The 51711-nt window shown below is 68.2% G+C and carries 65 protein-coding genes, 1 tRNA gene and 1 pseudogene (1 of these 67 only partly in view); 37 read left to right on the plus strand and 30 right to left on the minus strand.

From position 1 onward, the window contains the following. The 4 genes and pseudogenes from Q7T09_RS15040 to Q7T09_RS15055 all read left to right on the plus strand — a co-directional run. A pseudogene (locus tag Q7T09_RS15040) lies at window positions 1-141 on the plus strand (IS5/IS1182 family transposase); the annotation flags it as partial. Window positions 142-779: 638 nt separating this feature from the next. Further along, the gene (locus tag Q7T09_RS15045; protein ID WP_304700752.1) at window positions 780-1529 is read left to right on the plus strand and encodes an SDR family NAD(P)-dependent oxidoreductase; all 750 of its coding nucleotides are present in this window, start codon (window positions 780-782) and stop codon (window positions 1527-1529) included. Beyond that, window positions 1526-2392, plus strand: coding sequence for an SMP-30/gluconolactonase/LRE family protein (locus Q7T09_RS15050; protein ID WP_304700753.1), 867 nt, complete (start codon window positions 1526-1528; stop codon window positions 2390-2392). Before Q7T09_RS15045 ends, Q7T09_RS15050 begins: the two co-directional genes overlap by 4 nt. Window positions 2393-2745: 353 nt before the next feature. After that, window positions 2746-3126 carry a FadR/GntR family transcriptional regulator gene (locus Q7T09_RS15055; RefSeq protein WP_304700877.1) on the plus strand — a complete coding sequence of 127 codons (381 nt, stop codon included), beginning with the start codon at window positions 2746-2748 and terminating at the stop codon, window positions 3124-3126. On the opposite strand, the gene Q7T09_RS15060 is transcribed toward Q7T09_RS15055, so the two are convergent. Next, entirely contained in the window at window positions 3116-4054 is a 939-nt protein-coding gene (locus tag Q7T09_RS15060) for a tyrosine-type recombinase/integrase (RefSeq protein ID WP_304700754.1), read from the minus strand. The genes Q7T09_RS15055 and Q7T09_RS15060 overlap by 11 nt on opposite strands. A 617-nt stretch (window positions 4055-4671) precedes the next feature. Then, complete coding sequence (locus Q7T09_RS15065; protein ID WP_304700755.1) at window positions 4672-5445, minus strand: competence/damage-inducible protein A; 774 nt, start codon at window positions 5443-5445, stop codon at window positions 4672-4674. A gap of 57 nt (window positions 5446-5502) precedes the next feature. Here Q7T09_RS15065 and sfsA point away from each other — a divergent pair, with 57 nt between their 5' ends. Continuing rightward, window positions 5503-6222, plus strand: a complete 720-nt coding sequence (sfsA, locus tag Q7T09_RS15070) for a DNA/RNA nuclease SfsA (protein WP_304700756.1) — start codon at window positions 5503-5505, stop codon at window positions 6220-6222. 1 nt (window position 6223) lies between these two features. Further along, window positions 6224-7048 carry a type I methionyl aminopeptidase gene (gene map, locus Q7T09_RS15075; RefSeq protein ID WP_304700757.1) on the plus strand — a complete coding sequence of 275 codons (825 nt, stop codon included), beginning with the start codon at window positions 6224-6226 and terminating at the stop codon, window positions 7046-7048. Window positions 7049-7057: 9 nt separating this feature from the next. Here map and Q7T09_RS15080 read toward each other — a convergent pair whose 3' ends face one another. After that, window positions 7058-7351, minus strand: a complete 294-nt coding sequence (locus Q7T09_RS15080; protein ID WP_304700758.1) for a hypothetical protein — start codon at window positions 7349-7351, stop codon at window positions 7058-7060. Between the two features lie 237 nt (window positions 7352-7588). On the opposite strand from Q7T09_RS15080, the gene radC reads away from it, so the two are divergent. Further along, entirely contained in the window at window positions 7589-8326 is a 738-nt protein-coding gene (gene radC, locus Q7T09_RS15085; protein ID WP_304700759.1) for a DNA repair protein RadC, read from the plus strand. On the opposite strand, the gene Q7T09_RS15090 is transcribed toward radC, so the two are convergent. From Q7T09_RS15090 to Q7T09_RS15105, 4 genes are all read right to left on the minus strand, one after another. Further along, a complete protein-coding gene (locus Q7T09_RS15090) occupies window positions 8323-9045 on the minus strand; it encodes a SapC family protein (RefSeq protein WP_304700760.1) in 723 nt (240 codons plus the stop codon). The two genes, radC and Q7T09_RS15090, sit on opposite strands and share 4 nt — an antisense overlap. A gap of 137 nt (window positions 9046-9182) precedes the next feature. Further along, window positions 9183-9267, minus strand: a tRNA-Leu gene (locus tag Q7T09_RS15095). A 280-nt stretch (window positions 9268-9547) separates the two neighbouring features. Continuing rightward, entirely contained in the window at window positions 9548-10009 is a 462-nt protein-coding gene (locus Q7T09_RS15100) for a hypothetical protein (protein ID WP_304700761.1), read from the minus strand. A 229-nt stretch (window positions 10010-10238) separates the two neighbouring features. Then, window positions 10239-11081: a WecB/TagA/CpsF family glycosyltransferase gene (locus tag Q7T09_RS15105; RefSeq protein ID WP_304700762.1), complete on the minus strand. Its 843-nt coding sequence runs from the start codon at window positions 11079-11081 to the stop codon at window positions 10239-10241. Between the two features lie 87 nt (window positions 11082-11168). On the opposite strand from Q7T09_RS15105, the gene Q7T09_RS15110 reads away from it, so the two are divergent. Further along, the gene (locus Q7T09_RS15110) at window positions 11169-11951 is read left to right on the plus strand and encodes an APH(3') family aminoglycoside O-phosphotransferase (RefSeq protein ID WP_304700763.1); all 783 of its coding nucleotides are present in this window, start codon (window positions 11169-11171) and stop codon (window positions 11949-11951) included. A gap of 114 nt (window positions 11952-12065) precedes the next feature. Next, a complete protein-coding gene (locus Q7T09_RS15115; protein WP_304700764.1) occupies window positions 12066-12623 on the plus strand; it encodes a hypothetical protein in 558 nt (185 codons plus the stop codon). A gap of 124 nt (window positions 12624-12747) precedes the next feature. On the opposite strand, the gene Q7T09_RS15120 is transcribed toward Q7T09_RS15115, so the two are convergent. From Q7T09_RS15120 to Q7T09_RS15130, 3 genes are read right to left on the minus strand one after another with little or no spacing between them, the layout of a single operon-like run. Continuing rightward, window positions 12748-14025: a S8 family serine peptidase gene (locus Q7T09_RS15120; protein WP_304700765.1), complete on the minus strand. Its 1278-nt coding sequence runs from the start codon at window positions 14023-14025 to the stop codon at window positions 12748-12750. Beyond that, complete coding sequence (locus tag Q7T09_RS15125) at window positions 14025-14705, minus strand: anti-sigma factor (RefSeq protein ID WP_304700766.1); 681 nt, start codon at window positions 14703-14705, stop codon at window positions 14025-14027. Before Q7T09_RS15125 ends, Q7T09_RS15120 begins: the two co-directional genes overlap by 1 nt. A 9-nt stretch (window positions 14706-14714) precedes the next feature. After that, window positions 14715-15263 (minus strand): RNA polymerase sigma factor, encoded by a 549-nt coding sequence (locus tag Q7T09_RS15130; protein ID WP_304700767.1) that lies wholly within the window; start codon window positions 15261-15263, stop codon window positions 14715-14717. Between the two features lie 196 nt (window positions 15264-15459). On the opposite strand from Q7T09_RS15130, the gene Q7T09_RS15135 reads away from it, so the two are divergent. The 4 genes from Q7T09_RS15135 to Q7T09_RS15150 all read left to right on the plus strand — a co-directional run bounded on the left by Q7T09_RS15135 (window position 15460) and on the right by Q7T09_RS15150 (window position 19655). Further along, window positions 15460-16575 (plus strand): helix-turn-helix transcriptional regulator, encoded by a 1116-nt coding sequence (locus tag Q7T09_RS15135; RefSeq protein WP_304700768.1) that lies wholly within the window; start codon window positions 15460-15462, stop codon window positions 16573-16575. Between the two features lie 151 nt (window positions 16576-16726). Further along, on the plus strand, window positions 16727-17608 hold the full coding sequence (locus Q7T09_RS15140; RefSeq protein ID WP_304700770.1) for a CsgG/HfaB family protein: 882 nt from the start codon (window positions 16727-16729) through the stop codon (window positions 17606-17608). A 49-nt stretch (window positions 17609-17657) separates the two neighbouring features. Further along, complete coding sequence (locus Q7T09_RS15145; protein WP_304700772.1) at window positions 17658-18083, plus strand: hypothetical protein; 426 nt, start codon at window positions 17658-17660, stop codon at window positions 18081-18083. A 117-nt stretch (window positions 18084-18200) separates the two neighbouring features. After that, window positions 18201-19655 (plus strand): deoxyribodipyrimidine photo-lyase, encoded by a 1455-nt coding sequence (locus tag Q7T09_RS15150; RefSeq protein WP_304700774.1) that lies wholly within the window; start codon window positions 18201-18203, stop codon window positions 19653-19655. Window positions 19656-19667: 12 nt separating this feature from the next. Here the strand turns inward: Q7T09_RS15150 and Q7T09_RS15155 are convergent, their stop codons facing one another. The 5 genes from Q7T09_RS15155 to Q7T09_RS15175 all read right to left on the minus strand — a co-directional run bounded on the left by Q7T09_RS15155 (window position 19668) and on the right by Q7T09_RS15175 (window position 23470). Then, window positions 19668-20090: a type II toxin-antitoxin system VapC family toxin gene (locus tag Q7T09_RS15155; RefSeq protein ID WP_304700776.1), complete on the minus strand. Its 423-nt coding sequence runs from the start codon at window positions 20088-20090 to the stop codon at window positions 19668-19670. After that, window positions 20090-20341, minus strand: a complete 252-nt coding sequence (locus tag Q7T09_RS15160; RefSeq protein WP_304700777.1) for a type II toxin-antitoxin system Phd/YefM family antitoxin — start codon at window positions 20339-20341, stop codon at window positions 20090-20092. The genes Q7T09_RS15155 and Q7T09_RS15160 overlap by 1 nt, the downstream gene beginning before the upstream one ends. A gap of 118 nt (window positions 20342-20459) precedes the next feature. Next, a complete protein-coding gene (locus tag Q7T09_RS15165) occupies window positions 20460-21578 on the minus strand; it encodes a Fic family protein (protein ID WP_304700779.1) in 1119 nt (372 codons plus the stop codon). A gap of 125 nt (window positions 21579-21703) precedes the next feature. Further along, a complete protein-coding gene (locus Q7T09_RS15170) occupies window positions 21704-22516 on the minus strand; it encodes a transglutaminase family protein (protein WP_304700781.1) in 813 nt (270 codons plus the stop codon). An 18-nt stretch (window positions 22517-22534) separates the two neighbouring features. Next, complete coding sequence (locus Q7T09_RS15175; protein WP_304700782.1) at window positions 22535-23470, minus strand: transglutaminase family protein; 936 nt, start codon at window positions 23468-23470, stop codon at window positions 22535-22537. 68 nt (window positions 23471-23538) lie between these two features. Between Q7T09_RS15175 and Q7T09_RS15180 the strand changes: the two genes are divergently transcribed. From Q7T09_RS15180 to Q7T09_RS15195, 4 genes are all read left to right on the plus strand, one after another. After that, the gene (locus Q7T09_RS15180) at window positions 23539-24255 is read left to right on the plus strand and encodes an N-formylglutamate amidohydrolase (RefSeq protein WP_304700784.1); all 717 of its coding nucleotides are present in this window, start codon (window positions 23539-23541) and stop codon (window positions 24253-24255) included. Between the two features lie 95 nt (window positions 24256-24350). After that, window positions 24351-24974: a TetR/AcrR family transcriptional regulator gene (locus tag Q7T09_RS15185; RefSeq protein WP_304700786.1), complete on the plus strand. Its 624-nt coding sequence runs from the start codon at window positions 24351-24353 to the stop codon at window positions 24972-24974. After that, window positions 24971-25618: an SRPBCC domain-containing protein gene (locus Q7T09_RS15190; RefSeq protein WP_304700787.1), complete on the plus strand. Its 648-nt coding sequence runs from the start codon at window positions 24971-24973 to the stop codon at window positions 25616-25618. Before Q7T09_RS15185 ends, Q7T09_RS15190 begins: the two co-directional genes overlap by 4 nt. Continuing rightward, window positions 25615-25956, plus strand: a complete 342-nt coding sequence (locus Q7T09_RS15195; protein WP_304700789.1) for a hypothetical protein — start codon at window positions 25615-25617, stop codon at window positions 25954-25956. The genes Q7T09_RS15190 and Q7T09_RS15195 overlap by 4 nt, the downstream gene beginning before the upstream one ends. Window positions 25957-26056: 100 nt before the next feature. On the opposite strand, the gene Q7T09_RS15200 is transcribed toward Q7T09_RS15195, so the two are convergent. After that, window positions 26057-26371, minus strand: coding sequence for a hypothetical protein (locus tag Q7T09_RS15200; protein WP_304700790.1), 315 nt, complete (start codon window positions 26369-26371; stop codon window positions 26057-26059). A gap of 167 nt (window positions 26372-26538) precedes the next feature. Here Q7T09_RS15200 and Q7T09_RS15205 point away from each other — a divergent pair, with 167 nt between their 5' ends. Continuing rightward, on the plus strand, window positions 26539-27045 hold the full coding sequence (locus Q7T09_RS15205) for a GFA family protein (RefSeq protein WP_304700792.1): 507 nt from the start codon (window positions 26539-26541) through the stop codon (window positions 27043-27045). A 62-nt stretch (window positions 27046-27107) separates the two neighbouring features. Next, on the plus strand, window positions 27108-27566 hold the full coding sequence (locus Q7T09_RS15210; protein ID WP_304700793.1) for an Rrf2 family transcriptional regulator: 459 nt from the start codon (window positions 27108-27110) through the stop codon (window positions 27564-27566). 100 nt (window positions 27567-27666) lie between these two features. Here the strand turns inward: Q7T09_RS15210 and Q7T09_RS15215 are convergent, their stop codons facing one another. Continuing rightward, entirely contained in the window at window positions 27667-28341 is a 675-nt protein-coding gene (locus Q7T09_RS15215; protein ID WP_304700794.1) for a NifU family protein, read from the minus strand. A 107-nt stretch (window positions 28342-28448) separates the two neighbouring features. On the opposite strand from Q7T09_RS15215, the gene Q7T09_RS15220 reads away from it, so the two are divergent. Then, window positions 28449-28898: a group III truncated hemoglobin gene (locus tag Q7T09_RS15220; protein WP_304700795.1), complete on the plus strand. Its 450-nt coding sequence runs from the start codon at window positions 28449-28451 to the stop codon at window positions 28896-28898. A gap of 32 nt (window positions 28899-28930) precedes the next feature. Then, the gene (locus tag Q7T09_RS15225) at window positions 28931-29089 is read left to right on the plus strand and encodes a hypothetical protein (protein ID WP_304700797.1); all 159 of its coding nucleotides are present in this window, start codon (window positions 28931-28933) and stop codon (window positions 29087-29089) included. Window positions 29090-29141: 52 nt separating this feature from the next. Here Q7T09_RS15225 and Q7T09_RS15230 read toward each other — a convergent pair whose 3' ends face one another. Genes Q7T09_RS15230 through Q7T09_RS15240 form a run of 3 tightly spaced genes read right to left on the minus strand, consistent with a single transcriptional unit; the run spans window position 29142 to window position 31496 of the window. Then, window positions 29142-30299: a glutathionylspermidine synthase family protein gene (locus Q7T09_RS15230; protein ID WP_304700798.1), complete on the minus strand. Its 1158-nt coding sequence runs from the start codon at window positions 30297-30299 to the stop codon at window positions 29142-29144. A 3-nt stretch (window positions 30300-30302) separates the two neighbouring features. Continuing rightward, window positions 30303-31037 (minus strand): PspA/IM30 family protein, encoded by a 735-nt coding sequence (locus tag Q7T09_RS15235; protein WP_304700799.1) that lies wholly within the window; start codon window positions 31035-31037, stop codon window positions 30303-30305. 24 nt (window positions 31038-31061) lie between these two features. Continuing rightward, window positions 31062-31496: a YjfI family protein gene (locus tag Q7T09_RS15240; protein WP_304700800.1), complete on the minus strand. Its 435-nt coding sequence runs from the start codon at window positions 31494-31496 to the stop codon at window positions 31062-31064. Window positions 31497-31630: 134 nt separating this feature from the next. Between Q7T09_RS15240 and Q7T09_RS15245 the strand changes: the two genes are divergently transcribed. From Q7T09_RS15245 to Q7T09_RS15255, 3 genes are read left to right on the plus strand one after another with little or no spacing between them, the layout of a single operon-like run. Next, entirely contained in the window at window positions 31631-32269 is a 639-nt protein-coding gene (locus Q7T09_RS15245) for a DUF2491 family protein (RefSeq protein ID WP_304700801.1), read from the plus strand. A gap of 22 nt (window positions 32270-32291) precedes the next feature. Further along, window positions 32292-32705, plus strand: a complete 414-nt coding sequence (locus Q7T09_RS15250) for a DUF350 domain-containing protein (protein ID WP_304700802.1) — start codon at window positions 32292-32294, stop codon at window positions 32703-32705. A gap of 7 nt (window positions 32706-32712) precedes the next feature. Then, on the plus strand, window positions 32713-33327 hold the full coding sequence (locus Q7T09_RS15255; protein WP_304700803.1) for a DUF1190 domain-containing protein: 615 nt from the start codon (window positions 32713-32715) through the stop codon (window positions 33325-33327). Window positions 33328-33540: 213 nt separating this feature from the next. Here the strand turns inward: Q7T09_RS15255 and Q7T09_RS15260 are convergent, their stop codons facing one another. The 3 genes from Q7T09_RS15260 to Q7T09_RS15270 form a co-directional block, all read right to left on the minus strand. Further along, window positions 33541-35628, minus strand: coding sequence for a molybdopterin cofactor-binding domain-containing protein (locus Q7T09_RS15260; protein WP_304700804.1), 2088 nt, complete (start codon window positions 35626-35628; stop codon window positions 33541-33543). Beyond that, on the minus strand, window positions 35625-36095 hold the full coding sequence (locus tag Q7T09_RS15265; RefSeq protein ID WP_304700806.1) for a (2Fe-2S)-binding protein: 471 nt from the start codon (window positions 36093-36095) through the stop codon (window positions 35625-35627). Before Q7T09_RS15265 ends, Q7T09_RS15260 begins: the two co-directional genes overlap by 4 nt. A gap of 97 nt (window positions 36096-36192) precedes the next feature. Then, window positions 36193-36813, minus strand: a complete 621-nt coding sequence (locus Q7T09_RS15270) for a glutathione S-transferase family protein (protein WP_304700807.1) — start codon at window positions 36811-36813, stop codon at window positions 36193-36195. Between the two features lie 96 nt (window positions 36814-36909). Between Q7T09_RS15270 and Q7T09_RS15275 the strand changes: the two genes are divergently transcribed. Beyond that, the gene (locus tag Q7T09_RS15275) at window positions 36910-38283 is read left to right on the plus strand and encodes an MFS transporter (protein ID WP_304700808.1); all 1374 of its coding nucleotides are present in this window, start codon (window positions 36910-36912) and stop codon (window positions 38281-38283) included. A gap of 109 nt (window positions 38284-38392) precedes the next feature. Here the strand turns inward: Q7T09_RS15275 and Q7T09_RS15280 are convergent, their stop codons facing one another. Further along, complete coding sequence (locus Q7T09_RS15280) at window positions 38393-38761, minus strand: type II toxin-antitoxin system HigA family antitoxin (protein ID WP_304700809.1); 369 nt, start codon at window positions 38759-38761, stop codon at window positions 38393-38395. Between the two features lie 11 nt (window positions 38762-38772). Further along, window positions 38773-39075, minus strand: coding sequence for a type II toxin-antitoxin system HigB family toxin (locus Q7T09_RS15285; RefSeq protein ID WP_304700810.1), 303 nt, complete (start codon window positions 39073-39075; stop codon window positions 38773-38775). A 188-nt stretch (window positions 39076-39263) separates the two neighbouring features. Here Q7T09_RS15285 and Q7T09_RS15290 point away from each other — a divergent pair, with 188 nt between their 5' ends. From Q7T09_RS15290 to trxC, 6 genes are all read left to right on the plus strand, one after another. Beyond that, window positions 39264-39623: a hypothetical protein gene (locus Q7T09_RS15290; protein WP_304700811.1), complete on the plus strand. Its 360-nt coding sequence runs from the start codon at window positions 39264-39266 to the stop codon at window positions 39621-39623. Between the two features lie 7 nt (window positions 39624-39630). Continuing rightward, window positions 39631-40239 (plus strand): SOS response-associated peptidase family protein, encoded by a 609-nt coding sequence (locus Q7T09_RS15295; protein ID WP_304700812.1) that lies wholly within the window; start codon window positions 39631-39633, stop codon window positions 40237-40239. A 63-nt stretch (window positions 40240-40302) separates the two neighbouring features. Beyond that, entirely contained in the window at window positions 40303-40572 is a 270-nt protein-coding gene (locus tag Q7T09_RS15300) for a DUF1778 domain-containing protein (RefSeq protein ID WP_304700813.1), read from the plus strand. Window positions 40573-40575: 3 nt separating this feature from the next. Next, complete coding sequence (locus Q7T09_RS15305; RefSeq protein ID WP_304700815.1) at window positions 40576-41094, plus strand: GNAT family N-acetyltransferase; 519 nt, start codon at window positions 40576-40578, stop codon at window positions 41092-41094. Between the two features lie 107 nt (window positions 41095-41201). Next, complete coding sequence (locus Q7T09_RS15310) at window positions 41202-42545, plus strand: hypothetical protein (RefSeq protein WP_304700816.1); 1344 nt, start codon at window positions 41202-41204, stop codon at window positions 42543-42545. A 71-nt stretch (window positions 42546-42616) separates the two neighbouring features. Continuing rightward, on the plus strand, window positions 42617-43048 hold the full coding sequence (gene trxC / locus Q7T09_RS15315) for a thioredoxin TrxC (RefSeq protein WP_304700817.1): 432 nt from the start codon (window positions 42617-42619) through the stop codon (window positions 43046-43048). A gap of 60 nt (window positions 43049-43108) precedes the next feature. On the opposite strand, the gene Q7T09_RS15320 is transcribed toward trxC, so the two are convergent. Next, a complete protein-coding gene (locus Q7T09_RS15320) occupies window positions 43109-43489 on the minus strand; it encodes a cytochrome c (RefSeq protein ID WP_304700819.1) in 381 nt (126 codons plus the stop codon). Window positions 43490-43701: 212 nt separating this feature from the next. Between Q7T09_RS15320 and Q7T09_RS15325 the strand changes: the two genes are divergently transcribed. Together Q7T09_RS15325 and Q7T09_RS15330 are read left to right on the plus strand one after the other, a co-directional pair. Next, window positions 43702-43950, plus strand: a complete 249-nt coding sequence (locus tag Q7T09_RS15325) for a GlsB/YeaQ/YmgE family stress response membrane protein (protein ID WP_304700820.1) — start codon at window positions 43702-43704, stop codon at window positions 43948-43950. Window positions 43951-44148: 198 nt separating this feature from the next. Further along, window positions 44149-44430 carry a hypothetical protein gene (locus tag Q7T09_RS15330; protein WP_304700821.1) on the plus strand — a complete coding sequence of 94 codons (282 nt, stop codon included), beginning with the start codon at window positions 44149-44151 and terminating at the stop codon, window positions 44428-44430. Between the two features lie 63 nt (window positions 44431-44493). On the opposite strand, the gene Q7T09_RS15335 is transcribed toward Q7T09_RS15330, so the two are convergent. Continuing rightward, window positions 44494-44643 (minus strand): hypothetical protein, encoded by a 150-nt coding sequence (locus tag Q7T09_RS15335; protein ID WP_304700822.1) that lies wholly within the window; start codon window positions 44641-44643, stop codon window positions 44494-44496. Further along, a complete protein-coding gene (locus Q7T09_RS15340; protein WP_304700823.1) occupies window positions 44640-44792 on the minus strand; it encodes a hypothetical protein in 153 nt (50 codons plus the stop codon). The genes Q7T09_RS15335 and Q7T09_RS15340 overlap by 4 nt, the downstream gene beginning before the upstream one ends. An 11-nt stretch (window positions 44793-44803) precedes the next feature. Between Q7T09_RS15340 and Q7T09_RS15345 the strand changes: the two genes are divergently transcribed. Further along, complete coding sequence (locus Q7T09_RS15345) at window positions 44804-45667, plus strand: DUF3800 domain-containing protein (protein ID WP_304700824.1); 864 nt, start codon at window positions 44804-44806, stop codon at window positions 45665-45667. Between the two features lie 166 nt (window positions 45668-45833). Here Q7T09_RS15345 and Q7T09_RS15350 read toward each other — a convergent pair whose 3' ends face one another. Together Q7T09_RS15350 and Q7T09_RS15355 are read right to left on the minus strand one after the other, a co-directional pair. After that, the gene (locus Q7T09_RS15350) at window positions 45834-46778 is read right to left on the minus strand and encodes an IS1595 family transposase (protein ID WP_304700826.1); all 945 of its coding nucleotides are present in this window, start codon (window positions 46776-46778) and stop codon (window positions 45834-45836) included. 146 nt (window positions 46779-46924) lie between these two features. Further along, a complete protein-coding gene (locus tag Q7T09_RS15355; protein ID WP_304700828.1) occupies window positions 46925-47539 on the minus strand; it encodes a hypothetical protein in 615 nt (204 codons plus the stop codon). Between the two features lie 154 nt (window positions 47540-47693). Here Q7T09_RS15355 and Q7T09_RS15360 point away from each other — a divergent pair, with 154 nt between their 5' ends. The 3 genes from Q7T09_RS15360 to Q7T09_RS15370 all read left to right on the plus strand — a co-directional run. Then, the gene (locus Q7T09_RS15360; protein ID WP_304700829.1) at window positions 47694-49040 is read left to right on the plus strand and encodes an MFS transporter; all 1347 of its coding nucleotides are present in this window, start codon (window positions 47694-47696) and stop codon (window positions 49038-49040) included. A 107-nt stretch (window positions 49041-49147) separates the two neighbouring features. Beyond that, window positions 49148-51568, plus strand: a complete 2421-nt coding sequence (locus Q7T09_RS15365) for a hypothetical protein (RefSeq protein ID WP_304700830.1) — start codon at window positions 49148-49150, stop codon at window positions 51566-51568. A gap of 58 nt (window positions 51569-51626) precedes the next feature. Then, window positions 51627-51711 carry the start of a DsbA family protein gene (locus tag Q7T09_RS15370; protein ID WP_304700832.1) on the plus strand. Its footprint extends 818 nt past the window's final position, so 85 of the gene's 903 nt are visible here — the first part of the coding sequence; it begins with the start codon at window positions 51627-51629; the stop codon falls past the right edge of the window.

Consider the following 51711-nt stretch of genomic DNA (forward strand, 5'->3'; position numbering starts at 1 on the left):
CTGGTCGAGCGCTGCTTCTCAAAGCTCAAGCACAGCCGAAGACTGGCCACCCGATACGACAAGACCGCCGACAGCTATATCGGCTTCATACTCGTCGCAGCCGCTCGGCTGTGGGTCAGACATTTCGTCAACAGAACCTAGGACGGCCCTTATGCGCCCAGGCCTGCCCCCATAAATGCTGGCACGACGTCAGTGCGCTGGAGCTGGGGCCGGGTTTCTGAGCTCATCAACCACCTCTGCTGACGTCGCGAGTGATCTCGGGTCAAGCTCTCGGATGTGAGCTTCTCCGCTCCCTTCGGACGCAATCCGAATTTGGATGTCTTCGAATTTGAAAAGGCATTTCACGACCCGGATCGGTTGGACCTACCGGTCTCCCGAATTCATCGCTGAGGCCAGGCTCCGCGGTCGCCTGCTTGGCGCGGCCATCACGCCTCTCCTACAATCCGAAGGCATGCCTCCTGGTTCGATGACTTCACACTCCTTGCGGCTAAGGAGGAGGAGTTTACGCATCGGACTGATGTGCTGGAATGCGACGCGGCGGGAGATTTGGTCGCGCTTCGCCAGGATCCGGCGGGCGATCTCTCGCTGCAGGTGGTTTGCATGGCGAAGCCCACAGCAAAGCGTATTAGAAAACGCACAGACTACCGAACAGGCTCGCTCGCGACTCCGACGTCGAGCGCGGCGTTGGTATCTCAATGGCGGGGCGGTTGGCTTTCTTTTGAAGCGCCAGCGGGGGTGCCTTGGAATATGGTCCGCGTTTCCTAAGCGCAGGAGCGAGCATGAGCGAGCCTCGATGGGCCATCGTCAGCGGAGCAGCCGGCTCCATCGGGGCGGCGACAGCAGCGGCGTTACGTGCTGCTGGCTATCGCACGCTCGGTCTCGATCTGGCTGGGCCCCCGACGGGCGTAGCATTCGACGCCTTTGTTACTGCTGACGTTGGGAGCTTCAGCGCCGATGAAGCCGCCGGTCGCGCCATCACCTCTCAGATCTTGAACCACATCGGTGACGCTCCCGTCGCCGCGCTAGTGAACAACGCGGCGACTCAGCGCCTCGGCTCGACCGCCGACCTCTCCTGGCAGGACTGGACCGACACCCTCGCCGTCAATATCAGCGCACCGTTCTTCCTGGCCCAAGCGCTGCTGCCGAAACTGCGCGCCGCCAAAGCCGTCATCGTCAACGTCGGCAGTGTACACGCCCGGGCCACGAAGCCCGGCTTCGTGGCCTACGCCACCAGCAAGGCGGCGCTACACGGTCTGACCCATGCGCTGGCCGTCGATCTAGGGCCCGATGTACGTGTTGTCGGCATCGCGCCGGCAGCGATCGACACGCCGATGCTGCGCGCAGGCTTCGAAGGCGACCCGGACGCTTTCGCCCAGCTCGAAGCCGTCCATCCCGCAGGCCGTATCGGCACACCGCAGGAAGCCGCCATGGCGATCGTCTGGCTGGCGTCGCCCGCGGCAGCGTTCATGACAGGCTCGATCTTGTGGCTCGACGGAGGGGTGCTGTCGCGGCTGCACGACCCAAGGTGAGCGCGATCGTTGATCTTGTCTGGCGGCAGCGGGCAGTCCTCGGGGAGGGGCCACTCTGGGACCACCGCGACAGCTCGCTGACCTGGCTGGACATCAAGGGCCGCCGACTTCATCGCCTTGAGGCGGCCGGAGGCCGCCGGTCCTGGACCACGCCAGGCCTGCTCGCCTGCATTGGTCTCCACGCCGATGGCCTTATCGGCGCCTGTGACCGCAGCCTTTCGACGCTCCACCTCTCCGACGGGGAACCCCTAACTGCGACGCGGCTTACAGCCGCGCCGCCGGCCCCACCGCAGGTGCGCTTCAATGACGGGAAGATAGCGCCGGATGGCGCCTTTTGGGTCGGCACCATGGACAACGATGAGGCGGAAGACCTCGGGGATTGGCTGCGCTTCACCGCCGATGGCCAGGTGGCGGTGGTCGATCGCGGCTATCGGGTGACGAACGGTCCGGCCTTCGACGCACCGCGCCAACGGGCATTCGTGACCGATTCCGCGCGGCAGACGATCTTCAGGCTTGAAGGGTGGAGCGCAAACGCCTGCGCTTCGAAGCGGCCGCTCAGAACCTTCGGACGCGAGCATGGCTATCCGGACGGGATGACCATCGACAGCGAAGGCCGGCTGTGGGTCGCATTCTGGGACGGCGGTTGCGTGCGCGCGATCGATCCAGTGAGCGGCGACATCCTTGAGGAGGTCGCCTTGCCGGTCAGCAGGCCTACGAGCTGCGTGTTTGGCGCCGCGGACCTATCAACCCTCTTCGTCACGTCCGCGTCCGTTGGCGTGGATGGGGATGAGGTGCTCGCCGGAAGCCTTTTCGCCATCACCGGCCTCTCCGCGCACGGTTGCGAGGCGGCCGTGTTCGGATGACCGTCAGGCGTATTTGAACGCCAGATCGGCCCACGGGCGGAACGCGGGGTTCGACTTGAGCCGCTCCGACACGAAGATCAGATCAACTTGACAAAGCTTCTGGTCGAAATGGACGGGTCGACGATGCCCCACAGCATCATCCCCTGCCCCTTCGGTTAGTTCGCCCAGTCAAGTGGGGCGTCTAGCGGGCCTCCACGATGGCCACGCCACACGCGATCAGGCCCCCGCGCGATCTGTTCCAATATATCGAGGGCTTCTACAATCCCCGCCGCCTGCACTTGGCCCTAGGCTATATCAGTCCAGCCGAGATGGAACGTAGAGCGGCTTAACCCCGTCCACTAATTCGGGGGAAGATCAAACCCTTGGCCGCCTCCATGGCCGCGCGGCTGGCGGGGCCCGAGGCCAAGGCCGGCATCGCCGCGGCCCTGGACCGGATGAAGGCCGGCGAGCGCGGCGAGGACGATCCGCTGGAGTCCGACATCGCTTTCCACGTCGCCATCCTGCGGGCCAGCGGCAACCGGTTCCTGACCCAGATGCGGGACCTGATCGACGTGGCCCTGCGCACCTCGTTCCGGCTCACCAACCGCCGCGAGGGCGCCCGCCTGGCCAGCGTGTCGGATCACCAGCGCGTCGCCGAGGCGATCCTGGCCGGCGATGCCGAGGCGGCGAGCCAGGCCATGCGCAAGCTGATGCTCAAGTCGACGTCGCTGATCGAAAGTGCAGCTAGCGAATGAGACGGTTTTGACTAGCTCCGAGAGTGGAAATGGAAGGAGCCCAAACATTCCAGTCCGCATCTCGCACATACCGCCCCACCACATTCACCGACGTCCAGCCCCCGGCGCTCATGATCTGCAGCAGGCTCTTGCCGGCCGTCATCAGGTCCTGGGCGGCGCCGACGCGCATGGAGTGGCCGGAGAGGGCGGCGGTGGTTGGGGCGGGGACGCCGGCGCGCGGGGCGGCGGCCTTGAGGCGGCAGCTGACGGCGACGGAGAGCAGGCCCTTGGGCTGGAGGTGCCCCCCGATGACGGCGCGGAGGATCGGGCCCTGGTCGATGCCCGCGGCCTCCATCCATTGATCTAGGTGCGCCAGGGCGACGGCGGACAGATAGCCCCAGCGGCCGTCGCCGAATTGGTCGTTCTTGGCGCGACGCACCAGGATCTTGGCGCCGCCGTCCGGTAGGCGGGTCAGGTCCTCCAACCTCAGACAAACGAGTTCGGAACGGCGGCACAGGGTGTCGTAGCCGATGGCGATCATGGCGCGGTCGCGTCGGCCGATCAGGGTGTCGGGGCAGGCGCCGATCAGCTGGTCGCGCAGGGCCGCGGTCAGCCCAAGGGCCTGCCGGGGTCGCCGGCGCTTTGAACGCATGGCGCGGCGCAGAGCGATCGCGACCTCCTCGTCATCGACCGGGCAAGGCAGGCGAAGCAGCCGGTGGACCTTGCGGATGGCGGCCATGCGGCGCTTCAGGGTGGAAGACGCCGACTTGACGGCGTCGGCGGCGATGAAATCCGCGACCAGCTGCGGTGTGGCGGGCAGCGGGGGGCGGCCCTGGCTGAGACACCAGGCCTCGAAGATTGAAAAGTCGGAGCGATAACTGCGCAGGGTGTGTTCCGAGTAGGCCCCCTCGAGACGCTGGATGGCGGCCCGCCAATCAAGGGTCGACACGAGTGCGGCCGAATGTGACTGTGTTAACACTTATATTCCCCAATTGGGAATGTTGTGTCACTAATTGGGCCAAAAATCCAGTCCGAATATGCTAACCGGCGTCCAAATTCGTAGTGCTCGAGGCGCTCTCCGCTGGTCATCTGAAGACCTGTCTTTGCGGTGTGGCGTCGCATCCCGGACAATCAAGCGCCTGGAGCAACACGACGGCATCCCTCCCAGCCGCTCCAGCACCCTCATGGACATCCGCGCCGCCCTCGAGGCCGCGGGCATCGAGTTCGTCGGCACGCCCGACGACGGCCCCGGCATCCGCCTGCGCAGAGTTCCCTGACGAGCGTCTATTGACTTCACCACCCGTCGAGCCATGCTGACTGTGCGTCGTGGCCGCCGGCGAAGGGGCTCCAGTGCGACGTCAAAGAGGCCCGGCGGTCGCCCGCGCGGGCCTCACTCAATTGCATTCTATGCCGGCGCCGAGGGCTGACCGATGGGGTTCTCAAGACCCCTCAGCCATTTATGGCCACTGAAGAAACTCGCCCATCCCACGACATCCCGCCTGGTCCCGCCCCATCCCGCTTCCCCCGCTTATCTGCGGGATGTCCGATAACGCTGAACTGCATCCGTCAGATCGTTAGCTCGGCCACCTTCGCCACCCCGGCCGCCTCCAGCGCCGCGATCAACTCCGTCACCGTCGCCTGCAGCTCATCTGCATCCCGCCCCCGCAGCACCAGGTTCGAGCCGTAGCCGCCGTCGCCGTAGAACGGATAGCTCCCCAGGCTCATGTCAGGGTGCGCCTTGGCGACCGCCTCCAGCGGGGCGGCGATGACGCCCTCGCCCGAGCCCTCCACCCGTACCGTGCGGCTCAGCACGACGGCCCCGCCCTTCAGGCGATGACCCACGTCCTCCAGCATGCCGCGCATGATCTGCGGCACGCCGGCCAGGACGAAGACATTGCCGATGGTGAAGCCCGGCGGGCCCTGGACCGGGTTCTTCACCAGGTCGCCGCCCACCGGCACCCGGGCCATCCGCCGGCGCGCGGCGTTGGGTTCGGCGCCCCAGCGGGCGGTCATCATGGCGATGATGTCGGGGTGTTCGTAGAGCTCGACGCCGAAGGCCGCGGCCACCGCGTCGGCGGTGATGTCGTCGTGGGTGGGGCCGATGCCGCCGGTGGTGATGACATAGTCGTAGCGGGTGCGCAGCGCATCCAGGGCCGCGATGATCTCCTCGTGGACATCGGAGACGGTCCGCGCCTCCATCAGGTCCACCCCGTGGACGCCCAGATAAAGGGCGATGTCGCGCAGGTTGGTGTCCTGGGTGCGGCCCGAGAGGATCTCGTCGCCGATGATCAGCACCGCGGCGGTGACCGCCTGACCATCCTTGCCCGCCGGACTACCCATCGCTGCGCTCCTCACCTAGATCAGGCTTCCGCATAGCCGATCGGACGCCCCCCGCCCATGGACTTTCCCCAACCCCTCCAGCGTGGCCGGCTGGTGAGCCGCTACAAGCGCTTCTTCGCCGATGTGGTGTTGGAGGACGGGACGGAGCTGACCACCCACTGCCCCAATCCGGGCGCCATGCTGGGCCTCAACACACCTGGCTTCCCGGTCTGGATCTCGAAGTCCGACAACCCCAAGCGCAAGCTCGCCCACACCCTGGAGATCGTCGAGGTGGACGGCGGCCTGGTGGGGATCAACACCATGCATCCCAACCGCCTGGTGGCTGAGGCGCTGGAGGCCGAGCTCATTCCAGAACTGGCGGGCTACGCCTCGATCCGGCGCGAGGTGAACTACGGGACCGCCAGCCGCATCGACTTCCTGCTGGAGGCGCCGGATCGGCGGCCGTGCTGGCTGGAGGTGAAGAACAGTCACCTCAGGCGGTCGGGGAGCCTCGCGGAATTTCCCGACTGCGTGGCCGCCCGCTCGCTGAAGCACCTGGGCGAGCTGAAGGCCATGGCCGCGCAGGGCCACCGGGCGGTGATGCTGTTCGTCATCCAGCGCACGGACTGCGACGCCTTCGCCGCCTGCGCCGAGCTCGATCCGAAATACGCCGCCGGCCTGATCGACGCGGCGCGGGCCGGCGTTGAGGTTTTGTGCTATACTTGCCATATCGACGCGGACGCCATCCGCATCACCCACCGCATCCCCTGGCGCGACGCCCTCGTCGCGGAGTCCTGACATGACCCTCAACGACGTCCTCGAGGCCGAGACCCGCACCGGCGAGATCCGCGTCCATGGCCCGGAAGGCTTCGAGGGCATGCGGGTGGCCGGCAAGCTGGCGGCCGAGTGCCTGGACATGCTGACCCCGCACGTGGTCCCCGGCGTGGTGACCGACGAACTGGACCGCCTGGCCCGGGAGTTCATCCTGGACCACGGGGCCCTGCCCGCCTGCCTGGGCTATCGCGGCTACACCAAGACCGTCTGCATCTCGGTCAACCATGTGGTCTGCCACGGCATCCCCGGCGAGCGGGCCCTGCGCGAGGGCGACATCGCCAATATCGACGTCACCCTCATCGTCGATGGCTGGCACGGCGACCACAGCCGCATGTACGGCGTGGGCCCGGTGGCGCCGCGGGCCAGGCGGCTGATCGACGTGACCTATGAAGCCATGCAGCGGGGGCTGGACGCGGTGAAGCCCGGCGCCCGGACCGGCGACATCGGCTACGCCATCCAGCAATATGTCGAGGCCCAGCGCTGCTCGGTGGTGCGCGACTTCTGCGGCCACGGCCTGGGCCGCGTCTTCCACGACGCCCCCAACATCCTGCATTTCGGGAACAGGGGCACGGGCGAGCTGCTGCGGCCGGGCATGTTCTTCACCATCGAGCCGATGGTGAACCTGGGCAAGCACCCGGTGAAGGTCCTGGCCGACGGCTGGACGGCGGTGACCCGCGACAAGTCGCTATCGGCCCAGTGCGAGCATTCGGTGGGGGTGACCGAAACCGGCTACGAGGTCTTCACCCTCTCGCCCCAGGGCCTGTTCAAGCCGCCCGTCCAGGGCGACTGAGACCAAGCCTTAGAACAAGATCGCCCGGGCGGTGACGATCAACACGATCCAGCCGATCAGGCTGCCGGCGGTGATGAAGGCCAGGGACCGGCGGGGCGACCAGCGCCGATCGTCGTCCTGCCGTTCGGCGAAGCTCGCCGCCAGATCGGCCTGAAGGGCCCTGGCGGGACTGTCGACGGGCTCGAAGGCGCCGTCGGCCAGACGCACCGGCGACGGCGCAAGGACCCAGGCCTCGGCGGGGATCGCGGGAATCTCAAGCGCCTCGGGGGCGGGCTCGGCAGCGCGTTTCTGGGGGCGGGCCATCGCTGGGGTCTCTCCACGAACGACTCAACCTTGACCCCTTTGAGTCTAACAAATCCTCTCTGTGCGTAGTTACTGAGCGGTAAGGCGCAGCAGCGCCTCCGGACGCTGGAACATGCTCGCCGCGCCAGGCGACTCACGCCGCAAAGCCAGGCCCCGCCCCAATCCTGATGATCGGCGGGCTTGCCAAACTGGAACGAATGGGGAACTCTAGCGCGACGAACGGTCGCGGAGCCCTTCATGTCGAACGCCGGTGAATTGCAGGAGGCCTGGGGCGGAACCTTGTTTCCCGCCAAGCCGGAGCCCAAGCCCCACTATCTCGGCCACCGCGACCGGCTGCGCGACCGGGCGCGGACCGGCGGGCTGGGGGCCCTGCCCGACTACGAATTCCTGGAGCTCTGCCTGTTCCGGACCATCCCGCGCGGCGACGTCAAGCCGCTGGCCAAGGCCCTGATCGCTCGCTTCGGGTCCTTGGCCGGGGTGCTGGGCGCCACCCTCGACGAGTTGAGGACGGTGACCGGGGTCGGCGAGGCCGTGGCCCTGGACCTCAAGCTGCTGCAGGAGGCCGCCCTGCGGGTGGGCAAGGCCGCGGTGGTCAAGCGCACGGTGATCTCGTCCTCCAGCGCGCTTTCGGCCTATGTCCGCACGGCGCTCGCCCACGAACCCCGCGAGCAGTTCCGGGTGCTGTTCCTGGACAAGAAGAACCAGTTGATCGCCGACGAGGTGATGAACCACGGCACCGTAGACCACGCCCCGGTCTATCCCCGCGAGGTGATGCGCCGGGCCCTGGAACTGTCGGCCAGCGCCCTGATCCTGGTGCACAATCATCCCAGCGGCGACCCCACCCCTTCCGGCGCGGACGTGCAGATGACCCGCGAGATCGTCGAGGCGGGCCGGTCCCTGCGCATCGCCATCCATGACCACCTGGTGGTCGGCCGTGACGGGGTGGCGAGCTTCAAGGCCTTGGGGCTGTTCTAGCGGTCGTTGCTCACCAGCATGTCGCCCAGCCGGCCCCAGTTCAGGGCCGAGTGCATCTGGGCGTAGATGGCGCTCATCCAGCCCTGGCGGCGCAGCAGCAGGAAGACCTCGTCGGGCAGGGCGCGCATCCTGGCCTCGTCAATGGTGGCGAAGCCAGCCATCTTCAGGTCGCCGCCCGTGGGCAGCTTGACGGTCGCGGCGCGGCCTTCAAGGACCCCGCAGGCCACCAGGGCCTCGACGAAGGGCGCGGTGGCGAGGTCAGCCGCTCGCAACGACTTGCAGAAGTCGAAGGCCGACTTCACCAGCCGCGAGGGCTCTCCGTCGGCGAACAGCGGCTGGCCGGCCCCGTGCACCAGGATCTCGGGATGGTCCTCGATGCACAGCTGAACCCCCAGCTCCTCCCCCTCCCCGTACTCGGCCAGGATGAAGGGATAGCGGCGCACATAGGCCGGCACATAGGCCCCGGCCAGCCAGCCGCCGTCGGCGTCGACGAACAGGTTCTCGTCGTCCCGCAAGCCCACCACCGCCACCGGCCGGGCCCCGCCCTCGGTGGTGAAGGCGATGGGATAGGAGAGCGCGGCCAGCGGGATCTCCGACAGGCTGATGGGAATGGCGTTGGTCTTGCGCGCGAAGCCGTAGTCAAGCGCGTCCGCCAGCCCCGCCGCGCCATGCGCGGCCGGGTGAAGCGCGACCGGATTCTGATAGAAAAGTGGTCTCATCACGAAACGAACAGCTCCCCCAAGCTATTCCGTCTGCAAACCTCAGGCCGCGGACGATAACCCTATTTAGAACACGGGTCCGCCAATTACGCCATCCCGCATGCCACAACTTGGGTAACCTCGCCCCCTGGCGGGCTTGGTAGGGACACCGGGGGTCGAACCCGGACGGATCACTCCGAGCGATTTTAAGTCGCTTGCGTCTACCAGTTCCGCCATGTCCCCGCGCCGTCAGGCCATGCCGAGCGAGATGATTGCTCGATTAGCGCCAGCGGGAGGTAGCACTGCCCGGTGACGTCGCCCGCCTGTGACACGACGGCAAGCTAGGGCATGGGTCGAAGCGAAGCCAGAGGCTACGGCTCCCCCTGAACCATGGCCCACGTCCGCGCCTACCCGCCGGGTCAGGGCCGCCACCCAAGCGCGCATATACATCGGCTTAGGAGAGCCCCCCGCGACAGGGCGTGAAACGGCGGGGGCTTGGCGCACCCGCCGCGCTCCGCTCGGATCAGCGACCGCGGCCGTAGACTTCAGCGCGGCTCTTGGTGGTGACAAGACCGGCGGTCGATGTGGACAACACCGTCGAAGCCAGAATCCACGCTTTGCGGTCCTCGGAACGCAGGGCGAGACGCTTCTTGCCCCGAACCGTATAGATTCGCTCGATCACACCCAGCGAAACGCCGTCGCGATCATTCACGACCTGCCCGATCTTCAGGACCGGAATCCGCACGACCGCGGCATTGTTGCCGGCCGCTTGCGTTCCCGACGCCGACATTTCGGTGAGCGGGCTGGTCGCCCCAACGCCCGACACGGGAGAGCTTACCGGTGCGGAGGGCGCGGCGACGCCGCCGGGCGATGAGCCTGCCCCAGTGGTGGAAGCCCCACCGGTTCCTGGCGAAACCGTGATCTGCGCGGAGGCAGGCATCGCGATCAACGCTGCGGCTGCGGCAGTCAGAACTAACCTGATCATTTCGAGCTCCTTGGCGCACTCGCCGTCCCCGATAATACCGGCCCCGGGGAATGGTTCCCGGCCACGGACCAAGTTCGCCCACGATGGTGAGAGGTGGGGAGATTGGGTGGGGCTTGCCGCGGTGGGGGCGCGGATTGCGCCCCAGGTCCGGAACCGCATCATGACGATCATGCGGGGCAGGTCCCTGACTTAGCCTGCTGGGAGGAGGTGGGCCAGACGGCCTTGGCTCTCAGGCCCGGGAGATGACCTCGCCGGGCGCGCGACGCCGCGCGATGGCCTCGGCGATGTCCTTGATGGCCAGCGGCAGCAGGGCCCAGGGCTCCAGCAGGTAGCGGGCGAACATGCGCCGCGGCTCCTGCGCCAGGCGGAAGGCCCAGACCAGACCCGCATCGCTCATCCAGGGCGGCGGGGCGACCTGGACGTCGGCCTCGTAGTCGAAGGCCGCCCCCACCGGCATGATCACGCAGTTGGGCAGGGCCTCAAGATTGGCCTCGATCCACAGCTCCTGGCGCGGCATGCCCATGCCGACGAACAGGATGTCGGGCGCAAAGGCGGCGATCTCCTCCAGGGCGGCGCTGTTCCCCGCCGAGCCGGGCGTGGCGTCGAAATAGCCGTCGCGGCCGCCGATCACCGCGCCGGGATACTTGGCCATCAGCCGTTCGGACGCGGTCTCCACCACGCCGGGCGCGCCGCCGATATAGAAGACGCGGTAGCGGTTGGCGCCGACCATGCTCCAGAACAGCGGCCGGAAGTCCACATAGCTGCAACGGTGGAAGGTCCGGGCCGGCATTCCCAGCAGCCGGGCGAAGAAGATCACCGGGGTGGAGTCCATCTCGATGAGATCGGCCTTGGCGAAGAAGCTGGCCAGCTCCGGGCGCCTCTTCAGCAGGTAGAGGCTGTGGCTGTTGTGGTTGGCGATGATCGCCTTGGTCTTGGCGGCGATGAAGCGGCCGATGTGGTGCATCACCTCCTGCGGCCGCACCAGGTCGATGTCGCCCCCCAGGATGTGGATGCGTTCGGTGGTGCGGCGTGCGGCGCGGTAGGCGGCCTCGACCGGCAGGGATCCATCCATCGCGATCTGACTTCTGTCGTTGGCGTTGAATGTACAAGCCTAGCGATGGGCGCTTAACAAAGGGCTGCCCAGCCGCCACTCTGGGTCATGGACGCCTCGCGGATCGAACAGGTGTTGGCCGCGGCGGGCCTGGCGGCCGAGACCCCGAGCGTCGTCATCGATCACGGCAAGTCCGGCGACCTGGTGGCCCGCTGCGGCGAGGCCTTCGTCAAGCTCGCCCGGCGCGCCGAGGCCTGGAACGTCCAGACCCTGGCCCGGGAGACCGACGTCCTGCTCTGGCTGGTGGGCAAGGCGCCGGTCCCGGCCGTCCTGTGGTCGGGGGACTGCGGCGAGGACCTGGCCCTGGTGATGGCCGCGGCCCCCGGGACGCCGGTGTCCCACGTCGCCGAGGACCAGGCCGAGGCGGCGCTGACCGCCGCCCTGAAGACCCTGGCCGCCCTGCACGCCCTGCCCCTGGGCGACTGCCCCTTCGACCAGAGGCTGGCGGTCAAGCTGGCGCAGGCCGAAGCCCGCCTGACCGCCGGCCTGGTGGACGAGGCCGACTTCGACGCCCAGCGTCTGGGCCTGACCGCGGCGGAGGTCTGGGCCCAGCTCAAGCCCATGATCCCGGCCGGCGAGGATCTGGTCCTGACCCACGGCGACGCCAGCCTGCCCAACTTCATCTGGGACGGTGGGGCGGGGACGACCCTGATCGACCTTGGCCGCTTCGGCGTCGCCGACCGCTATCAGGACCTGGCCCTCTTCCTTCGGTCGGCCAAACGCAACCATCCGCAGGTCGACGCCGTAGGTCTGCTGCAGGCCCACTACCCCCTCGCCGCCTTGGACGAGGCTCGGCTCGCCTGCTACCGCCTCCTCGACGAGTTCTTCTGACCCGGCGCCGAGCGCCGGTTTCTCCCACCGGTGGCTTTGAACCTCCGCCCCCGCTCCAACGACCTCTCTCCAGTTCGCACAAATCCTTGGCGACCATTTTGGAGGTGTAGACCTATGAAGCGCACGATTTTCATGACCGCCTTGATCGGCTGCCTGCTGTCGGCCGGCATGGCCCTGGGCCAGGAGGCTGGCCGTCCCATGCTCTGCCCCAAGCCGTCCTATGAGACGATCGACATGAGCACGCCGACGCCCATCAACTCGGAGTTCCGGCCAGACATGCTCGCCATCGCGCGGGCCGGCGTGAACGACACCGCACCCAACAAGTTCTTCCTGCATACCTTCCAGTGGAAGTCGCCCCAGTGCTGCCAGATCCTGGGCGCCACCCTGACCATCACCCTGCGGGCCAACCAGCCCGGCACGTCGGCCACGGCCTCGGACTCGGGCAATGACTCCATGGGCGTCATGGGCAATCAGGTCGCCTTCCCGGGCTTGAACGGCCCGGTCTATACGAGCTTCCCGGTGGCCATGAACCAGCCCACCACCCGCACCTACGTCATGACCCCGGCCGCCCTGGCCGCCATGAACGCCAATAATCGCATCAGCTTCTATGTGCAGGACGACACCCGCGTCCTCTCGGCCAAGCTGCAGATCAGCCGCTGCTGCTTGAAGTAGTTGAAGACGCGCGAGGCGGACGGCGCGCCGTTCGCCTCGACTCGTTATTCGGTCTCGCCGCGCCGCCTGCCGCCGGCGCAAGACCCGTGGACCTAGAGCCTCGTCCGCTCCGTCGGCTTTCCCTCTACGGCGCAGACCGCGCCGGCAGACGGAACAGGCCCCCGCCGAACACGTCGTCACGGCCCACCGCGCCAAGATCCTTCGCGGCATTCGAAACAGCCGCGCGCATGGCGCCTGGGTCGCGGGACTTCGCGCAGGCCTCGGTGCGCAGGAGCGCGCCCGAGACCACCGCGGTGGCGAAGGACGAGCCCGAGACCTGGCGATATCCCCCGGGCGCCGCGACGGTCACGTCGACCCCGATGGCGGCGACATCCACCTGCGGGCCGGGGGTGGCGAAGGGATAGATCCGCAGGCGCTCATCCACCGCGGTGACTCCCAGGGCGGCGGGATGGGAGGCGGGGAACGGGACGCGGCCCGCCTTGCCGCCATTGCCGGCCGCCGCGGCGACACAGACACCCCGGCCGTCGATGACGCTCAGCAGGGCGGCCAGCAGGCGGTCATCGGGGCCGCCGAAGGAGAGATTCAGGACGTTCGGCCTCAGCAGGGCCGCCGCATCCAGGGCGCGCGCCAGGGACCGCGTCTGGGATCGGGCGCCGTCTCCGGCCGGCAGGAAGGCCGCCAGACTCACCAGGCGGGCGCCGCGGCCCGGGGCCACGACGTCACCCCGCCCCACCATCAGGCCGGCCACCGCCGTCCCGTGGACGCCGGGCCCGGCCTTGGCCACGAACAGTCTTTGCGTGACGGCGACGCCCCGCAGGGCCTCGTGATCGAGGTCTAAGGGCGTGTCGATCATCGCCACGGTCCCGGCCGCCGGCGTCGCCAGAATGGCCGGGGTCAATCCCTGAGCTTCCAGCGCCTTGGACGATCGCCCGCCCAGGCCGAACCCCTGGTAGACATGGTCGGCCTGAGCCCAGGCGACGCCCGGCGTCTGGGCCAGCCGCGCGCTCGCCGCCTCCGGCGTGTCGCCCGGGTGGAGCTTTCCCACCACCATCCGCAGCTGGAGGCTTTCCAGATGGACTGTCTCCAAGACGCTCACCCCGGTGCGCGACGCGATCGCCTGGGGATCGGCCGCGCCGTCCTTCACGATGAAGATCACCGCGTCCGGAACCTGCGCCTCCAGGCTGGCGTCCCGGGCCTCGAACGGCTTGGGCTTCCTGGGCAGGGTGAAGGTGAGACTCAGGCTCGGACTGAACACGGGCCCCGAGCCGCCGGAGGGCCGGCTCGCGGGGCGACCGACATCGCCGCCGTGCGGTCCGACGCTGATCTGGGCCAAGGCGACCTGGGGGACCAGCAGGGCGGCCAGGGCCGCCGGAAGGGCCCAGCCTCGGGGAGAGGGCGCCATCAGCTCTCAACGCCCACGAAGTCCACCAGCGGCGAGGCCCGCAGGGCCTCGATCTCGGCCTCGAGCGCCACATCGGCGCCCAGGGCGACCTCGATGACCGCGCCGCGCGGCCCCCCCACGATGGTCAGATGGTGGCTCGACAGGAACGTCTGGACCTCCCCCCACCGGGCGTCCGGCGACAGGCGCAGCAGCAGGCGCGGAGTCTTGACCGGCGCCGGCGCCGGAGGCCCCGAGAGGCTCTCGTAGTCGCCGCGCGGGCTCATCTGGTAGGCGATCACGCCGGCCTGGACGACCGCCACCACGGCGGCGGCGGCGAAGGCGCGCCGCCAGAGGGCCTGGGGCGTCTTAGCCCGGCCCGCACCGACTGCGGTTCCCGCCCGCCGCACGCGCCTCGCCGTCGCTTGCACGGGCGGCGAGGCGGCGTCCCTGGCCTCGATCCGCGACAGCAGACCCTTCAAGCGTTCGGGGGAGGCGTCCTCGGCGGGACCGGTGAAATCGGCGCCGCCTTCCCGCACCAGGGCGGCGATCTTGGAGACAGCCTCCAATTCGGCGCGCAGATCGGGGTCGCAGGCCAGGGCCGCTTCGACGCGGGCCCGATCGGCCGGCGGGAGCGTGCCGTTCACATAGAAGGGAAGGAGGTGCGCCGCGCCCGACCGGTCGTCCTGTTCATCGCCGTCCATGGGTGCGCCTCAATCCGCCTGCAGCCTCTCCAGCTCACGACGAAGCTGCTTCCGAGCATGGAAGAGCCTCGTCTTGACGGTATTCTCGGGACAGCCCGCGATCACCGCAATCTCCGCCAGCGAACGTTCCTCGAAGTAGCAGAGCCAGACAACCTCTCTGTGATCTGGACTTAGTCGCTCCAGCGCGCCGCGAAGTTCATCCGCCGCGGAGGTTTTTTCCGCCGCCCGCTCCGGAGTGTCGGACAGATCGGCAAGTTCGGCGATCTTCTCGGCCCGCCGCGCGTCGGGTCGCTCACGGCGGCTTCTCAGCCAGTCGACGGCCTTGTTGCGGACGATGCGGCGAATCCAGCCGTCGGCGCTGCCCTCCCCGCCATAGCGACCGGCTTCGCGCCAAATATTGAGGAAGGCTTCGTCCACCACGTCTAGGGCCGCATCCACGTCCCCGGCGAGAATCGCGCCCGCATAGCCCACGAGTTGGGGTTGCACGCGCTGATAGAGATCGGTGAAGGCGGCCCGATCACCCCTGGCGATCCGATAGAGCGCATCTGCGGTCAGCATTGCCCAGCCCTGAGGTCTTCAGCGACATTGCGAGCCCGGTCGCGCCGGAACAGCTTGCCCAGACCTCAGTCCCAACTCATCATGTCCCTCAAGATCTTGTAGACTTTGGAACTGGTGATCAGCACCGCCTCGACTAGTCCATTTGGACCACTTCAGTTGAGGATGCGCCAAGTCTTCGGGATTGGGGGGACTCCACATGCTCGGTCAGGGTGACCACGACGCCATCGTGTCCCGGATCTACGCATCCGCCGTGGGGGATGGGTCCTGGAGCGACACCCTCAGCTTCCTGGCGCGATCGTTTCGAAGTGACGCCGCCGTCCTTCGACTTGCCGATCTCTCCGGCGAGTTCATCGCCGCTGAGAGCTCCAGACCAGATCCCAATGAGGCGAGCGCCTATTACCTCGGCGAGCTCTTCCGCAAGGATCCCCGATCCCCTCATCTCCTGAACGCCCCTCTCGGGTCCATCTATTACGACCATCTCCTTTGGAACGTTGAGGAGATGAATCAGAACCGCTGGTGTCGCGAGGCCTGCGAGGTTCTGGGGGTGACGTATCAATTGGGAGCGCATATCAGGCTTCCCAATAACCTGACCCTATGCGTGGCGATCCTCAGCACCGAAGCCGAGGGGCACGCCTCGGCCGAGGCGATCGCCGCCTTTCGACGCCTGGCGCCCCTTATCGAGCAGGCCAGCACCCTGGGACAGGTCATCGAGACCCAGACCGCGACCCGCTCCGCACTGCTCAACACGCTGGCCAGCAAGACCGACGGCGTCATCCTGCTCGACGCCGCGGGCGCGCCCACCTTCATGAACGACGCGGCCGCCGCCATCCTCGCCAGCGGCGACGGCCTGACCCTGGCGGAGGGGACCTTCCTGACGCGCCGCCCGCCCGAAACGCGCCGGCTCCAACACCTCGTCAAGGCCGCGCTGTCGGGGGTGAAGCAGAGCGAGGCGGCGCCCGGCGGCCGGGTCCTGGTGACACGCCCCTCGGGACGCCGCCCCTATGTCGTCTCGGTGATGGCCTCGCCGCCCACCGAGCGTTTCCTCGCCGGGCGAGCCATCGGCTGCGTCATTCATCTGCAGGATCTGGCCGCGGTCAGGCTCCCCTCCCGAGAGGCGTTGCAGGAGGTGTTTGGCCTGACCGAGCGGGAAGCCGACTTCGCCATCGAACTGGTCAGCTGCGCCGACCTGCAGCGCGCGGCGGCCAAGGCCCAGATGTCGGTCAACACCGCGCGCAACCATCTGCAGAGCATCTCCCGGAAGACCGGCGTGAAGGGACAGACCGAACTGGTGCAGTTGCTGGGTCGGCTCTGAGCCCCGGGCCCGCGCCCGAGATTTTGAAACCCGCCTTGAACCGATCGGGCGCTCCCAACGACCCTTGGCTGGGGCAGGTCGGCGCAGCGCCGGCTGAGCAGGCCGTCGTTCCCCAGACGGCGCGGGAGCGAACCTTGCCATGGGCTATCGAATGACCTCGCGCCTCGCGCTCGCCATTGGCCTTGGCCTGGCCACCCTTGCTGGACAGCCGAGCCAGGCCCAGCCTCCGCCGCCGGCCGCCTATGACGGCCTGAAGAAGACCGTGTCGGTGGATAGGGTCCTGGCGACCGAGGCGGTGGGCGGGACCGTCACCGCCGAAGGCATGACGGCCATGCTCACCGACGCCCTGGTCCGGGACGGACGCTTCGTGGTGGTGGAGCCCCCCGCCACTCCTGGCGCCGAGGCGATCGGCGCCAGCGCCATCGTGCGCGCCGCGGTGACCAAATACGACCCCGCCGCCGGCGGCTCGAGCCTGGGGATCGGCGGCCTGCCCATGGGATCGATCTTCGCCGCGCGCGCTGGGGTCAAGAGTCAGAAGGCGGTCATGGAGATCTCCCTCCGCCTCGTCGATGCGGCCACCGGACAGGTGATCTCGACCTCCAAGGCCCTGGGCTCGGCCTCATCGTCGGCAGTGGACGCCACCGTGGTGGACTCCCGGACCGGCGCATCGGCCAGCGGCGGCGCCTTCCGCAATTCCCCGATCGGCAAGGCCGGCGAAGACGCCATCGCCAAGGCCGTCCTGCAGATCGCCGCCAGCATGCGCAACGTGCCCTGGTCGGCCCTGGTGATCGACGCGACCGGCGGCAAGATCTACGTCAACGCTGGCGCCGACCGCAATGTCGCCCAAGGCGCCACCCTGCACGTCTATCGCAAGGGCAAGGTGCTCACCGATCCGTCGACCGGGGTGGTGCTCGACGTGGAGATGGCGTCCATTGGGGTAATTCAGATCGACGGAGTCCGCGACAGGCTCTCCACAGCGGTCCTGGTGAGCGGCGAGGCCCCGCTGCGGGGCGACGTGTTGAAGCTTGACTGACCGCGAACCGGCGGGCCGCGCCATCCCGGCGAAGACTTGGAGAGAACGAATGAAACCCATCACATTGTTGTCGGCGATCGCCGCCGCCGGGCTCTGCTGGGCGCCTGCGGCCTCGGCCCAGGTTGTCACCTCTGCGGTCAATATCTGCGAGATCGCCCCGGGCGGCGGCAGCATCAACACCGTCAGGCTCAACCTGTTCAGCTTCTCCGATGTCTCTCTGGAATACACCTTCCGCAAACAGCCGACGGGGCCGACCTATCAGTTCCCGAGCGTCACCCCCACCAGCACGTCGACGATTCGGAAGTTCGCCGTGCCGGAGGGGACCTACAAGCTGAGCTACAAGTCGCCCAACAATCCCGCCATCGGCGTCTACGGCCAGAACATCGTGGTGCGGCCCTTCCAGCTGCAGGGCCAGACCTGCGTCTTCATCAACCCCCGCAACCGGGCCGACATCGCCGGCCCGCCTCGCAATTGACCCGGCACGGAGGTCGGAGGGGTGACGTATCGGGTGGGGCGCCGCAAGGGCGCCTTCCGGTAAGCGAGCGGGACGGGTTTTCCTGACGCCGCGCGCCGGCTCGGCTAGAGGTCGGCCATGACCCGCGCCACCACGATCGTCTGGTTCCGCCGCGACCTGCGCCTGGCCGACAATCCCGCCCTGGAGGCCGCCCTTCGCGCGGGCGGGCCAGTGACCGCCCTCTATGTGCTGGACCAAACCCAAGGCCTCAGGTCGCCGGGCGCGGCCTCCCTCTGGTGGCTGGACAAGTCGCTCGCCGCCCTGGCCGCGGCGCTGGAGGCCCTCGGCTCGCGGCTCATCCTGCGCCGAGGCCCCGCCGCCGACATCGTGCGCGCCCTGGCCGCCGAGACCCGCGCCACGGCCGTCACCTGGAACGCCCTGTTCGATCCCGGCTACCCGGAGCGTGACGCCCACCTCGCCCAGGCCCTCAAGGCCGATGGGGTGGAGCCCCGCCGCTTCAACGGCGGCCACCTGGTCAATCTGGAAGCCGTGCGCACCAAAACCGGCGGCCCCTTCAGCGTCTTCACCCCCTTCTGGCGAACCGCCCGGCAGCTGGTGACGGACTCTGGCGCTCTCGCCCCGCCCGACGCCCTGCCCGCCCCCGCCGCCTGGCCCGCCTCGGAACGCCTGGCCGACTGGGACCTGCACCCGAGGGCGCCGGACTGGTCGAAGGGCTTCGGCGACTGGCGGCCTGGCGAGGCCGGCGCCCATGAGGCCCTGGATCGGTTCGTCGAGACGGGCTTGAGGACCTATGCCACCGACCGCGACCGGCCGGCCGTGGAGGGCACCTCGCGCCTCTCCCCCCATCTGCACTTCGGCGAGATCAGTCCCAAGGCCTGCTGGCGCGCCGCCCAGGCCGCCGCCCACCATGGCCAGGCCGGCGAGAGCGAGGTGGAGAAGTTCCTGGCCGAGCTCGGCTGGCGCGACTTCAACGCCGCCATCACCCACACCCGCGCCGCGGCCGGCGCCGACCTGGCCCGCGCCAGCTTCAACCCCGCCTTCGACCCCTTCCCCTGGCGCGACGACCCGGCCGGGTTCGAGGCCTGGACGCGCGGCGCCACCGGCTATCCCATCGTCGACGCCGGGATGCGCCAGCTCTGGACCACCGGCTGGATGCACAATCGGGTGCGGATGATCACCGCCTCCTTCCTCACCAAGCACCTGCTGGTGGACTGGCGGCTGGGCGAGCAGTGGTTCTGGGACACCCTGGCCGACGCCGACCACGCCTCCAACGCCGGCGGCTGGCAGTGGGTGGCGGGCTCGGGCGCCGACGCCTCGCCCTATTTCCGCATCTTCAATCCCATCACCCAGAGCGAGAAGTTCGATCCCCCCGGCGACTACATCCGCCGCTGGGTCCCGGAACTCGCCCGCCTGCCGGCCAAGGTGATCCACGCGCCCTGGACCGCGACCCCGCGGGATCTGGTGAAGGCCGGCGTGTGGCTGGGCCGCGACTACCCCAACCCCATCGTCGATCACGCCTTCGCCCGCCAGCGCGCGCTGGACGCCTATGCCCGGCTGCGGGCGTCGGCCTGAGCGCGCTGGGGACTATGAGCCTGCAGGCTGCCAAGGGTTGAGCAGGGCGACCCCCATCGGCGCAAAGTCGGCCACATTGCGGGTCACCACCGTCATGCCGTGAACCAGCGCCGTCGCGGCGATGAGGGCGTCGCGTTCGGACCGGGGGTCGGGAACATGCAGTTGAGCGCAACGGCGCGCCACGGCGGCGTCGATCGCCAGAATCCGGTCTTCGAAGGTCGGGAGAATCTGATCGTCGATCCAGGCGCGCAACAGCCGGCCCTGGGCCTGATCTCTCCGCGCGATGCGAAGTACTCCCATCTCGATCTCCAAGAGGGTGATGGCTGAGAGGAAGAGGCGGGAGGTCGGGGTCCCTGAAGCCCAAGCGAGGAGATGGGGGTCGGCGCGGGCGGGCCGCCGCAGCTCGGAGATGACGTTCGTGTCGAGGACGAACATCAGTCTAGGTCGGCCGACCGCAATCCGAGGTCGCCGAGCCGGGTCGGCTCGAAATCGAAGTCCGTTGCCTGGGCCAACGCCTCGGACAGGGTCACCGAACGCCCCGCGAGCCGCTCATAGTCCTCGATGGTGAGCAGCACGTGGGCGGGCCTGCCGCGATCGGTGATGAACACAGGCCCACGCTGGGCCGCCTTCTTTGCGCCGCTGGCGTCCTGATTGAAGGATCGGCTGGAAACAGTAGTGATGACCATACGCGCACCTGAATGTAGGTATGTGCCTACAATGTAGGCCGCCCTCACAGTTCGTCAAGCTGACGGCCCGCCCTCGGGCCGGCGGCGCCTTCTAGGCGGCGTCCGGCAGGTCGGCTCGCTAACCGTCGGCATGTTTGTCCTGCAACGAGTAGCTCGTGCTGCGGCCGCCACCCGCATCCTTGGTGAGGATATGACGCGCAACCAGGTCGCTGATGTCGCGCAGTGCGGTGTCCGGAGAGGTGTTGGCCATGGTCGCCCACTTGGATGAGGTCAACTTGCCCTCGAACCCGTCGAGCAGCCGGTTGATAACCTTGCGCTGGCGCTCGTTGAGGACTTGTCCCTCCAGCGCCTCCCAGAAACGGGCCTTGCGAAGGACATTCGCCAGGATGGTTTCCGCTCCGTCGAACGCGCGGTCCAGACAGGCCAGGAACCACAGCAGCCAGTCGGTGATATCGAGGTCTCCCCCCTGGGTCGTCTCCGGGATTTGGTAGTAGGCCTTCCGCTCCGCACGGATCTGCGCCGACATGCTATAGAAGCGCTGCGGACTTTTCTCCGAACGCGCCAGCGCCATGTCTGCGATGGTCCGCGCAATACGACCGTTTCCGTCTTCGAAGGGGTGGATGGTGACGAACCACAGATGGGCGATCCCCGCCTTCAACACCGGGTCCAGTGGCGGCCCATCATTGAACCAGGCGAGAAACGCAGACATTTCGGGGGCAAGACGGTCGGCGGTCGGCGCTTCATAGTGAACGCGTTCGCGACCGAGGGGGCCAGAGACCACCTGCATGGGCCCGCTCGCCGCCGTGCGCCAGGCGCCGACGGTGATCTTGCGCATGCCGCTCCGCCCAGTCGGAAACAGCGAAGCATGCCAGGCGAACAAGCGCTCTTCGGTGAGCGGGTCGCCATAGTTTTGGGTGGCGTCGAGCATCATCTCGACGACGCCTTCGACATCGCGATCCGCGGCCGTCAGCCCACCGATGTCCATACCGAGCCGGCGCGCGATTGAGGAGCGAACCTGATCCTTGTCCAGGATCTCGCCTTCGATCTCGCTGGACTTGAGAACGTCTTCGGTCAGGGTTTGCAGGACAGCTTCCGCACGAAGCGAGAAGCCGAGGCTTTCCATGCGGCCGATCAGTCGGCCCTGGCGATGACGCACTGAGCCGAGCTGCTCCTCCAAGAGCGCCAAGCTGCAGCGCAGCTCTGGCCACTCCTCTAGCTGATGGATATAGGTCGCCATATTCTCCGCATATGTTGCGGCGAATATGCTCGTTTTTCTCCGCAAGCACAAGATTGATCACCGCGTCGCCTGCGGCGACTAAGCCTACGGGTATCCGCGCCACGACCGCGCACAAGCCGCCGCGCTCAGCCCGCGTCCGGCAGGTCGTGGGCCACCACCTTGAAGCCGCTGAGGATGGCCGGGCCGAAGGTGTTGGCGATGGCCACGTCGGTGGCGTCGCGGCCCCGGGCGATCAGCACCCGGCCAATGCGCGGGCGGTTGTTGCGGGCGTCGAAGGCGTGCCACTTGCCGCCCAGATAGACCTCGAACCAGGCGCTGAAATCCATCTCGCCGACGATGGGCACCCCGATGTCGCCCAGGTATCCCGTGCAGTAGCGGGCCGGGATGTTCATGCAGCGGCAGAAGGCGACCGCCAGGTGGGCGTAGTCGCGGCAGACGCCGCGGCCTTCGCAATAGGCCTCGAAGGCCGTCATGGTCGGCCGCGCGTGCTCGTAGCCGAACTTGATGTGATTGTGGACCCAGTCGACGATGGCCTGGACGCGGGGCCAACCCGGCTCGGTCGTCTGGAACATCGACCAGGCGATGTCGCTCAGCCGATCGGTCTCGCAATAGCGGCTGCCCAGCAGGAAGATCAGCACATCGTCGGGCAGGTCCTCCACCGCGGCCTGGCGCGCGAAGGGCGAGATCACGTCGGGCTCGCCGTCGTCGGCGATGATGAAGTCGGCCGACAGGGTCAGGCGGCCGGCAGGGGCCAGAATGCGGCTGCAGATGTTGCCGTAGGCGTCCAGGTACTGGCGCACGTCCAGCACCGGATCGGTGCGCAGCCAGTCGGGGGTTTCCAGGTCGTGCCGCCGGGTCGGGTGGACGCTGAGCATCAGCAGCATCGGAACCGGCGCCGGGCAATCGTAGATGATCTCGAAGCCCGACTTGATACGCATCTGTTTTCCGAAAGGCAGCTATCCGGCTGAGCCAATGGCTCGGGCGGCGACAGGTTGCATGGCGACCTCGCCTTCGTCACGCACATCGACCTCGACCTCCATGCCGAGATAGTCCGTGGGCAGGCCCGACCAGCTTCCGTGCAGCGGCGCCGCCTGGCGGGGATCGCGGGCGATGGCCACGCGGACCAGGTCGGCGTTGCCGACGATGCCGTTGGTGGGATCGAACTCCACCCAGCCGCAGGCCGGCAGGAAAACCCGCACCCAGGCGTGGGTGTGACCGGCGCTGGTCCGGCTGAAGCCCGCCCCGGTCATGGGGCTGTAGATGTAGCCGGAGACGAAACGGGCGGCGAGGCCGAGGCTGCGGGCCGCCTCCATCATCAGCACCGCATAGTCGCGGCAGGCGCCGCTGCCCAGGGCCAGCGTTTCCACCGGGCTCTGCACGCCGCGGTCCGTCCGCGTCCCGTACTTGAACTCGGCATAGATGGCCTGGGTCATATCGCTGAGCAGGGTCTGCAGGCTGGTCTTGCCCACCGGCTTGACGAACCGCCGCGCCCAGGCGTCGATCAGGCCCTCCGGATCTGGATAGTGGCGGCGCATGGACAGCTCAAGGTCCGGCAGGTCCTCGGGGCTGTAGTCGAAGGGCATGGCGCCCGTATAGACCTCCACCTCCCCGTCCACGTCGGCGAAGGCCGGCAGGGGAGTGTGCTCCAGGCGGACATGGCTGTCGAAGACCAGCTCCTCGGCGCGGCCCGAAAAGCCCGCCACCCCGACGCAGTTGCCGAACACGTCGTGCACCGACCGCAGGCGCGCTGGCGTGGGACTGATGGTCAGGTCGCAGGTGAGGATGCGCTGGTCATAACTCTCGCGGGGCCGGAACATCATGCGATGCTCGCCGAGCGCCACGGGATTGCGGTAGCGGTAGCGGGTGACATGACGGATCGAGAGGATCGGCATTGGGCGAGCGTGGGGCCGATTTGTCTCTAAGGTCTAAACGAATTCTCGGGCGCGACGATCCGTCCCCGGTGTCTGTCACGATTCCAGGCGGCGCCTGCCCCCTGCTGCTCATCGGCGACCATGCGGGCCGCGCGATCCCGAGGGGCCTCGGGCGCCTGGGGCTGGCGGCCGCCGACCTGGACGGCCACATCGCCTGGGACATCGGGATCGCCGGCCTCGGCGAACGCCTCGCCCAGCGCCTGGACGCCACCTTCATCGCCCAGGCCTATTCGCGGCTGGTGATCGACTGCAACCGCAGGCCAGGCGCGCCCGCCGCCATTCCGGAGGTGAGCGACGGGGTGGCCATTCCCGGCAATGTCGGCCTGACGCCCGAGGCGGTCTCGGCCCGACGCGGCGAGATCTACCAGCCCTATCAGGACGCCATCGCCGAGGCCCTCGACCGCCGGGCGCGCCAGGGGCGGCCGACCCTCCTGGTTTCGCTGCACAGCTTCACCCCGGTGATGCAGGGCCAGTCGCGATCCTGGCGCATGGGGGTGCTGCACCGCGACGATTCCCGCCTCTCGCGCCGGATGCTGGCCCTGCTGCAGCGGGAGCTCGGGGACGAGGCCGGGGACAACCAGCCCTACCGGATGGACGAGACCGACAACACCGTGCCCCTGCACGCCGACCCGCGCGGCCTGGACTATCTGGAGCTCGAGGTCCGCCAGGACCTGATCGCCGAGCCGGCGGGCCAGGACGTGGTGGCCGACCTGCTGGCGCGGCTGCTCACCGAGGCGCTCTCCTAGATCCAGCGGCAAGCGAGCGCCCGCAGATTACCAAAACTTCACTTGAATGCTCAGTCAAGCGAGATTTGAGTGAGCATTCAAGTGAGGGGGCCTGCATGGAACCGACGCGCGAACGTATCCTCTTTTCCGCCCTTCAGCTGTTCGGGGAGAAGGGATTCCTGTCGACCTCCATCGCCGACATCCTGCGGGCGGCCGAGGCCAATGCAGGCAGCCTCTACCACTTCTTTCCCACCAAGCAGGACCTGCTGATCGCGGTGCTGGAGACCTATCGCGACGGCATCTATCCGATGCTGATCGCGCCCGCCTGGGCCGGCGAGGACGACCCCATCGCGCGGATCTTCGCCCTGCTGGCCCGCTACCGCCAGCTGCTGGAGGCCAGCGACTGCGCCTATGGCTGCCCCATCGGGTCCCTGGCCCTGGAGCTGCACGAGCCCGATCCGCCGGTGCGAGAACTTCTGTCGATGAACTTCACCGGCTGGGCGGCCCATGTGCGCGCCTGCCTGGACGACGCGGGCGCGCGCCTGCCCGCCGACCTCGACCGCGGCAAGCTGGCCCTGTTCATCCTGACCACCATGGAGGGCGGCGTGATGCAGTCGCGCACCCACCGCACCCTGGAAGCCTTCGACGCCTGCGTGGACATGCTGGCCGACTACCTGACCCGGCTTGAGCAGGCCGCCTCCGCCGGGGCCCATCACGACGGCCGGGGGAACACCCAATGAAACGACGGATCGGCGCCATCGCCGCGGGACTCGTCCTTGCGGGCGCGGCCCAGGCCCAGGCGGCCAGCTGGAAGGACTTCCCCGGCGTCGAGAACAGCGGCTTCGTGGAGACCGACGGCGACCGGGTCCTGCAACTCTCCATCGTCGTGCCCGCCCCGCGGGCGCAGGTCTGGACCGCCTTCACCACCTCCGAGGGCTACCGGACCTGGGCCACGCCCCTGGCCTCTGTGGACCTGAAGATCGGCGGGATCATCGAGACCAACTACAACCCGGCCGCCCGGCTGGGCTCGCCCGACAATATCCGCAACCAGATCACCGCCTACGTGCCCGAGCGCCTGCTGGTGCTGCGCAACGTCCAGGCGCCGGCCGGCTTCCCGGGCGCGGCGGAATTCGCCCAGACCGCGGTGGTGATCGAGCTGGCCTCTCCGACGCCCCAGACCACGCGGGTCACCCTGTCGGGGGTCGGGTACGGCGCGGGGCCGGTGTTCGACAATCTCTACCGCCAGTTCGAGTGGGCCAACGCCTACTCCCTGGCCGAGCTGAAGGCGCGTTTCGTGTCGGGTCCCATCGACTGGGCCGAGCGCGCCGCCAAGGAAAAGGCCGTCGCGGCCGATCGCAAGGTGCAAGGGGCCGCCAAGCCATGAACATTCGACTGATCCTGACCACCCTGGCCATCGCCACCCTCGTCCAGCTCGCCATGGTGATCGCCGGCCACTATGTGCCGGTCATCAAGAACAACGTCTTCGCCCTCGGCGGCATGGCCATCTCCCTGGCGGCGGGCCTGGCCTATGCGAGGCTGGCCGCCCAGGGCTGGGTTCCGAGCCTCACGGGCGGAGCCCTGGTGGGCGGCGCCTGCGCCCTGATCGGCATCGGCGTCTCCCTGGCCCTGAAGGACGTGCCGCCGATGGTGCTGGCCCTGGGCACGCTCAGCTCGGCGGTCACCGGGGCGATCGGTGGCGCGATCGGCAAGCTGTTGGCCTAGAGCGTTTCCCGCCTGACTTGGATCAAGTCAGGCGATCAGGAAGAGCGACCAAGTCAGAACTCTAGAGCCCCGTTTCGATTCATTCGAAACGGGAACAGCTCTAGGTCGGGATGGGGCGGAGGAAGGCCGTGAGGGTGCAGACGCTGAGGACGGCGAAGAGCGCAAGACCAAACAGGATCTGTCCCGCCGGATGCAGCCAATAGAGCAAGATCATGAGGATGGTGGTCAGCAGGTTCGCCAGAAGCGCAAGAGCCCGGCCAAGCATCGTCGGGGCCTGCAAGGCGAGCACATTGACCAAGCCTACGGCAAAGACCCCCAACCCGGTTCCGGCAAACCAAAGCGCCTGAATCGTCAGATCTTCATAGAGGCGCGTGGTCATGAAGATATGCGCCACAGCCAGCAGCAGCGCCGCCACAGTTCCAGTCCAGTGCAAGCGTGCGAACACTTCGTCTTCCCCCTGCATTAGCCGCCCATCGTCCCAAGCCGGGGGTCCAGAAACATCGGTCTGCAAATGTTCTGGACACGACTTGCCCGCCAACACAATGACTGCACGCCTACGCCTGATGGAAACGGGAGACGCAAGTGGCGCCCAAGCCGGCCAAGGATCTTCGTCTCACCTGCCAATGCGGTGGCGTAGAATACCGCGTATCCGGCCCGCCAATTCTTGGCGCCGTCTGCCACTGCGACGACTGCCGTGAAGCCGCTGTTCAGCTTGGACGCCTCAGCGGAGCCGACCCCCTGCGCGATACGGAAGGGGGGACCCCGTGCATTCTGTTTCGCAAGGATCAGGTCACCTGCCTGAAGGGGCAAGAGCGGTTGCGCGACCATCGGCTTGACCCCGGGTCCCCGACCCGCAGGGTGATCGCGTCCTGCTGCGACACGCCGATGTTCCTGGATTACGAAAAGGGCCACTGGTTCTCGGTGTACCGCGCCCGGCTGGGGCGGGACGCGCCGCCGGTTCAGATGCGCATCCAGACGGGCGGGACGTCACGGCGGCCCGCAGGTCCCCTGCCCAGTTACCCGGGCTATCCGCCGGTGTTCATGCTCAAGCTCACGCTCGCCCGTCTGGCGATGATGATCGGCCGGTGAGCCCGCGCATGGCGTTGAGCGCGACCCCGACAAGCCTCGTCGTCGGCGCCTGAGAGACGAGAATGCGACTGACCGTCTACACCGACTTCTCGCTGCGAGTGCTGATGTACCTGGCCCTGCCCCGCGACCGCCTGCCCACCATCGCCGAGATCGCCGCCAGCTACGGGATCTCCAGGAACCACCTCATGAAGGTGGTCTATCAGCTCGGCCTGGCCGGTTACATCGAGACGGTGCGGGGCAAGAACGGCGGCCTGCGGCTGGGCCGCCCGCCCGAGGACATCATCCTGGGGGAGGTGGTGCGCCGCACCGAGCCGGACATGGCCCTGGTCCCCTGCTTCGATCCGGCGAACGGCGCCTGCGTCATCACCCCGGCCTGCAAGCTCCGCCGCGCCCTGCACGAGGCGCGCGCCGCCTTCCTCGATGTCCTGGACGGCTACAGCCTGGCCGACCTGGTGGAGAACCAGGGCGCCCTGCAGGCCCTGTTGGCCCGGGGCCCGCCCGCCGAGACCTCCGACCTCTAGAGCGTTTCCCGCCTGACTTGGATCAAGTCAGGCGATCAGGAAGAGCGACCAAGTCAGGACTCTAGAGCCCCGTTTCGATTCATTCGAAACGGGAACAGCTCTAGACGCGTTCGGGCGCGATCGGCCGGCCCTGGTGGCTGAAGGCCGTGCGGGCTGGCGGTCCCGGTCGCCCGTCCAGCCGCGCGGCCCAGGCCTTCAGGCGCTCGCCCACCGAGACGGTCGCCGACGGCTCGGCCTCGACCTCCTCCACCCCGGCCACCTCGGGCACGTAATACTGGACGATCCGCTGCACCCCGCCCTTCAGAGTCAGGCGCGCGGACGGGCAACCGCCGCAGGCGCCGCGCATGTGGATCCAGAGCACGCCGGCCTGGGCGTCGAAGCGATCGAACTCGATGTCCCCGCCGTCGCGCGCCACGCCGGGCCGCACATGCCGGTCCAGGACGCCGCGGATCTCGGCCTCCAGGTCGGTGTCGCCGGAGGGCGCGGGCGCGCCGGCCGGCGCGGCGCCCTGCGGCGGGGCGCGGACCTCCCGTTCCAGGACGGCGCTCAGGGCGGCGACCACCTCCGGGCCCAGCCGCGCCCAGGGCCGACCCTGGGTCCGGGTCACCGTCACGAAGCCTGGCGCGACAAAGACCCCGCCGACCCCCGGCAGCGCCCGGAGCGCGACGGTCAGGACGCTTTCCAGGGCCAGGAGCCCCTCCCCGCCCCCGGCGTCCCCCGAGGGTGAGAACTTCATGGCGTCCGGATTGGGCGTCGGTTCGGTGGTGATGAACACGGTCGCTCCTGCCCGCCGGCGCGCGCGGCCGATCCGCGCGGGGCCTAGCCAGGTTTAAACCAATATTGTAGATACATGTTCAAATCGCAACCCGAACAGATCCCCCCATGAGCTCCCCGTCCGTTTCCGCGTCCCCCCTCCGCCTCGGCCCCGGCGCGGCCGTGGGCGTCACCGAGGCGATGATCTGCGACCTGGTCCACGGCTTCTACGCCACCGTCCGCGCCGACCCGGCCCTGGGCCCGATCTTCAACCGGATCATCGGCGACGAATGGGACGCCCACCTGGCCAAGCTCTGCGACTTCTGGTCCTCGGTGATGCTGATGACCGGCCGCTTCAGGGGCTCGCCCATGGTCGCCCACAGCAAGATCCCGGAGATCTCGCCGGCCCACTTTGTCCGCTGGCTGCATCTGTTCCGCCAGAGCGCCGAACGGCTGTGTCCGCCGCAGGCCGCGGCGCTGTTCATCGCCAAGTCGGAGATGATCGCCCAGAGCCTGCAGTACGGAATCGCCGCCACCCGCGGCGAGCTTCCGCCCCTCACCGGCGCGACCGGGTCATGACGCCCCGCCCCCGCCCCATGGAAGGACTGACCATGCTCCATTTCCTGATGCTGCCCGCCAACGCGGTCTGCGACGCGCTCGGCGTCGTCGACGAGCACGAGCGCGGCATGATCCGCATGCTCATCAACATGCTGCTCTGGACCACCCTGGGCGCCGTGGTCTTCATGGTGGCCTGGGTGCTGGTGGTCTGATCCGGCCGGCCCCGTGATCCCCCGGCCGGAGCGCCGGTTGGGCCTCTGAGCCTCAGGCCTCGATGATGTGGGGCACGAAGCGGGCGAGGTTCTTGGTCACCGCGCTGTCGTCCTCGCGGATGCCGATCCCGGCCGGCTCGGCGCCGACGATCCAGGCGCCCACCACCGGGCGCTTGCCGTCGAAGTCCGGCGGCGGGTGATAGGCCTGCAGGATAGCCCCCTCGGCGCCATAGCCCTGGTCCAGCACCGGCTCATCGCCGCCGACGATCTCCACATTGGCGCCCTCGCGGGAGAACAGCGGCTTGCGCACGTAGCGGGCTTCCAGGGCCGACGCCCCCGGATCGCCCTCGAAATAGGCCTCCAGCAGGTTCGGGTGGCCGGGGTGCCGTTCCCACAGCAGCGGCAGGATTCCCTTGTTGGAGAGGATCGCCTTCCAGGGCGGCTCCAGCCAGCGGACCTTGGCGGTGGCCAGGTGCGCGGCATAGGGCTCGCGCAGCATGTCCTCCCAGGGATAGAGCTTGAACGCCGCCTGCAGCAGCAGGCCGTCGGGGTCGGCGAACTGGCCCTGCGCGTTCACCCCGATGTCCAGCATGGCCACGAACTTCGGGTCGAGCCCCGCCTGGGTGGCCAGGTCCTCGAAGAACCGCACGGTCTGCCGGTCCTCCACCGCGCGAGCGTCGCTGGCGAAATGGACGAAGCCGCCGGTGGGGAACAGGGCCCTGAACCGGTCGCGTAGGGCCTCGAACAGGCTGTTGAACTGGTCGGTCCCCGGCGGCAGGGCGCCTGAGGCCAGCAGCTCCTCCAGCCACAGCCACTGGAAGGTGGCCGCCTCGAACACGCTGGTGGGGGTGTCGGCGTTGTACTCGTAGAGCTTGGGCTTGGCGGTCCCGTCATAGCCGAAGTCGAACCGGCCATAGAGGGAGGGCTCCTTGGCGCGCCAGGAGGCGGCCACGAAGTCCCGGTGCTCGGCCGGGATGGCCAGCTTGGTCAGCAGCTCATCGCTGCGCGAGGCCTCGTCCACCAGGTCCAGGCAGAGCTCGTGCAACTCGGCGGCGGCCGGCTCCAGGTCCTCCTCCACCTGCGCCAAGGTGAAGGCGTAGGCCGCGCTCTCGTCCCAATAGGCCTGGCCTTCCGTGTGGTGGTAGACGAACCCCACCGCGTCGGCCTTGTCCTTCCAGTCGGGGCGGGGCTCCAGGATGAGGCGTTTCACCCCCTACTCGTCTCCGGACTTGGCCGCGGCCTTCTGCTCGATCTGCAGGGTGGGCGCGGGCGCGGCCAGGCGGGCCAGGACGTCGTCGGCCGAGGACTGGCCGGGCCCGATGCCCGCCAGCCGCAGCTTCTCGTCCAGGTCGGCGCCGGTGCGCATGTCCTCCAGCTCGGCGGCGGCCTGGATGCGCTCGCCACGGATGGCCTGGCGTTCCTTGATCCGCGCCAGGCTGTCGGCCGCCGAGCCCAGCGAGGAGCCGGCCCCGGCGCCGCGGGCGGCCACCGAGGCCTGGGCGCGCTGCACCGACTCGTTGACCTTCACCACCTCGACCTCGCGGCGCAGGGTCTCGATCCTGCGGTCGGTGGCGGTGATGGCGGCGTGCAGCTGCTCCTCGGCGGCGCGCATGTCGACGATCTGCGGCGCCTTCAGGGCCACGTCGGCCTCCAGGTCGGCGATCCGCTGCGCCACCTGGCGGGCCAGGTCCATGTCGCCCTTGGCCACGGCGGCCCGCGCCGAGCCCTCGTACTTGGCGGCCTGCTCGCGGAAGCTGGCCACCTCCTTCTCCAGGATGCGCCGGCGGGCCACCAGGGTGGCCATGTCGTCCCGGGCCTTGCCCTGGGCGGTGTCGGCGTCGCGGATCTCCTGATCCAGGATCTTCAGGGCGTTGGCGTCGACGACGCCGGCGGCGGCGTCATGCGCGCCCGCGCGGCCCAGGGTGAACAGCTTGCGCCAGATGGTCATGGGTAAGGCTCCAGAGGCTTGGGGTCAGGCGGCGGGGGAGAAGGAGGAGCGCAGGTCGGAGGCCGCCTCAAGGGCGTTCTCGGCCAGCATGCGCAGCTCGATCAGGATGTCCTCGAGGGACGAGGTCGTGGCCAGCTCGCCGAACAGTTCATAGAAGTCGCGGTCGGCCACCGTGGTGATCCCGAAGTTCGACAGCGGCACCAGCTTCTGGGCCTTCAGCAGGAATTCGTTGAAGGCGTGGCGGTCTTCCTGCTCGTCCACCGGCCACAGCAGGACCGAGGCGGCGATCTGCTGGTCGCTGACGCTGACGAAGATCTCCAGGTCGCCGGCGTCGGGCATGGTCACCAGCAGTACGGGGTCGGCGCCCTCCACCACGCGGGCGGCGAGGGCTTCCCCCTCCTTGCTGGCCGCGTCCAGGGCGGTCTTCAGGGAGCGAACAGTCCAAGCGGTCTGCGTCATCAGGCGATCCTTCGGTGGAAACAGGTTCATACAAGATGGGTGGCCGGGCGCCAGCCGTCGAGGGCCAGCTTCGCCCTTTTGCACGGGCGATCCCTATCCTAGATAAGAGATCAGTCTTCCTGCGGGTCAGCGTCATGTTCGGTAAGCTCTTCGGCCGCAAGGAGGCCGCCCCGGCCTCGGCCCTGCCGGCGATCCGCAATGTCACCCTGGGCCGCACGGTCTGGCTCGACACCCTGGCCTGGCGCCGGCTGGGCTCGGAGCGCCGATTCCCCCTGGACCGCGACACCCTGGAGATCACCGCCCAGGGCCTGGTGGACCTGAAGGACGGCGGCTTCGTCCATCGATTCTACACCGACGACCACGCCATGTTTCAGGCCGTCTCCGACGACCGCGAGGGCCAGAGGGTCAACGACATCACCGTCTTCGTGCCCTGGGAAAGCGCCTATCCGGGCGGCCGCGCCGACCGCGAGGCCTGGGCCAAGCGCCTGCGGGCGCGGACCTTCACCGCCTCGGGCCTGCCCGACTACACCCGCTTCTGGTTTGGCGACGAGGCCGAGAGCCAGGACCCGGTGACCTTCTGGGAAGACCTGCACGACGACCGCGACGGGGTCCCCGACCGGCGGATCTTCCAGACCTGCATGCTGTTTTCCCGAGAATTGCCGGGCGAGGCGCGCGAGCTTCTGCTAGCCATCGAGCAGGAGACCGAGGACGGCGAGGTGTCGTTCGAGGTCATGCTCGGCGTCCCCCTCGAGGTCGGCGAGTTCAAGGCCTGAACCTGTTGGAGACATAGCTGAGATGTTCGACCTCTACGGCTTCGCCGCCAGCGCGGTGGCCTTCCTGATCGCCTTCGTCGCCGCCGGCCTGTTCACCCTGGCCTTCAAGGTCATCTACCAGTGGGTGACCCCCTACAACGAGGCCAAGCTGATCCGCGAGGGCAACACCGCCGCGGCCGTCGCGCTGGGCGGCGCCCTGCTGGGCTATGTCATCCCGCTGGCCTCGGCGCTCTCCCACACCATCACCCTCATCGAGTTCTGCGCCTGGGCGGCGCTGGCCGGCGTCATCCAGATCGCCGCCTTCACCCTGATCCGCATGATGGTGATGAAGGACGTCAGCGCCCGCATCGAGCGCGGCGAGATCGCCGCCGGGGTCTATCTGATGAGCATCTCACTCGCGGTCGGCTTCCTCAACGCCGCCTGCATGACCTCCTGAAGCGCCCATGACCGCCCCCCGCCCGCGCAAGCGCTCCAGCGCCGTCACCCTCACCGGCCTGATGGCCGGTTCGGCCATCTCCATCTCGGCCTGCGACAACACGCCCACCGCCGCCCAGTGGGGGGATCCCCCCGCCGCCAGCTCGGGCCGGTCGGTGGAGGCCGCCTCCTTCGAGAGCCTGGCGGCCTGCGAGGCGTCCGGTAGCTTCACCGCCGTGCAGTGCCAGACGGCCTTCCAGGAGGCGCAGAAGGCCAGCGCCGAGAACGCGCCGAAGTTCGGCGACCAGCAGAGTTGCGAGGAACGCTACGGCGTCGACCAGTGCGTGCCCAGGCAGGGTCAGGGCGGCAGCTTCTTCACCCCCCTGCTCACCGGCTTCATCATCGGCCAGGCCATGAACAACATGGGCGGCTATCGCGGTGCGCCGATGTATCGCGATCGCTACGGCGGCTATACGGGCGGCAGCGGCTATCCGGTTTCGCGCGACTACCTTACCGGCCGCACCCGGGTCAGCGCCGACAGCTTCGACGCCCCCAAGGCCGGCGCGCCCGCCCGGGTCCAGAGCCGCAGCTCCATCATCTCCCGCGGCGGCTTCGGCGGCGGCTCCCGCTCCTACGGCGGCTGAGCCGCAGGCTCCGACGCCGTAGGCCGCCCAAGATTTACACCGTCATCCTCGGGCTCTTGTCCCGAGGATCCATGATCTCCGCCTGTCCGCAGGAGACCCTCGCGTCCCCGCCGAGCCTCACCGGCTCCACGGCGTCTATGGATCTTCGGGACAAGCCCGAAGATGACGATCCGGGGAGAGGCGCGCCCTGTCGGCGTCCCTCCAGCCCGGCCCCTAGTCGGCCAGCAGGGCCCGCGCGATCCGATCCCGCGTATAGGGCAGGTCCCGCAGACGCGCGCCCAGGGCATGGGCCACGGCGTTGCCGATGGCCGCCAGGCAGGGGCCGAGCGAAATCTCCCCGATCCCCAGGGGCGGGGCGCCCGGCGGGACGATCAGCTCCACCTCCACCGACGGAACCTCATCGAAGCGCAGGATCGGATAGTCCTCCCAGGTCACCGAGGCCACGCCGGCGCCCTCCAGCCTCACCTGCTCCTTCAGGGCCCAGCTCGCGGCCATGATCATGCCGCCCTCGATCTGGTTCTTCGCCCCGTCTGGATTGATGATCAGGCCCGCGTCGGCCACGCACCACAGGTGCTCCAGCCGCACCTCCTCATCGACGCTGACCCGGGCCGCCACCGCCACGAAGGCGCCGCGGTCGCGATGGCGGTCATAGGCCAGGCCCAGGCCCCGCCCCTCTCCGCCCGGTCCGCGCCGGTCCCAGCCGCAGACCGCGCCGATCCGCTCCACCACCGCCCGGGCGCGGGGCTCGCTCAGCATCTCCAGGCGGAAGGCCAGGGGATCCTTTCCGGCCGCCTGCGCGAGCTCGTCCAGGAAGCACTCCCCGGCATAGGTGTTCACCGGCCCGCCCAGACCCCGCAGGGACGAGGTCCGCACCGGCGAATTGATCACCAGGTGCTCCTTCACCCGCACGGCGGGGATGTCATAGGAGGGCGCGGCGTTCAGCCGCCCGCCGAAGGCCGTGGCCTGGTTGGGGGGCGGCAGGTCCGGCGGCCCCTGGGGCAGGGCGGGCTCGATCAGGGTGCGGCCGCGATTGACGTGCAGATTGGTCCAGATCTCCGTGGTCCAGTCGGCCAGCCGCCCGGCGGCGTCCAGTTCGGCGGTCATCTCGACCCGCATGGCGGTGCCCACCGGCGAGTGGCCGAACTCGTCCTCGCGCCGCCACTGCACCCGGATCGGCGCGCCCGGCCGGCGGCTGGCGATGAAGGCCGCGTCATAGGCCGCGTCCTCCGCCCCGTTGTGGCCGTAGCAGCCCGCCCCCTGGGCGTGCTCCATCTCGATGGCCTCGGGCGGAAGCCCGGTGATGCGGGCGATCTGAAGCCTCGGCGGATAGACCCCCTGGGCGTGGGTCCAGACCCTCAGCCGGCCCTCCTCGAACCAGGCGATCCCGCAGGAGGGCGACATGGAGGCGTGGGCGATATAGGGCCGCGAATAGGCCGCCTGCAGCCGGCGGCGGTTGGACGGTCCGCCGACCGGCGCGCCCTCCTCCAGCTCGGTGGAAGCCATGTCCTTCAGGGACGCCGCCTCGGTGACCTGGGGCGGCAGGTCGCGCGGCGTGTCCCAGCGGGTGGTCGGTTCGGCGGCGGCGTGCGCGCGGGCCGCCGCCGCCTCGCTGGAGGAGATGAAGGCCACGAAGGACCCCTCGGTCAGGATGTCGAGATCGGCGTCCCCCGCCGCCTTCCAGGCCGCGGCCTCGTCGAGGAAGGCCAGCCTCGCCGTCGGCCCCGGTTGGCGCAGCACGCGGGCATGCCGCATCCCCGGCAGGACGACGTCCTGGATAAAGCCCCCGCCGAACATCTTGGCTGGCAGGTCCAGGCGCGGCGCGCTCGTCCCTACCAGCCGGTGCTGGTCCTGGGACTTCCAGCGCGCGGTCCCGCTCGGCGGTTGGGCCAGGTCGATGGCGGGGCTCAGCGTCCAGTAGGTCTCCCCGCTCGGCGCGCCGTCCAGCCGGAAGGCGCCGTCGCGGATGTCGATCTGGCCGGGTGCGCAGTCGAGCCGCCGGCAGGCCTCGGCCACGAACAGGGCCCGGACCTCGGCGCAGGCCGCCCGCACCGAGGCGCCGGAGACCTCCACGGACATGGAGCCCACCGTCATCCCCTCGTCGGGCACGGCGCCGGTGGCCGCATTGGCCACCTCCACTTGAGGCATGGCCACGTCCAGTTCCTCGGCGGCGATCTGAGCCAGCGCCGTCAGCGCCCCCTGGCCGTACTCCACCTTGCCGAAGGCGATGCGGACGACGCCGGGCGCCGGGAACCCGACCCAGCGGTCGAGGCTGGGATTGGCCTGCAGGCCGGGGGGGATCACCGGACCGGCTCCGCGTTCATGCGGCTTGCCGCCAGCAACACCGCGTCCATCACCCGGTTGTGCGCCCCGCAGCGGCACAGATGCCAGGCCAGGGCCTGGGCCACTTCCTGTCGCGTCGGGTTCGGGTTGCGATCCAGCAGCCCCTTGGCGCCCACCAATATGCCCGACAGGCAGAAGCCGCACTGGCCCGCCTGCAATTCCAGGAAGGCGGTCTGCAAGAGATGGGGCGCGTCCGGGGTCCCCAGCCCCTCCACCGTGACGATGGACTTGCCCTCGAGGTTGCCCACCTCCAACTGACAGGCCGCCACGTCCTGGCCGTCCACCAGCACCGAGCAGGCCCCGCACTGCCCCGTCCCGCAGCCGAACCGCGGCCCGGTGAGGCCAAGCTCATTGCGCAGCACATCCAGCAGGTTGTCGGTGGGCTCGGCGGTGACCCGCCGCGTCTGGCCGTTGATCATCAGGTCCATGGTCGCGCTCTCAATCCTCGACGCCGCTCAAGGTCGAGGAAGAGAACCACGAACCACGCGAACCACACAAACCAGCGTCATCCCCGGTGGACCATTCTTAGGTTTCGGCCTTGGCCGCGGCCTCCCAGGCCAGGACCTCCGGCGTCGCCAGCAGGCGCTCGACGTAGGCGCCCGCCGCGCCGTCGACCTTGATCCCATAGGTGCGGAAGCGGGTCGCCACCGGCGCGTAGAAGGCGTCGGCGATGGACCAGTCCCCCAGCAGGAAGGGGCCGCCGAACTTCCCCAGTAGGTCGTCGAACAGTTCGGTGACCCGGGCGACGTTCCGGGTAGCGGCCTCGGAGAGCGCCACCGCGCGGGGCGCGATCTCCAGGGCCATGGGGCATTCCTGGCGCAGGGCCTGGAAGCCCGAATGCATCTCCGCGGCCGCCGAGCGGCCCAGCGCCCGGGCGACCGGATCGGCAGGCCACAGCTTGGCGGCCGGCAGCTTCTCGGCCAGGTACTCGCAGATCGCCAGGGAATCCCAGACCAGCAGGTCGCCGTGCTTCAGGGCCGGGACCAGGCCCGATTTCGAGAGCGGCCGGATGGCCTCGTAGGTCTGGTTGTTCTCCTGCCGCAGATCGACCAGGGTTTCAGTGAAGGGCGTCCCCGAGCGCTTCAGCACAAGCCAGGGTCGCATCGACCAGCTCGACCACCGCTTCGTCCCGATCACCAGTTCCATGGGTCAATCTCCTTGATCACGCAGCCGCTATTGGCTTGAGCGCGAAGGCGCCGTCTAGTGTCCGCAACGATCAAAAAAATCCGAGGAAACCCCATCATGACCGAGGCATCCGCCCCGGCCCCCATCGGCGCCACGATTTCCGAGCCCACGGCTCCCGCCGTGCCCCTGGTCTCTGACGCCTATCGCCGCTACGCCCTGGTCATCCTGCTGGCGGTCTACACGCTCAACTTCCTCGACCGGCAGATCGTCACCATCCTGGCCGAGCCGATCAAGAACGACCTTGGCCTCGCCGACTGGCAGCTGGGCCTGATGACGGGTCTGGCCTTCGCCGTCTTCTACACCGTCCTCGGCCTGCCCATCGCCCGCCTGGCCGAGAGCTTCAACCGGGTCTGGATCATCGGCGGGTCGCTGGCCGTCTGGTCGGGCTTCACCGTGCTGTGCGGCCAGGCCACCAGCTTCGCCCAGCTGGTGGGCGCCCGCATCGGGGTCGGCATCGGCGAGGCGGGCTGCACGCCGACCGCCCACTCCCTGATCGCCGACTATGCGCCCAGGGAGAAACGCGCCTCGGCGCTCGCCTTCTTCTCCATCGGCACCCCGCTGGGGGGCCTGCTGGGCCTGGCCATGGGCGGGCTGATCGCCGACGCCTACGGCTGGCGCACCGCCTTCCTGCTGGCCGGCGTGCCGGGCCTGATCTTCACCGTGGTGGTCTTCCTCACCATGAAGGAGCCGCGCAAGGCCATGAGCGCCGCGGCCGCCGCGGCCCACGCGCCGGGCAAGGGCCACTTCGCCGCCACCCTGAAATACCTGCGCGGCAAGCCGGTCTTCTGGTTCATCGCCTTCGGCGCCGCCGTGAAGGCCTTCATCGGCTACGGCCACGCCCCCTTCACCGCCTCCTTCTTCCTGCGCAACCACGCCGAGGAGGTGGCCCAGATGGCCGACAGGTTCGGCCTGGGTTCGGTGGGCTTCCTGGGTCTGGCCCTGGGCCTGATGGGCGGCACGGCGGGGATCATCTCGTCCTGGGCCGGCGGGGCCATCGCCGACTGGGCGGCCAAGCGCGACATCCGCGCCTATATGAGCGTCCCGGCCGTCGCCTCGCTGATCTCGCCCTTCATCTACGCCACCGCCATCCTGCTGCCCTCGGCCTTCTGGGCCCTGTGGCTGCTGATCCTGCCCGGCCTGCTGGGCTCGCTCTGGTACGGGCCGGTCTATTCCAGCGCCCAGAGCCTGGTGCCGCCCCAGATGCGCGCCACCTCGGCCTCGATCCTGATCTTCATCATCAACCTGGTGGGCCTGGGCCTGGGGCCGCTGTTCGTCGGCATCCTCTCCGACGTCCTGGCCAACGGGCCGCTGGCCCTGGGCTCGGCGGAGGGCGTCCGCTGGGCGCTTATCCTCTCGGCCTTCCTGGGCTTCATCGCCACCGGCCTGTTCTGGCTGGCCCGGCGCACCATCCGCGAAGAGATCGTTTCCTGAAGCGGATCGCCTACCTGACCTGCGCCGACTGCCTGACGACGGCGGAGAGGCGCAACGACTGAGCGGCATGCAGGCTCAACCCGCCGGCTGCCGCTGAGCCCCGTCCAGCCTATGCCGCGGTTAGCCGATACTCCGGGATCAGGAGTTCGGCCGGAATCCCCCAGGCGCGATTGAGGGCGCGGATCATTTGCAGCGTTAAGGGGCGCTTGCGTTGAACGATCTCGGTGGCTCGGGATTGACCGACCACCGCCGCAAGGTCTGCGCGGGTTCGACCGTTCATCTTCATTTCCGCGAGGATCACGGCGATAGGATCGAGTCCAACCGCTGGCTTGATCAGGCTGGCCTCATAGATATCGACAAGGACACCCCAATCGACAAGGCGTTGTTGGTCGTCCGGGTCTTCCGCGTCCCACAGCCGTTGGATTTCGTCCAAGGCGGCTCGGTGTTCGACGGCGTTATGGATAAGCCTCGGTTCCATGCTCGCTTTCCCTAAAACATATCCACTGTCAGCGCATCGATCCGGTCGTACTGGGCATGTGTCCCGATGAACTTCACCCAGACGATCTGCGCCTTGAACTGGACCGCACAAATCATCCTGTAGTCGCCCCCAGCCACCTCGAAGCGGACCCGCTCTCCGTTCAAGACCTTGGCTTTGGACCAACGCGCCTGCACATCACCCATCGACTTCCAGTCCGCCTTCCTGGCGACGGCGAGCCAAAGACGAAGCGGCGCCTCGGCGTCGGGGTGCGCTTCCCAGAAGTCCTGGAGCGAGCTCTGAGCGACAATCCTCACGCTACAAACATGACATTTCCCGAGACGGGAAACAAGTGAATTTTCCCGCGACGGGAAATCTAGGCATGGAGGCCACCGAGCCCCACCTCTTCCCGCAGTTCGGCGAGGGTCTTGGCGAGCGCATGGCCCAAGCCTGCGCCAGGCTGATGGGATAGACTGGCGATCGGTTCACGATTCCGGAGCGTCCCATGCTGAAAGCCGCCCTCGCCGCCCTGCTGATGACGGTGCTCGTCGCCTGCGCCCCGCCCCCCGCCCCGGCCCCATCGACGCAAGCCTCCACGCCGGACGTCGCGGCCTGCGCCGCCAGGGGCGGAACCGTCCGCCCGGTCTGCCGCATGCAGAGGCCCGCCTGCGTCATCGCCTATGCCGACGCCGGCAAGACCTGCTCCGACAAGTCCGACTGCCAGGGCCGCTGCCTCTATCGTGGCGAGACCCCCGCCGATCCGGCCGCCGCCGTGACCGGCCAGTGCCAGGCCAATTCCGATCCCTGCGGCTGCTTCACCACCGTGGTGAAGGGCCATCTCGGCCCGGGCATGTGCGTGGACTGACGGGCCCGTGTGCAACGAGTACGCCCGCAAGAAGTCCCTCGACGAGTTGCTGGCCGAGTTCGCGCAGGTCTATGGCGACAGCCCGCTGTTCGCCTGGGAGAACGACCACACCCCCAACGACCTGTCGGGCAAGGCCAGCGTCAGGATCCGCGACACCGCCCCGATCTTCCGGCTCTCGGAGAACCGGCTGGTGGGCTCCATGACGCCCTGGGCCTGGCCCGGTCCCGGCGGCAAGCCGGTGTTCAACTTCGTCTCGGAGAACCGCGACTTTTCCCGCAACGACCGCGTCCTGGTCTTCGCCGACGCCTTCTATGAGTACACGGCCCCGGAGGCGCCCAGGGTGAAGCTCAAGGACCGCCATGAGTTCAGGCTGGCCGGCCACGACTGGTTCTGGATGGCCGGGATCGTCAAGGACGGCTGCTTTGCCCTGCTGACCACCCGGCCGGGCCCCGACCTCGCCCCCTATCACGACCGCGGGATCATCCCGCTCGCCCCCAAGGCGGGCCTGGACTGGCTGACCTTGGCCCGGCCCCAGGCGGAGATCCTCGCGCCCCTGCCCGCCGGCAGCCTGACCCACACCCTGCTGCGCAAGGACGGCGCAGACCTGACGGCTTGATCTGATGCGCCTTGTTCGGCACGGCGTTTTGCCGTACATTGCAGACCCTGAAGGGATGCCGCCATGACCGCCGCGCGCGAGCTGAAGAAAGAACGGATCGAGCTGCGCGTCGCGGCGTCGGCCAAGGAACTCATCCAGCGCGCCATGGCGGTCAGCGGCCTGACAGCGGGCGATCTGGCCTATGAGGGCGCCCGCCGGGTGCTGGACGAGCATGAGCGGATGGTGCTGACCGGCGCCGATCGCGAGGCCTTCCTAGAGGCGGTGACGAACCCGCCCGAACCCACCGATCGGCTCGTCGCCGCGCTGCGTCGGCGCCGTGACCAGTTGGGCTGAGCCTTGGGCCTCACGATCCAGCCCCTCGCCAGGACACATGATCGTCGCGCCTTCAGCTGCGGCCAGGACGATCTCGACGCCTGGTTTCGGCGTCAGGCGGGGCAGGACACGCGCCGCGATGTCGCTCGCGTCTTCGTCGCCGTGGATGACGACCTGGGGATCGTCGGCTTCTACAGCCTCGGCGCCTTCAGCCTCGCCATCACAGACTTGCCGCCGGCCCTGGCCGACAAGCTGCCGCGCTATGACGCCATTCCCGCGGCGCTGATCGGCCGTCTGGCCCGCGACGCGCGTGTCCGCGGTCAGGGTATGGGGGACCTGCTCCTGGCCGACGCCATCGGGCGCGTCCTGGAGGCGGGGACCCGCCTGGGCATATTCGCCATCCTGGTGGACGCCAAGGACGCCCGCGCGGCGGCCTTCTACCAGACCTTCGGCTTCCAACCCTTCCCGTCCCGCCTCGACCGAATGTTCCTGCTCACCGCCACGGCGCGGGCGGCGATGGAGCGACTCCAGACGCCGCCTTGACCTGGCGCATGGCGCGCCCGGGTTGTTCAGGCGATCCTTCCGCCCTTCCCGTCTCCGATTCCGTCCCCCATATGACCGACAGCCCCGCAGACCCGAACGGCCGACCCATGAGCGAAGATTCCAGGACGAGCTGTTCGCAGGGCGACGGGCCCCTGCAGGACCGCCTCAACCGCGACTGCTTCTGCATCGATGTGGACGAGGCCAGCGTCTGGCGCGCGGTGGACGAGGCGGCGGCCGGGGTGATCTCCGGCCAGGCCCTGGCCCAGGACCGCCCCAACCTCTTCTCCACCGGCCCGGCCTTCCTGTCCCAGGCGCAGGTGAGCGAGATGGAGGCGGTGGTCGCCGCCATCGAGTCCGTCGCGGAGGTTCCGGCCTTCCAGGACGCGGTCCTGGCCTGGGCGCCGCAGGCCGCCCGCATCGCCACCGGCCCGCGCGGCGCCTTCATGGGTTACGACTTCCACCTGACGCCGGCCGGCCCCAAGCTGATCGAGGTCAACACCAACGCCGGCGGCGGCTTCCTCAACGCCCTCCTGGCCCAGGCCTTGGCCGCCTGCTGTCCCGAGGTCGCCGCGGTGACCGCGCCCCGGCCCCTGGCCGATTTCGAGGATGCGGTCTGGGCGATGTTCGAGGCCGAGTGGCGCCTGCAGGGCCGGACGGGCAAGCCCGCCCTGGTGGCCATCGTCGACGAGGCCCCGGAGGGCCAGTACCTCTATCCCGAGTTCCTGCTGGCCCAGGCCTTCTTCGAGCGGCGCGGGATCGAGGCCCTGATCGTCGACCCCTCCGAGCTTCGGGTCTCCGAAGGCCGTCTCACCGCCGGCGGCCTGCCCATCGACCTGGTCTATAACCGCCACTGCGACTTCGGGCTGGAGACCCCGCAGACCGCCGCCCTGCGGGAGGCCTATCTCGCCGGCGCGGTGGTGGTGACCCCCAACCCGCGCAACCACGCCCTGCTGGCCGACAAGCGCAACCTCGCCCTGTTGTCGGATCCCGAGCAGCTGGCGCGCCTGGGCGTCGCGCCCGACCTGATCGCGGCCCTGGCGGGCCTGCCCCGCGCGCGCCTGGTGACCCCGGCCAACGCCGAGGCCCTCTGGAGCGAGCGAAAATCGCTGTTCTTCAAGCCGGCCGCCGGCCACGCCGGCAAGGCGGTCTATCGCGGCGACAAGATCACCCGCGGCGCCTGGGCCACGGTGACGGCGGGCGACTACATCGCCCAGGCCTTCGCCGCCCCCAGCGAACGGCGGGTGCGCATCGAAGGCGACCCGCAGGTGCGCAAGATGGACGTGCGGCTCTACACCTATGGCGGCAAGACCCTGCTGGCGGCCGCCCGGCTCTACAGCGGCCAGACCACCAATTTCCGCACGCCTGGCGGCGGCTTCGCCCCTGTCGTGGTGGTGGCTCCGGAGGCGGAGGCCTGGGTCGCCGAGGACGGCCGGCTCTGCGCGCCCCCTTGACCTGGCGCATGGCGCGCCAGCCCACGGCGCCTATCTATGGCTCCCCGCGTTAGCCGCCCGAGGAGACCGCCATGTCCGTCCAGATCGTCTGCGTCCACTGCGACGCCGTGAACCGCCTGCCCCCCGAGCGCGACGCCAAGGCGGGCAAGTGTGGCAAGTGCCACCAGCCCCTGTTCGACGGCCAGCCGGCCAATCTCACCGGCGCCCGCTTCAAGAAGCACGTGGCCGGCAGCAGCATCCCGGTCATCGCCGACTTCTGGGCCGACTGGTGCGGCCCCTGCCACGCCATGGCGCCCACCTTCGCCAAGGCCTGCGCCGAGCTGGAGCCCAGGGCCCGGTTCGTGAAGATCGACGTCGACGCCAATCCCCAGCTCTCGGCGGAATACGGGGTGCGCGGCATCCCGGCCCTGTTCCTGTTCCAGGGCGGCAAGATCGCCGCCAACCATGCCGGCGTGGCCGATCTCGGCCTACTGCGCCGCTGGGTCGATCAGGTCAGGGTCTAGATTCAAAAGATTAGAGCGCGTCGGGCGGCGGAACCGGTATCCACTTCCGCCTGACGCGCTCTAGTTCTTGGTGGGGGTCCCGGGATCGCCCTCGGCGCCCTGCCGGGTCTGGATGCGGGTTAGGTAGTCGGAGATGGCGTTCACGTCCTCGGGCGAGAACTTGAACTCCGGCATCTGCGGGTGCCCCACCATGATGCCCTCGGCCAGGGCCTCCCCCAGGCTGTCGATCGGATAGCGCTTGTGCAGGTCGCGGAACAGCGGCGCGGCGGGATTGGGGCTGAGATCGGTGGTCCCCGTGGCGTGGCACTGGCCGCAGTTCTTCAGGACCAGCTCATGGCCTCGGTCGGCGGACTCGTCGGTGGCCGCGTCCTGGGCCAGGGCGTGGCCGGCCAGGCCGAGCGCGGCGGCCATCACAAGGCAGGTCAGGACGTTACGCGGCATTGAGGTCTCCAGGCCAAGGGCGCGAGTATCCCCGAACCCGACCCCGATGTCTTGATCCACCTCAAGCCTGTTGGGCGCGCGCCCCCGGACGGACCTCTTGCTGGTCCTGTCGCGGCGACCGGCGCCCGGCCCGAAGGCCTTCGCGCCGGGCGACTGAACCTCGGCCGCACCCCGGCGTTCCCCTCCCCGTCAGGAAACAGGGAGCTAAGACCATGAACGGCGTAGGCATTCTCGGGGCGATCATCATCGGCATTCTGGCCGGGTGGATCGCCGAACAATTTATGGGCCGCAAGCATGGCCTGCTCACCAACATGATCGTCGGCCTGGTGGGGGCCCTGCTGGGGAGCTTCATCGCCGGCGCCATGGGCATCAGCTTCGGCGGCGTCGTCGGCAGCCTGGTGATCGCCACCCTCGGCGCGGTGCTGCTGCTCTTCCTGCTCAGCGCCGTCCGCGGCCGCTGAGATCTGGGGGCGCCTGCCTCAGCCGATCAGGAATAGCGACCAAGTCAGGACCCTAGAGCATTTTCCGATAAGTGTGAAACGGCTATCGGATCGAAAAATGCTCTAACTTTTTGAATTAGAGCCCTTTTTATGGCGATTATATACTTTGCAAACTCGCTGGGAATCGAGGTAACGCTGCTCTCTGAAAAGGGGACGTAAATGATCGAACCGAGCCAAGTTAAGCTGGCGGCGAACCTGATGGTGACCCAGCAGATGATCGCCCGGCTGTTTGCGTCCCAATATTTCGAGAAGGGTCTTAAACTCTCGGACTTCGACGCTGTGATACGCCCCAGCTACCTCGGACAAGCGTCAGTCCAAAGCTTCGAAGGAATGACCCCAGAGTTCGGTGATCTGCTGGCTGCGGAGTTCGAAGACGCTTTGTCCGACCAGCTAGCATTGCAGAGAAGTCTGCTGGAACGTTTGCTGACGCAAGGCGGATAAGGGGGTCGTTCATGTTCATGGTATTATAGTACCACGGTATTCAGATACCGCAACCTGTCGCACCTAGAAGTGCGGGTCGCTCGGAGGCGGCGGTGAACGCTTTGACGCGTAGTCCAGCAGGTTCCGAATCTCCGTCAGGAGATCGGTTATCCGTTTGAGCATCAGATAGCCGCCGACGACCGCGACGATCAGAACGACCGTTTCGGCGCTCACTTGTCTTGCTCGGCTTCTGGCGCGGAAGGCACCTTCGTCGCGATCTTCTTCAAGGTTTCCTCGAAGTGCGTGGGGTCTTCGTCGGCCTCTAGCTGGCGAGCGAGGTCGCGGAATTTGTCGGATTGACTCTTTTCGGGCGCGTCAGTCATTTGAAACTCCCATGAGCGACAAACACTACATAATCTATGCGGACGAATCCGAAAAGAAGGGTCGATTTTACTCGAATTTCTTTGGCGGGGTGCTTCTGGCGGCTGAGGAGCAACAGCGGATTAGTCGAGAGCTAGAAGCCAAAAAGGCCGAGCTTGGCCTTATTCACGAAGTGAAATGGCAATTCGTCGACCAGACGTCCGTCGACCGGTACATCGAGTTCATAAAGTACTATTTTACATATGTCTCGACGTCGCGGCTAAAGGTACGAATAATGTTCACGCAAAACTTGCGTGTTCCGACAAACTTAGAGCAACGCCATTTCGACGATCAATACTTTTTACTCTACTATCAGTTTATCAAGCACGCTTTTGGTCTAAAGTATTCCGATCACAACCCCTATCAGGCTGTAATTGTTCGGGTGCTCCCTGACAAAATACCCGACAGCATAGAGCGCGTTGAGCGCTTCAAGGACTACCTATGCCGCATTCCTAATTCCGGGTTGATGCGCAGGGACAACATCTACATCCCGCGCGACTTCATCTCTGATGTCGATTCAGAGAAGCACGTAATTATTCAGGGGCTAGACCTGATCCTCGGCTCAATGTCCTCCAGACTGAACGAGAAGCTGAAAGATATACCGAAGGGCAAGCGTCGACGAGGCAAAAGGACGGTCGCAAAGGAGCGGCTGTATAAGGAGATCAATGCGGAAATCCGGAAAATCTATCCCAACTTCAATGTTGGGGTCGGCACCGCCTGTCACTACGGTCCGTCAGATCGCTGGACGCATCCCTATCGACACTGGCTCTTTATGCCGACGAAACACGTTGTGGATCGGCGGTTAGGAAAAAAGGCGGCCCCAGGGCGTCCTACATAAGAGTCCGACGCAAGCGTTGGGCTTCGGTCGCCCCGGGGACACTTGACAACTTAGTCAATCGGCGCCTGTTCCGCTAGCTTTCTTTTGATCCACGGATGCGGTAGGGTAGCGATTCGTTCCTCATTTGGTCCGCCAGCGCTGATTCTTCCGCCTTCGTCTAGGCTGCTTATTTTTGGAGCCGACTGTTAGCTCCCCCTCGATAGCTCAGGCGCTTGCCGACGACGCCTTGCAGCGCCGTCATGGCCCGTTGCGTGTCATCCACGCCCAGCGCCGCACGGTTGGAATACCGGAAGTCGAACTCGGCGAGGTAGCGATGCAGGTGTTGCTCGCCGCAGTGCTGATAGACGCCCTTCATGCCGCGCTTGAAGATGCTGAACGAGCCTTCGACGGTGTTGGTGTGGATGACGGGGGTGGAGTACCGGACGTACTCGCCCTTGCTGTGGTTGGTGGACTCGTGGGCGGCGAAGGTCTTGCCGACGCGAACGTAGTGGTCGGCCTGATCGGTCATCAGGTGCGCCTCGTGGGCGACGTTGGCGCTCACCAGGGCGGCGATGGTGGCGGGCTTCATGTCATCCAGAACCATCGAACGCTTGGCGCCGGTGTTGCGCTCTAGGAGGCTCAGAACCTTCATCTTGTGGCCGATGCCCTGCTTAGGGGTCGCGCCCTTGCGGATGCCGATGAAGGTTTCATCCACCTCGACCACGCCGCCGTCAGAACCGAACGGGGCAAGCTCACCCGAGCGCATGGCCTCGCGGATACGATGGCTCAGGAACCACGCCGTCTTGTAGGTCACTTCAAGGGTGCGGTGCAGCTGGTGGGAGGAAACGCCCTTCTTGCTGGCGGTCATCAGGAAGATCGCTTGCAGCCACTTCGTCAGGGGCAGTTTGGACTCCTCGAAGATCGTGCCCATGCGAACCGTGAACTGGCTCTTGCACTGGCCGCACTTCTTGAGGCCGTAGCGGACGCGCTTCTCAGGGTTCGGCTTGATGGCCGTGATGCGCTCGAAACCGCCGCACTTGGGGCACACCGGACCTTGCGGCCAGATGGTCGCTTCCACCAGGTCGAAGGCGGCTTGTTCATCGTGGAAGTAGGGGCGGGCGAGAACGGACATGAGCTTGATTCCTTGTAGGAATCTTGTAGCTCAGATCATCGGGTTTGCAAAGTATATAATCGCCCTTTTTATCCGAGCTGATTGAAGCAATCAGATCGGAAAGGGCTCTGGAGCCCCGTTTCGATTCATTCGAGACGGGAACAACTCTACGGCTGGGGCACGGGCTTCATCCCGCTGGTCTGGATATGCCACCTGCGCTGCTCGGCCGTGGAGCCGGGCACGTCGTTGACCCGCTTCAAGGTGATCGGGCCCTTCAGGTTGAACGGCTCGCCGGTCTTCAGCCGGCCGTAGGCGATGGCGGGGACCTCGACATAGGACGACCCCGCCGCCCCCTCCATCTGGCCCGGCGCGCCGACATTGCCGTGGTACTGGGAATACTTGTCGAAGCTGGCGGCGAACTCGGCGGCGGTCATGCCGCTGGCCGCGCCGCCGGCCGCCCAGAGCGACCAGGCCTGCGCGTACTTCTTCTCCCCGATCAGGGCGAAATAGGTCTGCACCACGTCGGCCGCGCCCTGGGCGCTCTGCGGGGTGAAGGGCGCCTCGGAGATCGGCGTGCGGTCGTCGGGCAGGCCTGCCGGCGAGCCCGGGGCGGGCGCCTCCACCGGCGCGTTGGGATCCTCTGCAGGAACCGAGGCGGGCGCCGCGGGCAGGGTGGCGGGGAACTGGGCCGACGGGGTCGCCGGCGTGGCGGATTGCTGGTTGCACGCGGCCAGCGCGAGAGCGCAGGCGCTGGTGGCGAGCAGGGGGCGGGAAGCGGCCATGGCAATCCTTGTGTGGTCGGCAGCGTCAACGCGCGAGGCGGCGAAGGGGTGCGTCACTTCGAGGCGTCTGTCGACAGCCGGTCAAGGGCGGTGGCGCGGCGCCCACAACTGAGCCAATCTGACACCAACGATAAAAAATAAGGGAGAGAAGACCATGGTCGACGCCGTCACCCCGGCCGCGCCGGAGGCCGAGGCCCGCTCTCCCTTCGACGCCCGCTACCGGGCCTTCGCCCTCGCTGTGCTGCTGGGCGCCTACATCCTGTCCTTCCTCGACCGGCAGGTGGTGTCGATCCTGGCCGAGCCCATCAAGCGCGACCTGGGCCTGGCCGACTGGCAGCTCGGCATGCTGACGGGTCTGGCCTTCGCGATCTTCTACACGACCCTGGGCATCCCCATCGCCCGCCTGGCCGAGCGGTTCTCGCGGCCCTGGATCATCGCCGGCTCCATGGCGCTGTGGAGTCTGTTCACCCTGCTCAGCGGCCGGGCCCAGACCTTCCCGCAGATGCTGGTGGCCCGCATGGGGGTCGGGTTCGGCGAGGCCGGCTGCAACCCCTGCGCCCACTCCCTGATCGCCGACTATACGCCCAAGGAAAAGCGCGCCTCGGCGCTGGCCACCTATTCCCTGGGCATCCCCATCGGCACCCTGCTGGGCCTGGTGATGGGGGGGCTGATCGCCGACGCCTATGGCTGGCGCACCGCCTTCCTGGTGGCCGGGGCGCCGGGCCTGGTCCTGGCCCTGGTGGCCGGGGTCTTCCTGAAGGAGCCGCGCAAGTTCATGACCGGGGTGGCCGCCAGCCAGGCGCAGGCCGCCCCGCCGCTCGCCGCCGCCCTGCGGGAGCTGGCGACCAAGCCCACCTTCTGGCTGATGGCGGTGGGCGCCGGCATGATGGCCTTCGTCGGCTACGGCCAGGGCGCCTTCAACGCCGCCTTCTTCATGCGCCTGCACGGCGACCAGCTCACCGCCCTGGCCGCCCCCTACGGCCTGAAGTCCGCCGGCTATCTCGGCCTGGCGCTTGGCCTGATCGGCGGGATCGCCGGCATGATCGGCACCGTGCTGGGGGGCTGGTTCGCCGACATCGCCGCCCGCCGCGACGTCCGCGGCTACGCCGTGGTCCCGGCCCTGGCCGCGGTGCTGGCCCTGCCCTCCTACTACTTCATCTACACCGTCGACGCCCCGATGACCGCGCTCTGGCTCACCATCATCCCCAGCGTCCTGGGCTCCCTCTGGTACGGCCCGGTCTTCGCCACCGCCCAGAGCGTGGTGCCCGCCCACACCCGGGCCACCGCCGCGGCCCTGCTGCTGCTGGTGCTCAACCTCATCGGCCTGGGGCTCGGGCCGCTGTTCGTGGGCGCGCTCAGCGACGGCCTGGCGACCCTGGGCGGGCTCGGCGAATCCGAGGGCCTGCGCTGGTCTCTGATCCTCACCTCGCTGTTCGGCCTGCTGGGCGCGGCCATCTTCTGGATGGCCCGCAAGACCATGGTGCGCGACCTGGTGAGCTGAGGCCCAAGGGCCGCATTGCGCCGCGTCGGCGCCGCCCATAGCCTTGATCTGCAAAGATTCGCCCGCCAGTTGATCAACGCTTAAGCGTGATCGGCTAGGATCGCCCCATGCCGATCTCTTACCTCTCGGCCGCGCAGATCTCCGCCCTGTCGGTGACCACGCTCGCGCCGCTGTCGACCACCAAGATGGCCCAGCTCACCTCGACCCAGGTGGGCGCCATCAGCGCGACCGGCATCGAGGCCCTGGGCGTCACCCAGGTGGCGGCCCTGTCGGCGACCCAGGTCAAGGGCCTGAAGGCCACCCAGATCGCCCACTTCGCCGCCTCGGTGGTGTTCGACACCGCCCAGCTCGTGGCCATGAGCGCCTCCCAGGTGGGCGGCTTCAGCACCACCCAGCTCGCGGCCCTGGACACCAGGATCGCCGCCCTGGCCGGAACCCAGCTGGCCGGGCTGTCGGCCACCGGCCTGTCGACCCTGTCGGCCACCCAGATCAGCGCGCTCAACGCCACCCAGATCAAGGGACTCACCACCACCCAGATCAAGGGGCTCAGCACCGCCGACATCGACGAGTTCGACCAGACCCAGCTCGGCGCCTTCACCGCCACCCAGCTCGGCGTCTTTTCCACCACCCACCTGGCCCAGCTGGACGCCACCGAGGTGGCCTCCCTCTCCACCACCCAGGTCAAGGGGCTCAACCCGCTGCAGCTGCGGGACATCGACGCCACCACCATCGGCCGGTTCACGGCGACCCAGATCGGCGCCCTGTCGGCCACCCAGATCGGCGCGGTCACCGCCACCAACCTCGCGGCCCTCAGCGGCGGGGCCATCTCGGCCCTGTCGGCCACCCAGGTCGCCGGCCTCTCGGTCACGGCGCTCGGCGCCCTGGACACCACCCAGGTCTCCTCGCTCACCACCACCCAGGTGGCGGGCCTGACCACCACCCAGGTCAAGAGCCTGGCGGCCGACGACTTCGACAAGTTCACCTCGGGCCAGATCGCCGCCTTCAGCGCCGCCCAGTTGGCCTCGCTCTCGGCGACCAATCTCGCCTCCCTGGACCAGACCGAGATCCAGAGCCTGACCACCACCCAGTCGGCCGGCTTCACCGCCACCCAGATGGGCGGGCTGTCGGCCACCGACTTCGCCGAGTTCAGCGGCGTCCAGGTCGCCGCCCTCACCCCGGCCCAACTCGGCGGCCTGTCGGTCACCAACCTGACCTCGCTGTCGGCCACCCAGTTCGCGGCGCTCACCCCCACCCTGGTGAAGGGGCTCAGCGCCACCCAGCTCGGCGGCCTGTCCACCACCGACTTCGCCCGGTTCAGCACCACCCAGATCGTCAGCCTGACGGCGCCCCAGATCGGGTCGCTTTCGGCCACCAATGTCGCCGGCCTCAACGCCACGGTGATCCAGCAACTCAGCACCACCCAGCTCCAGGGCCTCACCGCCTTCCAGGTGCGCAGCCTCGGCGCGGGCGACGTGCAGGAGTTCACCGCCACCCAGATCGCGGCCCTGACCCCGGCCCAGTTCGGCTCCTTCTCCGCCACCGCCCTGCCGGCCCTGTTCGACACCCAGTTCGCGGCGCTCAGCAGCGCCCAGATCGGCGCGATGTCGGCCACCGGCCTGGCGGCCCTCAACGACACCCAGCTCGGCTGGCTCTCGGCGACCCAGCTCAAGGGGGTCAGCGCCACGGCGCTCGGCGGCCTGTCGGCCACCGACTTCGGCCGCTTCAGCGAGACCCAGATCGACAGCCTGACGGGCGCCCAGCTCGGCGGCCTGTCGGCGACCAACCTCGGCTCGCTCACCCAGACCCAGGTGGCCGACCTCACCACCACCCAGGTCCAGGGCCTGACGGCGACCCAGCTCTCGGGGCTCTCGGCCACCGACATCGGCGAGTTCAACTTCGTGCAGTTGCGGGCCATGTCGGCGGGGCAGATCAACGCCTTCTCCACCGAGGCCGTGGCGTCCCTGACATCGCTGCAGGTCTCGGCCCTGTCCTCCAGCCAGATGAGCGGCCTGTCGGCCACCAACCTCTCGGCCCTGACCTCGACCCAGGTCGCGGGCCTGACCACCACCCAGGTCCAGGGCATCAGCATCAACAATGTGCGCAGCCTCGGCGCCACGGACTTCGCCGAACTGACGGCCACCCAGCTGACCTCGCTCACCGCCGGCCAGGTGGGGGCGCTCTCCACCACCAACCTGTTCGGGCTCTCCAGCACCGCGTTCGGATCCCTGGGCGCAACCCAGATCGCCGGCCTCAGCGCCAGCCAGCTGACGGCCATCGCGCCCACCCAGTTCGACGCCTTCACCACCACCCAGATCGCGGCCCTGCCCGCCGCCCAGATCGGCGCCCTGTCCACCACGGTGATCGCGGCGCTGGCCACCACCCAGGTGACGGCCTTCACCCCGACCCAGATCCCGCGGCTGAGCGTCACCCAGGTGCGCCAGCTCTCGGCCACCAATGTCGCGGCCATGACCCCGGCCCAGGTGAACGCCTTCACGGCGATCCAAATCCAGAATCTGCCCCCGGCCTGAATGTGCTAGACCTTGGCCATGGCCCCGAAAGAGGGCCGGCTAAGGGAAGGACCACGCCATGAGCGGCCGCATCGAGGCGATCGAATACACCGACGCCGTCTGCTCCACCGCCTGGGGCGCCGAGCCGTTGCTGCGCCGGCTGG

It is taken from the genome of Phenylobacterium sp. (assembly GCF_030645195.1).
GTDB lineage: Bacteria > Pseudomonadota > Alphaproteobacteria > Caulobacterales > Caulobacteraceae > Phenylobacterium.

What these genes read in the sequence shown, in the direction of transcription:
- Q7T09_RS15355 (WP_304700828.1), bottom strand. Translation starts at nt 47,539, where the DNA reads ATGGCCGCTTCCCGCCCCCTGCTCGCCACCAGCGCCTGCGCTCTCGCG.
- Q7T09_RS15100 (WP_304700761.1), bottom strand. Translation starts at nt 10,009, where the DNA reads ATGATCAGGTTAGTTCTGACTGCCGCAGCCGCAGCGTTGATCGCGATG.
- Q7T09_RS15255 (WP_304700803.1), top strand. Translation starts at nt 32,713, where the DNA reads ATGACCGCCCCCCGCCCGCGCAAGCGCTCCAGCGCCGTCACCCTCACC.
- map (WP_304700757.1), top strand. Translation starts at nt 6,224, where the DNA reads ATGACCCTCAACGACGTCCTCGAGGCCGAGACCCGCACCGGCGAGATC.
- Q7T09_RS15195 (WP_304700789.1), top strand. Translation starts at nt 25,615, where the DNA reads ATGAACATTCGACTGATCCTGACCACCCTGGCCATCGCCACCCTCGTC.
- Q7T09_RS15145 (WP_304700772.1), top strand. Translation starts at nt 17,658, where the DNA reads ATGAAACCCATCACATTGTTGTCGGCGATCGCCGCCGCCGGGCTCTGC.
- Q7T09_RS15045 (WP_304700752.1), top strand. Translation starts at nt 780, where the DNA reads ATGAGCGAGCCTCGATGGGCCATCGTCAGCGGAGCAGCCGGCTCCATC.
- Q7T09_RS15220 (WP_304700795.1), top strand. Translation starts at nt 28,449, where the DNA reads ATGAGCTCCCCGTCCGTTTCCGCGTCCCCCCTCCGCCTCGGCCCCGGC.
- Q7T09_RS15110 (WP_304700763.1), top strand. Translation starts at nt 11,169, where the DNA reads ATGGACGCCTCGCGGATCGAACAGGTGTTGGCCGCGGCGGGCCTGGCG.
- Q7T09_RS15360 (WP_304700829.1), top strand. Translation starts at nt 47,694, where the DNA reads ATGGTCGACGCCGTCACCCCGGCCGCGCCGGAGGCCGAGGCCCGCTCT.
- Q7T09_RS15175 (WP_304700782.1), bottom strand. Translation starts at nt 23,470, where the DNA reads ATGCCGATCCTCTCGATCCGTCATGTCACCCGCTACCGCTACCGCAAT.
- Q7T09_RS15225 (WP_304700797.1), top strand. Translation starts at nt 28,931, where the DNA reads ATGCTCCATTTCCTGATGCTGCCCGCCAACGCGGTCTGCGACGCGCTC.
- Q7T09_RS15115 (WP_304700764.1), top strand. Translation starts at nt 12,066, where the DNA reads ATGAAGCGCACGATTTTCATGACCGCCTTGATCGGCTGCCTGCTGTCG.
- Q7T09_RS15065 (WP_304700755.1), bottom strand. Translation starts at nt 5,445, where the DNA reads ATGGGTAGTCCGGCGGGCAAGGATGGTCAGGCGGTCACCGCCGCGGTG.
- Q7T09_RS15105 (WP_304700762.1), bottom strand. Translation starts at nt 11,081, where the DNA reads ATGGATGGATCCCTGCCGGTCGAGGCCGCCTACCGCGCCGCACGCCGC.
- Q7T09_RS15350 (WP_304700826.1), bottom strand. Translation starts at nt 46,778, where the DNA reads ATGTCCGTTCTCGCCCGCCCCTACTTCCACGATGAACAAGCCGCCTTC.
- Q7T09_RS15270 (WP_304700807.1), bottom strand. Translation starts at nt 36,813, where the DNA reads ATGGAACTGGTGATCGGGACGAAGCGGTGGTCGAGCTGGTCGATGCGA.
- Q7T09_RS15140 (WP_304700770.1), top strand. Translation starts at nt 16,727, where the DNA reads ATGACCTCGCGCCTCGCGCTCGCCATTGGCCTTGGCCTGGCCACCCTT.
- Q7T09_RS15265 (WP_304700806.1), bottom strand. Translation starts at nt 36,095, where the DNA reads ATGGACCTGATGATCAACGGCCAGACGCGGCGGGTCACCGCCGAGCCC.
- Q7T09_RS15290 (WP_304700811.1), top strand. Translation starts at nt 39,264, where the DNA reads ATGCTGAAAGCCGCCCTCGCCGCCCTGCTGATGACGGTGCTCGTCGCC.
- trxC (WP_304700817.1), top strand. Translation starts at nt 42,617, where the DNA reads ATGTCCGTCCAGATCGTCTGCGTCCACTGCGACGCCGTGAACCGCCTG.
- sfsA (WP_304700756.1), top strand. Translation starts at nt 5,503, where the DNA reads ATGGACTTTCCCCAACCCCTCCAGCGTGGCCGGCTGGTGAGCCGCTAC.
- Q7T09_RS15235 (WP_304700799.1), bottom strand. Translation starts at nt 31,037, where the DNA reads ATGACCATCTGGCGCAAGCTGTTCACCCTGGGCCGCGCGGGCGCGCAT.
- Q7T09_RS15120 (WP_304700765.1), bottom strand. Translation starts at nt 14,025, where the DNA reads ATGGCGCCCTCTCCCCGAGGCTGGGCCCTTCCGGCGGCCCTGGCCGCC.
- Q7T09_RS15185 (WP_304700786.1), top strand. Translation starts at nt 24,351, where the DNA reads ATGGAACCGACGCGCGAACGTATCCTCTTTTCCGCCCTTCAGCTGTTC.
- Q7T09_RS15165 (WP_304700779.1), bottom strand. Translation starts at nt 21,578, where the DNA reads ATGGCGACCTATATCCATCAGCTAGAGGAGTGGCCAGAGCTGCGCTGC.
- radC (WP_304700759.1), top strand. Translation starts at nt 7,589, where the DNA reads ATGTCGAACGCCGGTGAATTGCAGGAGGCCTGGGGCGGAACCTTGTTT.
- Q7T09_RS15155 (WP_304700776.1), bottom strand. Translation starts at nt 20,090, where the DNA reads ATGTTCGTCCTCGACACGAACGTCATCTCCGAGCTGCGGCGGCCCGCC.
- Q7T09_RS15320 (WP_304700819.1), bottom strand. Translation starts at nt 43,489, where the DNA reads ATGCCGCGTAACGTCCTGACCTGCCTTGTGATGGCCGCCGCGCTCGGC.
- Q7T09_RS15245 (WP_304700801.1), top strand. Translation starts at nt 31,631, where the DNA reads ATGTTCGGTAAGCTCTTCGGCCGCAAGGAGGCCGCCCCGGCCTCGGCC.
- Q7T09_RS15340 (WP_304700823.1), bottom strand. Translation starts at nt 44,792, where the DNA reads ATGACTGACGCGCCCGAAAAGAGTCAATCCGACAAATTCCGCGACCTC.
- Q7T09_RS15240 (WP_304700800.1), bottom strand. Translation starts at nt 31,496, where the DNA reads ATGACGCAGACCGCTTGGACTGTTCGCTCCCTGAAGACCGCCCTGGAC.
- Q7T09_RS15325 (WP_304700820.1), top strand. Translation starts at nt 43,702, where the DNA reads ATGAACGGCGTAGGCATTCTCGGGGCGATCATCATCGGCATTCTGGCC.
- Q7T09_RS15300 (WP_304700813.1), top strand. Translation starts at nt 40,303, where the DNA reads ATGACCGCCGCGCGCGAGCTGAAGAAAGAACGGATCGAGCTGCGCGTC.
- Q7T09_RS15125 (WP_304700766.1), bottom strand. Translation starts at nt 14,705, where the DNA reads ATGGACGGCGATGAACAGGACGACCGGTCGGGCGCGGCGCACCTCCTT.
- Q7T09_RS15310 (WP_304700816.1), top strand. Translation starts at nt 41,202, where the DNA reads ATGAGCGAAGATTCCAGGACGAGCTGTTCGCAGGGCGACGGGCCCCTG.
- Q7T09_RS15210 (WP_304700793.1), top strand. Translation starts at nt 27,108, where the DNA reads ATGCGACTGACCGTCTACACCGACTTCTCGCTGCGAGTGCTGATGTAC.
- Q7T09_RS15150 (WP_304700774.1), top strand. Translation starts at nt 18,201, where the DNA reads ATGACCCGCGCCACCACGATCGTCTGGTTCCGCCGCGACCTGCGCCTG.
- Q7T09_RS15160 (WP_304700777.1), bottom strand. Translation starts at nt 20,341, where the DNA reads ATGGTCATCACTACTGTTTCCAGCCGATCCTTCAATCAGGACGCCAGC.
- Q7T09_RS15135 (WP_304700768.1), top strand. Translation starts at nt 15,460, where the DNA reads ATGCTCGGTCAGGGTGACCACGACGCCATCGTGTCCCGGATCTACGCA.
- Q7T09_RS15130 (WP_304700767.1), bottom strand. Translation starts at nt 15,263, where the DNA reads ATGCTGACCGCAGATGCGCTCTATCGGATCGCCAGGGGTGATCGGGCC.
- Q7T09_RS15250 (WP_304700802.1), top strand. Translation starts at nt 32,292, where the DNA reads ATGTTCGACCTCTACGGCTTCGCCGCCAGCGCGGTGGCCTTCCTGATC.
- Q7T09_RS15275 (WP_304700808.1), top strand. Translation starts at nt 36,910, where the DNA reads ATGACCGAGGCATCCGCCCCGGCCCCCATCGGCGCCACGATTTCCGAG.
- Q7T09_RS15330 (WP_304700821.1), top strand. Translation starts at nt 44,149, where the DNA reads ATGATCGAACCGAGCCAAGTTAAGCTGGCGGCGAACCTGATGGTGACC.
- Q7T09_RS15170 (WP_304700781.1), bottom strand. Translation starts at nt 22,516, where the DNA reads ATGCGTATCAAGTCGGGCTTCGAGATCATCTACGATTGCCCGGCGCCG.
- Q7T09_RS15090 (WP_304700760.1), bottom strand. Translation starts at nt 9,045, where the DNA reads ATGAGACCACTTTTCTATCAGAATCCGGTCGCGCTTCACCCGGCCGCG.
- Q7T09_RS15345 (WP_304700824.1), top strand. Translation starts at nt 44,804, where the DNA reads ATGAGCGACAAACACTACATAATCTATGCGGACGAATCCGAAAAGAAG.
- Q7T09_RS15190 (WP_304700787.1), top strand. Translation starts at nt 24,971, where the DNA reads ATGAAACGACGGATCGGCGCCATCGCCGCGGGACTCGTCCTTGCGGGC.
- Q7T09_RS15365 (WP_304700830.1), top strand. Translation starts at nt 49,148, where the DNA reads ATGCCGATCTCTTACCTCTCGGCCGCGCAGATCTCCGCCCTGTCGGTG.
- Q7T09_RS15080 (WP_304700758.1), bottom strand. Translation starts at nt 7,351, where the DNA reads ATGGCCCGCCCCCAGAAACGCGCTGCCGAGCCCGCCCCCGAGGCGCTT.
- Q7T09_RS15280 (WP_304700809.1), bottom strand. Translation starts at nt 38,761, where the DNA reads ATGGAACCGAGGCTTATCCATAACGCCGTCGAACACCGAGCCGCCTTG.